The 56,225-nt window shown below is 74.0% G+C and carries 51 protein-coding genes and 1 riboswitch (2 of these 52 running past the window's edge); of the genes, 26 read left to right on the top strand and 25 right to left on the bottom strand.

The genetic code is table 11. The features are described 5' to 3' along the window. The 3 genes in view from ACIBBA_RS05610 to ACIBBA_RS05620 are tightly spaced (at most 34 nt apart) and all read left to right on the top strand, a layout consistent with a single transcriptional unit that may run on beyond the window. Positions 1-272, top strand: partial view of a S8 family serine peptidase gene (locus ACIBBA_RS05610; protein ID WP_396694074.1) — the 3' portion only. Its footprint begins 1,210 nt before the window's first position; only the last 272 of its 1,482 coding nucleotides appear in the window; the start codon falls outside the window, past its left edge; the stop codon is at positions 270-272. A gap of 34 nt (positions 273-306) precedes the next feature. Beyond that, a complete protein-coding gene (locus tag ACIBBA_RS05615; RefSeq protein ID WP_396694076.1) occupies positions 307-843 on the top strand; it encodes a hypothetical protein in 537 nt (178 codons plus the stop codon). A gap of 16 nt (positions 844-859) precedes the next feature. After that, positions 860-2,233: a WXG100 family type VII secretion target gene (locus ACIBBA_RS05620; RefSeq protein ID WP_396694078.1), complete on the top strand. Its 1,374-nt coding sequence runs from the start codon at positions 860-862 to the stop codon at positions 2,231-2,233. 132 nt (positions 2,234-2,365) lie between these two features. Here ACIBBA_RS05620 and mycP read toward each other — a convergent pair whose 3' ends face one another. Both mycP and ACIBBA_RS05630 read right to left on the bottom strand, forming a co-directional pair. Further along, positions 2,366-3,616: a type VII secretion-associated serine protease mycosin gene (mycP, locus tag ACIBBA_RS05625; protein ID WP_396694080.1), complete on the bottom strand. Its 1,251-nt coding sequence runs from the start codon at positions 3,614-3,616 to the stop codon at positions 2,366-2,368. 167 nt (positions 3,617-3,783) lie between these two features. Next, positions 3,784-4,116 (bottom strand): helix-turn-helix transcriptional regulator, encoded by a 333-nt coding sequence (locus ACIBBA_RS05630; RefSeq protein ID WP_396694082.1) that lies wholly within the window; start codon positions 4,114-4,116, stop codon positions 3,784-3,786. Positions 4,117-4,287: 171 nt separating this feature from the next. Between ACIBBA_RS05630 and ACIBBA_RS05635 the strand changes: the two genes are divergently transcribed. Next, complete coding sequence (locus tag ACIBBA_RS05635; RefSeq protein ID WP_396694084.1) at positions 4,288-5,010, top strand: carbonic anhydrase; 723 nt, start codon at positions 4,288-4,290, stop codon at positions 5,008-5,010. 101 nt (positions 5,011-5,111) lie between these two features. Here ACIBBA_RS05635 and ACIBBA_RS05640 read toward each other — a convergent pair whose 3' ends face one another. Together ACIBBA_RS05640 and ACIBBA_RS05645 are read right to left on the bottom strand one after the other, a co-directional pair. Further along, positions 5,112-6,131, bottom strand: a complete 1,020-nt coding sequence (locus ACIBBA_RS05640; RefSeq protein WP_396694086.1) for a coiled-coil domain-containing protein — start codon at positions 6,129-6,131, stop codon at positions 5,112-5,114. A gap of 3 nt (positions 6,132-6,134) precedes the next feature. Further along, positions 6,135-6,266, bottom strand: a riboswitch (cyclic di-AMP (ydaO/yuaA leader). A gap of 166 nt (positions 6,267-6,432) precedes the next feature. Beyond that, positions 6,433-7,800 (bottom strand): YibE/F family protein, encoded by a 1,368-nt coding sequence (locus ACIBBA_RS05645; protein ID WP_396694088.1) that lies wholly within the window; start codon positions 7,798-7,800, stop codon positions 6,433-6,435. A 570-nt stretch (positions 7,801-8,370) separates the two neighbouring features. On the opposite strand from ACIBBA_RS05645, the gene ACIBBA_RS05650 reads away from it, so the two are divergent. Then, positions 8,371-10,332 carry a heavy metal translocating P-type ATPase gene (locus tag ACIBBA_RS05650; RefSeq protein ID WP_396694330.1) on the top strand — a complete coding sequence of 654 codons (1,962 nt, stop codon included), beginning with the start codon at positions 8,371-8,373 and terminating at the stop codon, positions 10,330-10,332. Positions 10,333-10,335: 3 nt separating this feature from the next. Here the strand turns inward: ACIBBA_RS05650 and ACIBBA_RS05655 are convergent, their stop codons facing one another. Beyond that, positions 10,336-10,632, bottom strand: coding sequence for a metal-sensitive transcriptional regulator (locus ACIBBA_RS05655; protein ID WP_357047682.1), 297 nt, complete (start codon positions 10,630-10,632; stop codon positions 10,336-10,338). A 148-nt stretch (positions 10,633-10,780) separates the two neighbouring features. Here ACIBBA_RS05655 and ACIBBA_RS05660 point away from each other — a divergent pair, with 148 nt between their 5' ends. The 8 genes from ACIBBA_RS05660 (at position 10,781) to ACIBBA_RS05695 (ending at position 17,468) form a co-directional block, all read left to right on the top strand. Beyond that, entirely contained in the window at positions 10,781-10,990 is a 210-nt protein-coding gene (locus tag ACIBBA_RS05660; protein ID WP_396694090.1) for a heavy-metal-associated domain-containing protein, read from the top strand. A 29-nt stretch (positions 10,991-11,019) separates the two neighbouring features. After that, positions 11,020-12,006: a hypothetical protein gene (locus ACIBBA_RS05665; protein WP_396694092.1), complete on the top strand. Its 987-nt coding sequence runs from the start codon at positions 11,020-11,022 to the stop codon at positions 12,004-12,006. A gap of 11 nt (positions 12,007-12,017) precedes the next feature. Then, on the top strand, positions 12,018-14,282 hold the full coding sequence (locus tag ACIBBA_RS05670) for a heavy metal translocating P-type ATPase (RefSeq protein WP_396694094.1): 2,265 nt from the start codon (positions 12,018-12,020) through the stop codon (positions 14,280-14,282). A gap of 73 nt (positions 14,283-14,355) precedes the next feature. Continuing rightward, positions 14,356-14,529 (top strand): CsbD family protein, encoded by a 174-nt coding sequence (locus ACIBBA_RS05675; protein WP_350867779.1) that lies wholly within the window; start codon positions 14,356-14,358, stop codon positions 14,527-14,529. Positions 14,530-14,648: 119 nt separating this feature from the next. After that, positions 14,649-15,149, top strand: a complete 501-nt coding sequence (locus ACIBBA_RS05680; RefSeq protein WP_396694096.1) for a hypothetical protein — start codon at positions 14,649-14,651, stop codon at positions 15,147-15,149. Positions 15,150-15,259: 110 nt separating this feature from the next. Further along, the gene (locus ACIBBA_RS05685; protein ID WP_350867775.1) at positions 15,260-15,616 is read left to right on the top strand and encodes an ArsR family transcriptional regulator; all 357 of its coding nucleotides are present in this window, start codon (positions 15,260-15,262) and stop codon (positions 15,614-15,616) included. Next, complete coding sequence (locus ACIBBA_RS05690; RefSeq protein WP_350867773.1) at positions 15,613-15,882, top strand: hypothetical protein; 270 nt, start codon at positions 15,613-15,615, stop codon at positions 15,880-15,882. Before ACIBBA_RS05685 ends, ACIBBA_RS05690 begins: the two co-directional genes overlap by 4 nt. A 119-nt stretch (positions 15,883-16,001) precedes the next feature. After that, complete coding sequence (locus ACIBBA_RS05695) at positions 16,002-17,468, top strand: alpha/beta hydrolase (RefSeq protein WP_396694098.1); 1,467 nt, start codon at positions 16,002-16,004, stop codon at positions 17,466-17,468. A gap of 49 nt (positions 17,469-17,517) precedes the next feature. On the opposite strand, the gene ACIBBA_RS05700 is transcribed toward ACIBBA_RS05695, so the two are convergent. The 6 genes from ACIBBA_RS05700 to ACIBBA_RS05725 all read right to left on the bottom strand — a co-directional run bounded on the left by ACIBBA_RS05700 (position 17,518) and on the right by ACIBBA_RS05725 (position 23,615). Next, entirely contained in the window at positions 17,518-18,153 is a 636-nt protein-coding gene (locus ACIBBA_RS05700; protein WP_396694100.1) for a dihydrofolate reductase family protein, read from the bottom strand. Further along, a complete protein-coding gene (locus ACIBBA_RS05705) occupies positions 18,150-19,427 on the bottom strand; it encodes an RNA polymerase sigma factor (protein WP_396694102.1) in 1,278 nt (425 codons plus the stop codon). The genes ACIBBA_RS05700 and ACIBBA_RS05705 overlap by 4 nt, the downstream gene beginning before the upstream one ends. Then, on the bottom strand, positions 19,424-19,780 hold the full coding sequence (locus ACIBBA_RS05710) for a YciI family protein (RefSeq protein ID WP_357049102.1): 357 nt from the start codon (positions 19,778-19,780) through the stop codon (positions 19,424-19,426). Before ACIBBA_RS05710 ends, ACIBBA_RS05705 begins: the two co-directional genes overlap by 4 nt. 148 nt (positions 19,781-19,928) lie before the next feature. Further along, positions 19,929-21,185, bottom strand: a complete 1,257-nt coding sequence (locus ACIBBA_RS05715; protein WP_396694104.1) for a DUF2786 domain-containing protein — start codon at positions 21,183-21,185, stop codon at positions 19,929-19,931. 142 nt (positions 21,186-21,327) lie between these two features. Then, complete coding sequence (locus tag ACIBBA_RS05720) at positions 21,328-22,029, bottom strand: response regulator (RefSeq protein WP_396694106.1); 702 nt, start codon at positions 22,027-22,029, stop codon at positions 21,328-21,330. Then, positions 22,026-23,615, bottom strand: a complete 1,590-nt coding sequence (locus tag ACIBBA_RS05725; RefSeq protein ID WP_396694108.1) for an ATP-binding protein — start codon at positions 23,613-23,615, stop codon at positions 22,026-22,028. The genes ACIBBA_RS05720 and ACIBBA_RS05725 overlap by 4 nt, the downstream gene beginning before the upstream one ends. Before the next feature lie 112 nt (positions 23,616-23,727). On the opposite strand from ACIBBA_RS05725, the gene ACIBBA_RS05730 reads away from it, so the two are divergent. After that, the gene (locus ACIBBA_RS05730) at positions 23,728-25,140 is read left to right on the top strand and encodes a cation:dicarboxylate symporter family transporter (RefSeq protein ID WP_396694110.1); all 1,413 of its coding nucleotides are present in this window, start codon (positions 23,728-23,730) and stop codon (positions 25,138-25,140) included. A gap of 67 nt (positions 25,141-25,207) precedes the next feature. Here the strand turns inward: ACIBBA_RS05730 and ACIBBA_RS05735 are convergent, their stop codons facing one another. Beyond that, complete coding sequence (locus tag ACIBBA_RS05735; RefSeq protein ID WP_396694112.1) at positions 25,208-26,344, bottom strand: CaiB/BaiF CoA transferase family protein; 1,137 nt, start codon at positions 26,342-26,344, stop codon at positions 25,208-25,210. Then, positions 26,334-27,482, bottom strand: coding sequence for an acyl-CoA dehydrogenase family protein (locus ACIBBA_RS05740; protein ID WP_396694114.1), 1,149 nt, complete (start codon positions 27,480-27,482; stop codon positions 26,334-26,336). Before ACIBBA_RS05740 ends, ACIBBA_RS05735 begins: the two co-directional genes overlap by 11 nt. Before the next feature lie 113 nt (positions 27,483-27,595). Here ACIBBA_RS05740 and ACIBBA_RS05745 point away from each other — a divergent pair, with 113 nt between their 5' ends. Together ACIBBA_RS05745 and ACIBBA_RS05750 are read left to right on the top strand one after the other, a co-directional pair. After that, positions 27,596-28,552, top strand: a complete 957-nt coding sequence (locus ACIBBA_RS05745; protein ID WP_396694116.1) for an ATP-binding cassette domain-containing protein — start codon at positions 27,596-27,598, stop codon at positions 28,550-28,552. Beyond that, a complete protein-coding gene (locus ACIBBA_RS05750; protein WP_396694118.1) occupies positions 28,549-29,340 on the top strand; it encodes an ABC transporter permease in 792 nt (263 codons plus the stop codon). Before ACIBBA_RS05745 ends, ACIBBA_RS05750 begins: the two co-directional genes overlap by 4 nt. On the opposite strand, the gene ACIBBA_RS05755 is transcribed toward ACIBBA_RS05750, so the two are convergent. Then, the gene (locus ACIBBA_RS05755) at positions 29,316-32,513 is read right to left on the bottom strand and encodes an ATP-binding protein (protein WP_396694120.1); all 3,198 of its coding nucleotides are present in this window, start codon (positions 32,511-32,513) and stop codon (positions 29,316-29,318) included. The two genes, ACIBBA_RS05750 and ACIBBA_RS05755, sit on opposite strands and share 25 nt — an antisense overlap. A gap of 191 nt (positions 32,514-32,704) precedes the next feature. On the opposite strand from ACIBBA_RS05755, the gene ACIBBA_RS05760 reads away from it, so the two are divergent. From ACIBBA_RS05760 to ACIBBA_RS05790, 7 genes are all read left to right on the top strand, one after another. Continuing rightward, positions 32,705-33,067 carry a hypothetical protein gene (locus ACIBBA_RS05760; protein ID WP_396694122.1) on the top strand — a complete coding sequence of 121 codons (363 nt, stop codon included), beginning with the start codon at positions 32,705-32,707 and terminating at the stop codon, positions 33,065-33,067. 317 nt (positions 33,068-33,384) lie between these two features. Continuing rightward, entirely contained in the window at positions 33,385-33,474 is a 90-nt protein-coding gene (gene kdpF, locus ACIBBA_RS05765) for a K(+)-transporting ATPase subunit F (RefSeq protein ID WP_262287437.1), read from the top strand. Beyond that, the gene (gene kdpA, locus ACIBBA_RS05770) at positions 33,474-35,129 is read left to right on the top strand and encodes a potassium-transporting ATPase subunit KdpA (RefSeq protein ID WP_396694124.1); all 1,656 of its coding nucleotides are present in this window, start codon (positions 33,474-33,476) and stop codon (positions 35,127-35,129) included. The genes kdpF and kdpA overlap by 1 nt, the downstream gene beginning before the upstream one ends. 20 nt (positions 35,130-35,149) lie before the next feature. Beyond that, complete coding sequence (gene kdpB, locus ACIBBA_RS05775; protein ID WP_396694126.1) at positions 35,150-37,342, top strand: potassium-transporting ATPase subunit KdpB; 2,193 nt, start codon at positions 35,150-35,152, stop codon at positions 37,340-37,342. Further along, positions 37,342-38,223, top strand: coding sequence for a potassium-transporting ATPase subunit C (locus ACIBBA_RS05780; RefSeq protein WP_396694128.1), 882 nt, complete (start codon positions 37,342-37,344; stop codon positions 38,221-38,223). Before kdpB ends, ACIBBA_RS05780 begins: the two co-directional genes overlap by 1 nt. A gap of 93 nt (positions 38,224-38,316) precedes the next feature. After that, complete coding sequence (locus ACIBBA_RS05785) at positions 38,317-40,872, top strand: DUF4118 domain-containing protein (protein WP_396694130.1); 2,556 nt, start codon at positions 38,317-38,319, stop codon at positions 40,870-40,872. Continuing rightward, a complete protein-coding gene (locus ACIBBA_RS05790) occupies positions 40,869-41,549 on the top strand; it encodes a response regulator (protein ID WP_396694132.1) in 681 nt (226 codons plus the stop codon). Before ACIBBA_RS05785 ends, ACIBBA_RS05790 begins: the two co-directional genes overlap by 4 nt. Before the next feature lie 52 nt (positions 41,550-41,601). Here the strand turns inward: ACIBBA_RS05790 and ACIBBA_RS05795 are convergent, their stop codons facing one another. The 8 genes from ACIBBA_RS05795 to ACIBBA_RS05830 form a co-directional block, all read right to left on the bottom strand. Then, positions 41,602-42,186 (bottom strand): winged helix-turn-helix domain-containing protein, encoded by a 585-nt coding sequence (locus ACIBBA_RS05795; protein ID WP_396694134.1) that lies wholly within the window; start codon positions 42,184-42,186, stop codon positions 41,602-41,604. Position 42,187: 1 nt separating this feature from the next. Then, the gene (locus ACIBBA_RS05800) at positions 42,188-42,535 is read right to left on the bottom strand and encodes an SAV_915 family protein (RefSeq protein WP_396694136.1); all 348 of its coding nucleotides are present in this window, start codon (positions 42,533-42,535) and stop codon (positions 42,188-42,190) included. A gap of 47 nt (positions 42,536-42,582) precedes the next feature. Further along, positions 42,583-43,086 (bottom strand): universal stress protein, encoded by a 504-nt coding sequence (locus ACIBBA_RS05805; RefSeq protein WP_396694138.1) that lies wholly within the window; start codon positions 43,084-43,086, stop codon positions 42,583-42,585. Further along, entirely contained in the window at positions 43,083-43,526 is a 444-nt protein-coding gene (locus ACIBBA_RS05810; RefSeq protein ID WP_396694140.1) for a hypothetical protein, read from the bottom strand. Before ACIBBA_RS05810 ends, ACIBBA_RS05805 begins: the two co-directional genes overlap by 4 nt. Positions 43,527-43,633: 107 nt before the next feature. Continuing rightward, on the bottom strand, positions 43,634-45,403 hold the full coding sequence (locus ACIBBA_RS05815; protein ID WP_396694142.1) for a glycoside hydrolase family 15 protein: 1,770 nt from the start codon (positions 45,401-45,403) through the stop codon (positions 43,634-43,636). A 243-nt stretch (positions 45,404-45,646) separates the two neighbouring features. Next, positions 45,647-46,609 carry an anti-sigma factor RsbA family regulatory protein gene (locus tag ACIBBA_RS05820; RefSeq protein WP_396694144.1) on the bottom strand — a complete coding sequence of 321 codons (963 nt, stop codon included), beginning with the start codon at positions 46,607-46,609 and terminating at the stop codon, positions 45,647-45,649. Then, positions 46,606-47,439 carry an MEDS domain-containing protein gene (locus tag ACIBBA_RS05825; RefSeq protein WP_396694146.1) on the bottom strand — a complete coding sequence of 278 codons (834 nt, stop codon included), beginning with the start codon at positions 47,437-47,439 and terminating at the stop codon, positions 46,606-46,608. Before ACIBBA_RS05825 ends, ACIBBA_RS05820 begins: the two co-directional genes overlap by 4 nt. A gap of 41 nt (positions 47,440-47,480) precedes the next feature. Continuing rightward, positions 47,481-47,960: a MarR family winged helix-turn-helix transcriptional regulator gene (locus ACIBBA_RS05830; RefSeq protein ID WP_396694148.1), complete on the bottom strand. Its 480-nt coding sequence runs from the start codon at positions 47,958-47,960 to the stop codon at positions 47,481-47,483. Positions 47,961-48,094: 134 nt separating this feature from the next. On the opposite strand from ACIBBA_RS05830, the gene ACIBBA_RS05835 reads away from it, so the two are divergent. Both ACIBBA_RS05835 and ACIBBA_RS05840 read left to right on the top strand, forming a co-directional pair. Next, positions 48,095-50,380, top strand: coding sequence for an LLM class flavin-dependent oxidoreductase (locus ACIBBA_RS05835; RefSeq protein WP_396694150.1), 2,286 nt, complete (start codon positions 48,095-48,097; stop codon positions 50,378-50,380). Beyond that, positions 50,377-51,288, top strand: a complete 912-nt coding sequence (locus ACIBBA_RS05840) for an LLM class flavin-dependent oxidoreductase (RefSeq protein ID WP_396694152.1) — start codon at positions 50,377-50,379, stop codon at positions 51,286-51,288. Before ACIBBA_RS05835 ends, ACIBBA_RS05840 begins: the two co-directional genes overlap by 4 nt. Before the next feature lie 9 nt (positions 51,289-51,297). Here the strand turns inward: ACIBBA_RS05840 and ACIBBA_RS05845 are convergent, their stop codons facing one another. The 3 genes from ACIBBA_RS05845 to ACIBBA_RS05855 form a co-directional block, all read right to left on the bottom strand. Further along, on the bottom strand, positions 51,298-52,587 hold the full coding sequence (locus tag ACIBBA_RS05845; protein WP_396694154.1) for an RNA polymerase sigma factor: 1,290 nt from the start codon (positions 52,585-52,587) through the stop codon (positions 51,298-51,300). Then, complete coding sequence (locus tag ACIBBA_RS05850; protein ID WP_396694156.1) at positions 52,584-52,925, bottom strand: YciI family protein; 342 nt, start codon at positions 52,923-52,925, stop codon at positions 52,584-52,586. The genes ACIBBA_RS05845 and ACIBBA_RS05850 overlap by 4 nt, the downstream gene beginning before the upstream one ends. Before the next feature lie 124 nt (positions 52,926-53,049). Then, the gene (locus ACIBBA_RS05855; RefSeq protein ID WP_396694158.1) at positions 53,050-53,928 is read right to left on the bottom strand and encodes an alpha/beta fold hydrolase; all 879 of its coding nucleotides are present in this window, start codon (positions 53,926-53,928) and stop codon (positions 53,050-53,052) included. Between the two features lie 163 nt (positions 53,929-54,091). Between ACIBBA_RS05855 and ACIBBA_RS05860 the strand changes: the two genes are divergently transcribed. Further along, positions 54,092-56,225 carry the 5' portion of a BTAD domain-containing putative transcriptional regulator gene (locus ACIBBA_RS05860; RefSeq protein WP_396694160.1) on the top strand. It continues 1,202 nt past the right edge of the window, so the window shows 2,134 of its 3,336 coding nt (coding positions 1-2,134); the start codon lies at positions 54,092-54,094; its stop codon lies off the right edge, out of view.

Here is a 56,225-nt window from a genome sequence, read left to right on the forward strand (position 1 = left end):
CCGGCCCGCAACCGGGTCCGATCCCGCCGCCGGGGCAGTACCCGCCGCCGGGGCAGTACCCGCCGCCGGGGCAGTACCAGCCGTATCCACCGTCGGGGGCCCCGGTGCCGCCGGCCGGCGTCGGGCAGACACCGCCCGGGCCACACCCCTACCCGGCGGGCCCGACCGGCCCGCCCACGAACGCGCAGCCCTATGGGCCGCCGTATCCGCCCGGCGCGGTGCCGCCCGCCCCGCCGATGACACCACCGCCGGGTCAGCAGCCGCGCCAGTGACCAGACCGTTCAGCCGCCCCAGGGGAGGACAGCAGTGAGCGACGAGGACGACCGGGTCGAGGTTCGTATGCCGATCCCGATGCCGATCAACCCGGTGATGCCCTACACGGGAGACATCCGGGGAATCAGCTTCGACCGGATCGGCGTGGACCAGGCCGAGACGCCCAGCGGCCTGGTGGCCGGCAAGGGCGAGCAGGGTGTGAAGACCGAGTGGGACGCGGGCAACCTCGACTCCGCGATCGACTGGCTGGAGACGCACGCGAGTTACGTCTACCGGCTCTCGTACGACATGGTGGAGATCAAGGACAAGCTCGGCGGCGACCAGGCCATGGCCGGTGAGGGCCCGCTCGGCGGCTTCCACTATGCGACGCAGCTCTCCCAGCGGCACACCGAGCTGTACGGCACCACGGAGGGCGGGCTCCGCACCCTCTCCGAGAACCTCTACAACGCGGCGGACGCGCTGCGCACGGTCAAGCGGAACTACGAGAACGCCGAGGGCGCCAACGCCATGACGGCGCAGGAGATGCAGCAGGCCTTCAACAACGCCGCGAGCGGCGGCGGCGACCACTAGAGCGGGGGACGGGGAGATGGGCGACGGGAAGAGCTGGGAGGAGATGGCCCGGGAGGTGCTGGTGGCCGGTCGGCCGGCCGATGTCGCCAGCGCCGCCCTCGGCTGGAAGGAACTGGTCAAGAACATCGGCGAGGTCAAGGAGAGTCTCGAGAAGAACGTCAAGGACCTCGGCGCGGTCTGGAAGGGCCCCGCGTACGAGTCGTTCAAGACGCACATCGAGGGCTTGGCCAAGCAGGCCGGCGGCCTCCAGGACGACATCGACAAGCCGGGCCACGGCAAGGTCAGCATGGCGACCACCCTGGAGACCGCAGCCAGGCAGCTGGAGGAAGCGCAGAACAAGATGCCGATTCCGGCGGCCTGCGTGGGTGACGTGCTGGCAGCCCGGAACGGGGAGATCACCCTCGGCATCGGCATGTTCGAGACCAAGGTCACGGCCGACCTGATGGGCAGTTGGCCGGCCGAGCAGATGGGCAAGCTCGGCGACTGGGTGACCGGCTGGTTCTCCGACAAGGAGGGCGAGGCCCGCAAGGTCTACGACGAGGTCAACGGCAACTTCCGGGACCGGACGATGGAGGCACCCGGCAGCGGCCGGTCGGGCGGCCTGGAGAACGTCAACACCGAGGTGCCCAATCTGGACACCGGCGGCGGAGGCAAGGGCGTCGGCGACGTCTCCGACATCGGCGGCGGTGGCGGCAAGCCCAAGCTCGGTGACATCGGTGAGCCGATGGCCGTGAAGCCCGGCGACCCGCTCGACACCGGGGACCCGGGCATCGGTTCCGGCGCCCACCCGGATCTCTCCGGCGGCTACGACCCGGAGACCGGCGGGGTACCGGGCGGTGGCGAACTGCCCGACGACTACGGCACCGGCCTCGCCGGCGCCGGTGGCCCGAGTGGCGCCGGGATCGGCTCGAGCGGGCTCGGCGGCGCCGGGCTCAGCGCCGGCTCCGGACTGGGTTCGGGCGGGGGTATGGGCGGTGGCGCCGGGGGTGGAGCGATCCCCGGCGGTGGCGCGCTGGGCCGTGCGGTCACCCCCGGCATGCCGCCGATGATGGGCGGCGGCGCGGCCGGTGGCGGTCGCGGCGGAGGCGGCCGGGGCGCCGGTGGCCGGCTCGGCGCGGGCAAGCTCGGCGCCGGCGGGATGATGCCCGGCATGGCCGGTGGCGGCATGGCCGGCGGCGGCGCCGGTCGTGGCGCGGGCGGCCGTGGGGGCGTGGCCGGCGCGGCCGGCGGCGCCCGGGGCGCGGGTGCCCGCGGTGCCGGTGTCGCCGGGATGGGGCCGGGCGGCGGTGCCGGCTACGGCGAGCAGGAGAGCGCCCGCAACACCTGGCTGGAGGAGGACGAGGACGTCTGGGGCGCGGACGGCGACGGCGCTCCCGGCATCCTGCGCTGAGTCCCACCGGGAGCCGTCCGACCGTTGGTCGGGCGGCTCCCGTGCGTCTGGTCGAGTCGAGCGCCGCTGTCAGCCGGGTGCCATGACGTCCGAGGCCCTTCCGGCCCACCCGCGCCCCCGGGCGTGGCGGGCTCAGCCGGTGGTGAGCGCGTCGGCTCCGGCCGGGCGTCGCCCGGGGCGCCAGCCGCGTCGACGGCCCCGCACCAGGATCGGCTTGATCGCCAGCAGGAGCGCCGCGAGCAGCGCGCCGACGACGGCCACCCAGATCGCCACCGTCCGCTGCCAGTCCAGCGGATCGCCTGGTGGGGCCGGCGCGGGCATCGCCGCCGGCGGCGGGTTCGACCGGGTGCCGAGCACAGTGGACACCGCCCGGTACGGGTTGACCACGCCGTAGCCGACCTCGGTGTTGTGGCCGTCCGGCGGGTTGTCCGCCGTCTGGGTCAACCGGTCGGCGACCTGCTGTGCGGTGAGATCGGGATGCGCGGCGCGTACCAGCGCGGCGACCCCGGACACGTACGCGGCGGCGAAGCTGGTGCCGCCCTGCGGTTCGCCGATGTAGCCCGACCCACCGGGCGCCGGGCCGACGATGTTCACGCCGGGCGCGGCGATGTCGACGTAGTTGCCGCTCACCGAGCTGCCGACGTGCGCCCCCTGCTCGTCCACCCCGGCGACCGCGATCACCCCCGGGTACGCGGCCGGGTAGCCCGTCCGGTCCTGCTGCTGATCCTCGCGCCGGTTGCCGGCGGCGGCCACCACGATGACCCGCTTGCGCACCGCGTAGTCGACCGCGTCGGCGAGCTCCTTGCGGGGGAGGGTCACCAGGGACAGGTTGATCACGTCGGCGCCGTTGTCGACGGCCCAGACGATCGCGTTGGCGATCTCGCCGGGCAGCGCCTCGTCATGGTTGTCCCTGCCGTCGGGAAGCACCCGGATCGGCAGGATGCGGGCCTGCGGGGCGATGCCGGTGAACGGCACCCCGGTGCCCTCGCGCCCGGCGATGATGCCGGCCACGATGGTGCCGTGCCCGGCCTGGTCGCAGCGGCCCTTGTTGGCCGGCAGGCCGTTGAAGTCGGCGCCCTCGCGCACCTGCCCGTTCAGCAGCGGGTGGGTGGCCGAGACACCGGAGTCGATCACCGCCACGGTCACCCCGGCGCCGCGGGAGAGCGGCCAGGCCGCGGACGGGTCGAGCCGGCGCAGCGCCCACGGCGTCTCGGTCGGCGGCGCGAGGCCGGCAGGGCCGCAGGTCGGGGCGGCCATGGCCGGCGACGGCGGCACGACGGCCGTTCCGAGCAGGACGGTGATCGATCCACAGAGGACCGCCCGGACGACGCGCCCGGCACGGTGGGCCCTTCCGCCAGCGTTCAGCCGCCTGCTCTCGCGCACCCGCTGAGATTACCGCCGCCGCGCCCGTCGTGCGGTGACGGGAGCCCGCCGTGCGGTGACGGGAGCCCGGCGTGCGACGAGGGGGCGCGGCGACGGGAGCCCGGCGTGCGACGGGGGGAGGGTGCGGCGACGGGAGCCCGGCGTGCGACGAGTGAGCCCGCCGGTCGTCACTGGTGGTTTGGTGCCGGCTCCTCGGTGAAGAGCGCGAGGAGGGCGCCGACCTCCCGGTCCGCCTCCGCGGGGTGGCGGAACCGGCCGGCCGGGTTGAGGGTGTATTCGTTGCGCCGGCCCACCCGGGTGCGGACCAGGTAGCCGCCGGCTTCCAGGTCGGCGACGATCGCCTGGGCCGCGCGCTCGGTGACGCCCACCTCCTCGGCGACGTCACGCAGCCGGGCGGTGGGGTTCCGGGCGATGGCGAGCAGCACGTGTCCGTGATTGGTGAGGAAGGTCCAGTTTCGGGTGCTCCCGTACCCGCTCGTACTCGTCGCCATGGTCGTCATGGTATGGCTCGCCGGCGTTCCCCGCCGCCTTGGCCGGCGCTGCTGAACACCTGAAACGCATATCACGTATCCCTTGACGTATCTTGCGCTGGGTGTGACCGTGGATCACAGCCCGCGTCCGTCAGCGGCCGGGGGTGACCTGGCCGATCGCGTGGGAGTCGAGGTGCGGGCATGAGCGGACCCGGATCGCCCGGAGCACACCCGGGCGCCCAGCGCGTCCCCGACGCGTCGGACGGTGTCGCGTCGCCGCCCGACCCGGAGCAGGCTCTCGCCGAGCTGCGGGCGGGCAACCAACGCTTCGTCACGGGCGCGCCGCGCCACCCGAACCAGGACGTCGAGCGCCGGGCCGAGGTGGCCGCCGAGCAACACCCGTTCGCGGTGATCGTCGGCTGCGCCGACTCACGACTCGCCGCCGAGATCATCTTCGATCGCGGCCTGGGTGATCTCTTCGTGGTCCGCACCGCCGGGCACACCGCCGGTCCCGAGGTGCTCGGCAGCGTCGAGTACGCGGTCAGCGTGCTGGGCGTCCCGCTGGTGGTGGTGCTCGGGCACGACTCCTGCGGCGCGGTGCAGGCGGCCCGGGAGGCGGTCGCCACCGGCACCCCGCCGCCGGGACACCTCGGTGCGGTGGTGGACGCCGTGGTGCCCAGCCTCCGTCGGGCCGCCGCCGAGGGCGTGGACGACATCAACGGGATCGTGGACATCCACATCGCTCAGACCGTCGAGGCCCTGCTCTGCAACTCCGCGGTGCTGGCCGCCGAGGTGGCCGGCGGGCGGTGCGCGGTGGTCGGCATGTCGTACCGGCTCGCCGCGGGTGAGGTGCGCCAGGTCGCCGAGGTGCCGGCGGGGGGAACCATCGCCCCGGTGGGCCTCGACGCGCCGGCAGCCGCCTAGCGGGGCCGACCCCGGCCCGCCGGCCGTGGGCTGTCGGCCCGCCAGAGGTACGCGAAGGGCCGCCCCGCGAGCGCGGAGCGGCCCTTTCGTGCGGATGGTCGCTAGAGCAGCGACATGTGCACGTGGTCGGTGTGGTTGGAGGGCCCGCTGTAGGACTTCCAACCGGTCGCCGGGAACCAGATCTGCCTGTTCCAGATCACGTAGTAGATGCCGAGCCGGTCGGCGTTACGGATCAGGAACGCGGCCACGTTGTTGCCGTACATCCGGGTGTCGTCGTTGTGCCACGGCGCGAAGCCGCTCTTCTGCAGTGACCAGTCGCAGGCGCGGCCCTTCGGGTGCTCCCACGGGCCGCCGGAGCGGTAGCAGCCGACGAACCGGTTGAAGCCGGCCCGCTTGACCTCCTTGTACGCGTGCAAGGTGCGCGGGGTGACGCAGCCGGAGGTGGTGGGGTCGTTCTCGGAGCACGACTGGGGCTTCCAGTCCCCGTCGGCGGTCCGGCCGGGGCCGATCCGGGCGACCGGCGAGGTGGCCGAGACCAGGCCTCCGGTGAAGCCCTTCCCGCCGACCAGCGCCAGCGCCTTGTCCGCGTCGCGCTTCTGCTTGGCCATCACGGCGGCCTGCTTCTGCTGCTCGCGTACCTCGGCGTCGATCGCGAGCTTGGCCAGTTCGGCGCGGCTCTTGATGGCGTTGACCTTGGCAAGCTTTTGTCCGTTGACCAGGTTGAGCTCGTCGAGGCCGGCGGCGCGTTGGACGAACGAGTCCGGGGCCTTGCTCTCCAGCAGCACGGCCATCGCGCCGATCCGCCCGGTGCGGTAGGACTGGGCGGCGATCTGCCCGACCTGCGGGGCCAGCGCGTCCAGCTCGTCCTGCGCCCGCTTCACCTCGAGGGCGAGTTCCAGCTGGCGCTTCTTAGACTTCTCCAGCTTGATCTTGGCCGAGGAGTAGCTGCGGTTGGTTGCCTCGATCACGTCGTTGAGCAGCTTGGGCTCGCCGTCCTCCTCATGCCCGGAGGGGGTGTTCGGCTTGGGCGCGGCGGAGGCCGGGAGGGGCCCGGCGAGCACGGCCAACGCGGCGAACACGGCCACCACAGGTGTCAACCAGCGGCGTAGGGGTGCCGTCACAGTGTTCCCTTCCATCGACCGCCGACCGGGTTAGCTGACGGGTTCGGGGCGGAAGTGGCCCCTACCGCTGGCGCGGATTCACCCCGGGTACCTGGGTTCCCGGTTCGCCCCTTGGCGATTGGGCGGTGGTACCGCAGGCGCCGCTGCGCGCCTTCGTCGGTAACCGGCAGCGAGGTTACCTGAGAGTCGACCCGGGGATCTACGTCCGGATGCCGACTAAAACCGTCATTTCGCCATTGCGCTGGGTGATCAGTGACGTGGTCGTCAGGTCGTGCGACCCGCCTGATCACGCTGCGGAGTGTCACCATGCGCTGTCCGTGCTCCTGTCCGGGTCGGGCCACCATTTCCGGGCGGCGGGGGATGGTTGCGGATCTCCGGCCGGACCGGGCCGGCCCGCACCGAGCGCCTCCAGCGCCTCGGCCCGGTCGGGCGCCGGTCGGGCGGCCGGGGTGGCGGGGGTGCCGTCACCGGTGCGCTCCGGCGGTCCGTCGTGACCGGCCGTGGTCACCAGCGCGGCCAGCGCGGTGGTCAGCGGTACGGCGGCGATCAGGCCCAGCGTGGCGACCGCGCTGCGGACGATCTCCTGGGCCAGGAACTCGCTGGTGAGGATCTGGCTCACCCCGCGGGAGTCGGCGGTCAGCAGGAGCAGCAGGGGCAGCGAGGCACCGGCGTACGCCAGCACGATGGTGTTCACCGTCGAGGCGATGTGCGCCCGGCCGACCCGGGTGGCGGCACGGTAGAGCTGCCGGCGGGACAGGCCCGGGTTCGCGTGGGCCAGCTCGGTGACCGTGGCCGCCTGGGTGACGGTGACGTCGTCGAGCACGCCGAGTGAGCCGATGATGATGCCGGCCAGCAGCAGGCCGTGCAGGTCCACGTCGGCCTGGAACATCGACAGCGTGGTGGCGTCCTCGCTGCCGAAACCGGTGAGGTGGGTGGCGGCGGTGGCCAGGGTGCCGAGCAGCCCGGTGAGCACCAGGCTGCCCAGGGTGCCGAGCACGGCCACCGAGGTCTGCGCGGTGATCCCGTGCGTCAGGTAGAGCACCACGAACATGATCAGCGCGGCGCCGACCACCGCGACCAGCAGGGGTGACCGGCCCGCGCTGATTCCGGGGAGGACGAAGGCGAGCAGGATGGCGAAGCTGGCGGCCAGGCCGGCGAGTGCGGCCACCCCACGCCACCGGCCGAACGCGACGATGGCGGCGGCGAAGACGACGGCCAGCCAGATCAGGGGCATGCCCCGCTGGTGCTCCGCGATGTTCCAGCTGCTCGACGTCGGATCGGTCGGATCGGTCAGCTCGACCAGGATGATCTCGTCGCCGGCCTCGACCCGTGGCGCCCCCGGACCGGCCGGAATCGGGGTCTGCACCTGCTGGCCGGCGGCCGGGCCGGTGTCCACCCGTACGCTCACCGTGCCGCAGGGTCCCGACCCGGTCTCGCCCGCGCCCTCGGGGACCTCGGGCGCGGGCGGGCAGGACTCGCTCACCACCCGGGTGACGGTGCCGTGGTAGCGCGGCACGTCGGCACCGGCCTCCGGCTCGGGCGAGTTCCAGGGCCAGAGCACCAGAGCGGCGACCACGGTGGCGAGGACGAGAGGGACCACCGTCGCGACGAGGATCCGTCGCACCCGGGGCGGGGTGGACGGAGCGGGACGGGTGTGGTCGGCGCCCAATGCGAGTCTCCCAACGAATCCGAGGCGGGGTACGTACCGGCGGGGCGAACGGTTCAGCGCCGCCGAACGACCACCGGGGTAGGCGCCTCGGATGGCGCCAGGGTGGTGCGACGGTGACCCACCGTGAGCGCGACGCCCGGCCGGTTCCGGCCGCGGGCGGCGGACGATGCCCGACGGTGCGGTCGGGCCGGACGGTGCGGGATCCGGAGAGCCATCGTCGGAATGCTAACCAGGTGTGGCCGACGCCGCCGCTCGCGTGGGGCGGTGTCGGGCACCGCATGCCGGGGAAGGTGCCCGCCGGGCCGGCCGGGCGGGCATGGTGGAGGCATGCCCGTGCACCCGCGATCGCCGGAGCCGGATCACGGAACCTCCGCGCCCGCCCCGCCGCGGCGCGACCGTCCGGGGCGGAGCGGACCCGGCGGCCGGCCAGCCCGCGACGGCCACCCCGAGCCGGCGGACCACGACGACCACGGCGCGCCGGCCGGCCGCGAGAACCAGGCCGGACCGGCCGGGCACGACAGCCACGCCGGGCCGGCCGGGCACGACAAGCACGCCGGGCACGACCCCGAGATGTTCCGGCGGCGGTTCTGGCTCTGTCTGCTGCTCACCGTGCCGGTCGTGGTCACCAGCCACATGGTGATGGAGTGGTTCGGCTACCGCATGGAGTTCCCGGGCCGGTCCTGGGTGGGGCCGGTGCTGGGCTCGGTGGTGTTCTGGTGGGGCGGCTGGCCGTTCCTGGTCGGCGCCGTACGCGAGGTGCGGGACCGGGCGCCCGGCATGATGCTGCTGATCGCCATGGCGATCAGCGTCGCCTACGTCGCCTCGCTCGCCACCAGCCTCGGCGCCTTCGATCTCGACTTCTGGTGGGAGCTGGCCGCGCTGGTCACCATCATGCTGCTCGGTCACTGGCAGGAGATGCGGGCCATCGGGCAGGCGCGGGGCGCGCTGGCCGCGCTCGCCGCGCTGCTTCCCGACCAGGCCGACCGGGTGACACCGGACGGCGGGGTCGAGTCGGTCCCGGTCGCCGGGCTGCGGGTCGGCGACGTGGTGCTGGTCCGGCCGGGTGGCCGGGTGCCGGCGGACGGCCGGGTGGTGGACGGCGGTGCGGAGCTGGACGAGTCGATGGTCACCGGAGAGTCCCGGCCGGTGCTCCGGTCGGTCGGGGACCGGGTGGTGGCCGGCACGGTGGCCACCGACTCGGCGCTGCGGATCCGGGTCGAGGCGGTCGGCGAGCAGACCACGCTCGCCGGCATCCAGCGGATGGTCGCCGAGGCCCAGCAGTCCAGCGGGCGGGCACAGGTGCTGGCCGACCGGTTCGCCGCCGCGCTCTTCTACCTGGCCACCGCCACCGCCGTGGTCACCGTGCTGGTCTGGACGCTGCTCGGCCAGGTGGACGAGGCGGTGGTCCGGGCCGTCACGGTCCTGGTGATCGCCTGCCCGCACGCGCTCGGCCTGGCGATCCCGCTGGTGATCGCGCTCTCCACCGCGCTGGCCGCGGGGTCCGGGATCCTGGTGAAGGACCGGCTGGCGCTGGAGCGGATGCGGACCGTCGACGCGGTGCTCTTCGACAAGACCGGGACGCTGACCCGGGGTGAGCACGCGGTCACCGACCTGGCGGCGGCGCCCGGCACCGACCGGGACGAGCTGGTGCGGCTCGCCGCCGGCGTGGAGTCGGACAGCGAGCACCCGCTGGCCCGGGCCATCGTGGCGGCGGCGGACCAGCGTGGCGGGGCGGCCCGGGCGACCGGCTTCCGGTCGCTGCCGGGCCGCGGCGTGCAGGCCACGGTCGACGGTACGGAGTACGCGGTGGGCGGGCCGGCGCTGCTGCGGGAGCTGGGCGCGCGGCTGCCGGACGAGCTCGGTCCGGCGGTCGACCGGTGGACCGGCCGGGGCGCGGCCGTGCTGCACCTGGTCCGGCTGCCGGACGCGGTGCTCGGTGCGTTCGCGTTGACCGACGAGGTGCGGCCCGAGGCGCGGAAGGCGGTCGCCGAGCTACGCGCCCAGGGCGTCGGCACCATCGCGATGATCACAGGCGACGCCCGGGCGGTTGCCGAGGCGGTCGCCGCCGACCTCGGCTTCCGTCCGGGCGACGAGGTCTTCGCCGAGGTGCTGCCGGCGGAGAAGGACGGCAAGGTGACCGAGTTGCAGCGCCGCGGGTTGACCGTGGCGATGGTCGGCGACGGGGTGAACGACGCCCCGGCACTGGCCCGGGCCGACGTCGGCATCGCGATCGGCGCCGGCACCGACGTGGCGATCGAGTCGGCCGGGGTGGTGCTCGCCTCCTCGGACCCGCGCGGCGTCACCGCGGTGATCCGGCTCTCCCGTGCCTCGTACCGGAAGATGCTGCAGAACCTGGGCTGGGCGGCGGGCTACAACGTGGTCGCGTTGCCGCTGGCCGCCGGGGTGCTGGCCTCGGCCGGGGTGGCGCTGAGCCCGGCGCTCGCCGCGGTGCTGATGTCCGCCTCCACCATCGTGGTGGCGCTCAACGCCCAACTGCTGCGCCGGGTGCGCCTCGGCCCGGCCGGCGACTGACGGTCAGCCGCGCTTCATCAGGCGGCCGACGGCGGCCATCATCTCGGTGGCCATCTCGTCGGCCCGGCCCTCGGCCGCCCCCTCGTGCATGCAGTGCCGGGCGTGCCCGTCGAGCAGGCCGAGCGCGACCTTGTCCAGCGCCGCCTGGATCGCGGAGATCTGGGTCAGCACGTCGATGCAGTAGCGGTCCTCGTCGACCATCTTCTCGATGCCGCGGACCTGCCCCTCGATGCGCCGCAGCCGGCTGAGCAGTTGGTCCTTGCTGGCGGTGTACCCGCGGATCGGGGTGGGAGTGGTCATGCCGACAAGGATAGCCTACCCCTGGGGGGTATGGTACGGTCCTGTGGTGGCCGATACCCCCACCGGGTACCGGTACGACGACAGGGCGGCTGTCCGTCCTCGCCTCACCCCTGGGGGTGCGGGCTGGGGCGGCGGAAGGAGAGTTCCGATGATCACCACGACGTACCAGGTGCAGGGCATGACCTGCGGGCACTGCGTCAGCTCGGTCAGCGCCGAGGTCGGCGCCATTCCGGGCGTCAGCGATGTCCAGGTCGACCTGGCCAGCGGCCAGGTCGCCGTCACCAGCGAGAGCCCGCTGGACGCCGCGTCGGTGCGCGCCGCGGTCGACGAGGCCGGCTACGAGCTCGTCGACGCCTGACGGCGCCGGACGAAGATCGAGGTATCACGATGAACACCGGAATGAAGCTGAGCGGCTTCGCCCTCGGGCTCGTCGCGGTGTTCGGCGCGGCGTACGGGGTCGGTCAGGTGGCCGGCCCCGTCGCCCCCGCCGCCGAATCCCGCCACCAGGGCACCACCGGCGCCGGGCACGGCACGACCGGCGACGCCGGAAACGGCGGCGCGGAGCGCGCGGACGCTCACCTCCCCGGCGGTCTGCTCGTCTCCGACCGCGGCTACACCCTCGTGCCGGTCGCTACCTCGGCCGACGAGTTCGCCTTCCGGATCACCGGTTCGGACGGCCGACCGGTCACCGGGTACGACGTGGCGCACGACAAGCGGATGCACCTGATCGTCGCGCGCCGCGACCTCTCCGGCTTCCGGCACGTGCACCCCGAACTGGGGTCGGACGGCACCTGGCGGGTCGCCTCTCCGCTCGGCGGGCCGGGCGTCTGGCGGGCGTTCGCCGACTTCACCCCCACCGGAGGCCAGCCGCTGACGCTCGGCGTCGACGTGAGCGTGCCCGGCACGCTGACCGACCGGCCGTTGCCGGCGCCGACGACCAGCACCACCGTCGACGGCTACACCGTCACGCTGGCTGGCGACCCGCAGCCCGGTCGTACCGCCGAGCTGACCCTGACCGTCAACCGCGACGGCGCGCCGGTCACCGACCTGGAGCCCTACCTCGGCGCGTACGGGCACCTGGTGGCGCTGCGCCAGGGCGACCTGGCGTACCTGCACGTGCACCCGGACGGCGCGCCGGGCGATGGGCGGACGAGCCCGGGCCCCGCGGTGACCTTCTTCGCCGAGGTGCCCTCGGCCGGCGCCTACCGGCTCTACCTGGACTTCAAGCACGCCGGCGTGGTGCACACCGCGGAGTTCACCGTGCTGGCCGGCAACGCGGCGGCGACCGGCGGCGCGTCCGCCGCGCCGAGCAGCGCCGCACCCACCCCGACCGGCGCCGCCGAGCACGGCGAGCCCGGCCACGGGCACGACTGACGGGACCGGACATGACCACCACCAGCAGCACCCCGCTGCCCACCGCGCCCAACCTGATCGAGCTCACCATCGGCGGGATGACCTGCGCCTCCTGCGCCGCCCGGATCGAGAAGAAGCTGAACCGGATGGACGGCGTCTCGGCCAGCGTCAACTACGCCACCGAGAAGGCCACCGTCCGCTACGCCGACGACGTCACGCCCGACGAGTTGATCGCCACCGTGGAGAAGACCGGCTACACGGCGGAGGTGCCGCCCCCGCCCACCCCGGCGGGTGCCCCGGGCCCGGCCGAGCCGGCGGACGAGCTGCGCGGGCTGCGGACCCGGCTCTGGGCGTCGGTGGCGCTGAGCGTGCCGGTGATCGTGCTGGCCATGGTGCCCGCCTGGCAGTTCGACTACTGGCAGTGGCTGTCGCTGACGCTGGCCGCCCCGGTCGTGGTCTGGGGTGGCCTGCCGTTCCACCGGGCCGCGCTGATCAACCTGCGGCACGGCGCCGCGACCATGGACACCCTGGTCTCGGTCGGCACCCTGGCCGCGTTCGGCTGGTCGCTCTGGGCGCTCTTCCTCGGCGACGCCGGGGTGCCCGGGATGACGCACCCGTTCCGGTTCGACATCACCCGCTCCGACGGGGCCGGGAACATCTACCTGGAGGCGGCGGCCGGGGTGACCGTGTTCATCCTCGCCGGCCGCTACTTCGAGGCCCGCTCGAAGCGTACGGCCGGGGCCGCGCTACGCGCCCTGCTCGAACTCGGCGCCCGGGACGTCGCGGTGCTGCGCGGCGGGGTGGAGACCCGGATCCCGGTCGACCAGCTCGCCGTCTCGGACCGGTTCGTGGTCCGGCCGGGCGAGAAGATCGCCACCGACGGCGTGGTCGACGAGGGCACCTCGGCGGTCGACGCCAGCATGCTGACCGGCGAGTCCGTGCCGGTCGAAGTCGGTCCGGGCGACGCCGTGGTCGGTGCGACGGTGAACGCGGGTGGCCGGTTGGTGGTCACCGCGACCCGGGTCGGCGCCGACACCCAGCTGGCCCAGATGGCCCGCCTGGTCGAGCACGCCCAGAGCGGCAAGGCGGCCGCGCAGCGGCTGGCCGACCGGATCTCCGGCGTCTTCGTCCCGATCGTGATCGCCCTGGCCGTGGGCACCCTCGGCTGGTGGCTCGGCACCGGGGCGGGTCCGACCGCCGCGTTCACCGCCGCGGTGGCCGTGCTGATCATCGCCTGCCCGTGTGCGCTCGGGCTGGCCACCCCGACCGCGCTGCTGGTCGGCACCGGCCGGGGCGCCCAGCTCGGCGTGCTGATCAAGGGACCGGAGGTGCTGGAGAACACCCGGAAGGTCGACACCGTGGTGCTGGACAAGACCGGCACGGTGACCACCGGCCGGATGACCCTGGTCGACGTGCTGCCCGCCGAGGGCACCGACGCCGACGAGCTGCTCCGGCTGGCCGGGGCGCTGGAGGGCGCCTCGGAGCACCCGATCGCCCGGGCGGTCGCCGCCGGTGCTGCCGAGGCCGGAGCGCTGCCGGCGGTCACCGGCTTCGCCAACGTCGAGGGGCTCGGTGTGACCGGAACGGTGGCCGGGCACGAGGTGCTGGTCGGCCGGCTCCGACTGCTGCGGGAGCGTGGATTCGACGTACCCCCGGGGGTGGAGCGGGCGGCGACCGACGCGGAGGCCGCCGGCCGGACGGCGGTGCTCGCCGGCTGGGACGGGCGGGCGCGGGGCGTCCTCGCGGTCGCCGACGTGGTCAAGCCGACCAGCCGGGCCGCGGTGGCCCAGCTCCGTGACCTCGGGCTGCGCCCGGTGCTGCTCACCGGCGACAACGACACGGTGGCCCGCGCGGTGGCCGCCGAGGTCGGCATCACCGAGGTGATCGCCGAGGTGCTGCCGGCCGACAAGGTCGACGTGGTCGCGCGGCTGCAGGCCGAGGGACGGACGGTGGCGATGGTCGGCGACGGGGTCAACGACGCCGCCGCGCTGGCCCGGGCCGACCTGGGCCTGGCGATGGGGACCGGCACCGACGTGGCGATCGAGGCGTCCGACCTGACCCTGGTCCGGGACGACCTGACCGCCGCGGTCGACGCGATCCGGCTCGCCCGGCGCACCCTGAACACCATCCGGGGCAACCTGTTCTGGGCCTTCGGCTACAACGTCGCGGCCCTGCCACTTGCCGCGGCCGGGTTGCTCAACCCGATGATCGCCGGCGCCACGATGGCCCTCTCCTCGGTCTTCGTCGTCGCCAACAGCCTGCGCCTGCGCCGCTTCCGTCCGGTCACACCCGCCTGATCGTCGATGGTTGGGCAGGTCGGGGGCGGGGTACCTGTCCGGGCGTAGCGGCACTTCGGAGTGGAGGTTCGCCATGGGTATGGACGACAAGGTCAAGAACGCGACCGAGGACGCGACCGGCAAGATCAAGGAGGGCGCCGGTCGGGCAACCGACGACGAGCGGCTGGAGGCCGAGGGCCGCAACGACCAGGCCGCGGCCAACCTCAAGCAGGCCGGCGAGAAGATCAAGGACGCCTTCAAGAGCTGACCGTACGCACGACACGCCGGGCCGGTGCTGACCGGCCCGGCGTGTCCTGCTTCGACGCCCGGTCGTTTTCAGGGCGAGGTGTTCGCCCTGAACGGCCGACCGTGCGACGGGAGGGGACGATGTCGTACGCCACCATGGCCGCCCGCGCCGCCATCGCCGCCGGACTGGCAATTCTGGTCGCCGGCTGTCAGACGCCCGGATCGCGCTCCGGCGCGCCGGTTTCCACGCCCACCGCGACCGGGCCGGCCACTCCCACCGTCGCCGCGTCGCCCAGCGCGACCCCGTCGCCCGTGACCGCCGCCAACACCGTGCAGGTCTGCCAGGCCGTGGACCGGCTCATAATCGCCACCAGCCGGAAGATCGCCGCGGACTCGACCGCCGCGACCGAGCGCGAGCTGACCGGCGAGCAGCTCGCCGACCAGCTCCGGGGAAACCTGGCCGAGCTGGCCGACCAGGTCCGTTCGCAGGCCCGCCGGGCCGAGGATCCGCAGATCAGAAAGCTGGTCTCGGGCACTGCGGACCAGATCGACGCCGGCGGCCGCGCCGAGCGCCCGGCCGCCTGGCTGGCCGACACCTTCACCCGGATCCCGGCCAACCTCACGCGGGACTGCCGGCCCTGACCCGGAACGCCTTGCGGGCGAACCCGTAACTCACCCTGATCGCGCCGTCGCGGGGCTACAACATCGACGCGGTACCTGCTAACTTCCTTTTGCATGTGCAAGGGCTCGTCATGAGTGGTGACCCGCCGCTGTCGGGAGATGACCTGGTCCGGGTGCTCGGCACCCTGGCCAACCCACACCGGTTGCGGGTGATCGCCGCGTTGGCCCGGGAGCGCGCCTACGTCAGTCGGCTCGCCCGGGATCTCGGCATCAGCCGCGCCCTGCTGCAGGTCCACCTGCGGAAGCTGACGGCGGCCGGTCTCGTGTCCGCCCAGCTGGAGTTGTCGGAGGACGGGAAGGCAATGAAGTACTACGAGGTGAAACCGTTCGTGCTCCGGCTCACTCCGGAGCTCATCGCGGTCGCGGTCCGCACGCTGACCCCGCCGGACGCCGCGGACCGCGACGGTGCCGGGGGGTGGTCGGAGTGAGCGAGCACGACTGGACCGAGGTGGTCGGGGCGTTCGGCGTCTTCGCCCTGCTCATCAGCGTGATCACGGTGACCGTGGTGCAGGTGGCCAAGACCCGACGGGCGCGGCTCGGCGGGATCCGCGAGGAGGAGTACCGCCGGCTCGCCGAGACGGCGGTCCGCGCCCAGGAGAGCAACGAACGTCTGCTCGCCACGCTGGACGACCGGCTGGGCGGGATGGAGAACCGGATGAGCACGGTCGAGCGCGTCCTGCGGGACGTCGACTAGCCCGACGGCAGGGTCCCGGGCCGTCGAGCGCCAACTCGACGGCCCGGGTGGAAGCAGCATCGCCTCGCCCACGGGCGAGTTCTCACCGCAATGCCCCTTCGAGGAGAGGACAGCATTTCGTGCTGCGCGTACGCAAGTCCGTCGGCTGGACGCTGGCGGCCGCGACGGCCGTCACGCTGGTGACAGCCGTCGGCCCACCGGCCTCGGCGGCCCGCCCCGGCCCCGACCGGACGATCACCTGGCACCCCTGCGAGAAGGACGCCACCGCCGACTGCGGCACGCTGTCGGTCCCGGTCGACTGGGACCGGCCGACCGGCGAGCGGTTCGACCTGGCCCTGGCCCGCCGGACCGCCACCGATCCCGCCGCCCGCGTCGGCTCGCTGGTCTTCGGCCCCGGTGGGCCCGGCGACAGCGGGGTGGACCGGGTGCTCACCGGCATGAACCGCTTCAGCGACGACCTGCGCCGCCGGTTCGACATCGTCAGCCTCGACCCGCGCGGCACCGGCCGCAGCCACCCGGTCGTCTGCGCCACCGAGCTGCTGGCGGCGCAGCCCCAGGTGATCGCGGACCAGGCGGAGTTCGACGCCGCGCTGGCCGGCAACGCGCGCCTGCGGGCCGACTGCCGGGCCCGCACCGGGCCGCTCTACGACCACGTGGACACCGCCAGCGCGGCACGGGACCTGGACGCGGTCCGGGCCGCGCTGGGTGAGCGCCGGCTGACCTTCCACGGCAGCTCGTACGGCACGCTGCTCGGCCTCCAGTACGCCGAGCTTATCCCGCACCGGGTACGGGCCATGGTGCTGGAGGCGGCGGTCGACCACAGCCTCGACACCCGGTCCTTCCTGGACACCCAGGCCGCCACCGTCCAGGACTCCTTCGACGAGTTCGTCGCATGGTGCGCCGACGACGCACGGTGCGTGCTGCACGGGAGGGACCTCCGCGCGATTTGGGCGGGCCTGCGGGTCCGCGCCGAGCGCGGCGATCTCACCGACCCCGACCGTCCCGAGGCCAGGCTGACCCCGTTCCTGCTCAGCCGACTCGCCCAGAAAGCGCTGTACGGGCCGGACTGGCCCGGGCTGGCGGTGGACATCAAGACCATGGAGCCGACGCGGGCGGCCACCACGGCCACCCCGGGCGCCCCGGCCGAGACGGTCAGCCCGTACCCCTTCGCGGTCTTCTGTCAGGACTGGGCCCTGCCGGTACGCGACCACCGGGAGTATGCCGCGCACCTGGACCGGCTCGCCCGGATCGCGCCCGACCTGCGCTATCCCCAGGCCGTCTTCGCGGTGGCGACCTGCCTAGGCACCCCGGCGCCGGTCGCGAACCCGCAGCACCGCTTGCGGGTGCGCACCGACGTGCCGCTGCTGGTGGCCGGCACCCGGCACGACCCGGCCAGCGGCTTCAACTGGGCGACCAGCGTCGCACGCCAGCTCGGCCGCCACGGCGTCCTGCTGACCTACCAGGGCTGGGGGCACGGCAGTTACACGACCAGCCCGTGCGTCGCCGGGGCCGTCGACCGGTACCTGGTCGACGTGGCGCCGCCGGCTCGGGGCCTCCGGTGCCCGGCGGTGGACCCGCTCGCCTGACCGCCACCTCGCCGGCCGCCGGATCGGGTGACCCGGCGGCCGGCGACGGTCAGCGTGACACCCGGTACGTCACGTGGGTGACGCTCGGGCCGGCGACCACCGCCGCCTGCTCCAGCCGGAGATCGCCGACGTCCTCGAAGAGCCGCTCGCCGGCCCCGAGCACGATCGGGACGATGTGCAGTTGAAGGGTGTCGAGCAGGCCGGCGGTCAGGTACTGCCGGACGGTGCTCGCGCCACCGGCGATCGAGACGTCCCGGCCACCCGCCGCCTCCCGCGCCTGCTTCAGCGCCGAGTGGATGCCGTCGGCGACGAACCGGAACTCCGTGCCGCCGGCCATGGTCAGTGCGGAGCGGGGGTGGTGGGTGAGCACGAAGACCGGCGTGTGGAACGGCGGCTCCTCGCCCCACCAGCCGCGCCACGTCTCGTCCCACGGCCCGTCGCCGCCGCCGAACATGTGCCGCCCCATGACGTACGCCCCCACGTTGCGGGTCATCTCGTCGACGACCTCCGCGTCCACGCCGCGATCGCCACCGGTCAATCCGTGCTGTGCCCGCCAGGTGTCCAGGCCGAAGAGCCACTCGTGCAGGCGCAGGCCGCCCCGGCCGAGCGGGTCCTGGGGGCTCTGCTCCGGCCCCGCCACGTAGCCGTCCAGGGAGATCGACAGTTGACTCGTCACGGTGCTCATGGTCGGTCCACTCCAATGCTCGACGGTTGTTCGGTGCCGGCCAGCCGGGCGGCCCGCAGCTCCAGATAACGCCGCTCGGGGAGGCTGGTGGTGGCCCGGGCGGCGGCCAGGTACGCCGTCCGCGCCGGGCCGGGCTCGCCGGCCAGCTCCAGCAGGTGGGCACGGACCGCCGCCAGCCGGTGGTGTGCGGCCATGCGCTCGTCCTCGGTGAGCGGCGCGAGCAGCGCCAGCCCGGCGCGCGGACCGTCCACCATGGCCACCGCGACCGCCTGGTTCAGGGTGACCATCGGGTTCGGCGCGATCCGGGCGAGCAGCCGGTAGAGCGCCACGATCTGCGGCCAGTCCGTCTCCGCGGCCGAGGGCGCCTCGGCGTGCACGGCCGCGATCGCCGCCTGGAGCTGGTACGGGCCCGGTGGCGACCAGGTCAGCGCCTCGGTGACCAGGGCGACGCCCTCCGCCGTGGCGGCCCGGTCCCACCGGTCGCGGTCCTGCTCGGCCAGCGGCACCAGCTCGCCGCCCGGCCCGACCCGGGCCGCCCGGTGCGCGTCGGTCAGCAGCATCAGCGCCAGCAGCCCGGTGACCTCCCCGTCGTCGGGGAGCAGCGCGTGCAGCATCCGGGCCAACCGGATCGCCTCGCCGGTCAGCTCGGCGCGGTGCAGCTCCGGCCCGCTGGACGCGGTGTACCCCTCGTTGAAGATCAGATAGAGCACCTGCCGCACCGCGGCCAGCCGGTCGTCCCGCTCGGCCGGCGACGGCATGGTAAACCGCGCGCCGGCCGCCTCGACCCGCTGCTTGGCCCGGCGGATCCGCTGGCTCATCGTCGCCTCGGGCACCAGGTAGGCCCGGGCGATCTGCGCGGTGCTGAGTCCGCCGACCGCGCGCAGGGTCAACGCCACCTGCGCCGACCGGGCCAACGCCGGGTGGCAGCAGAGGAAGAGCAGCCGCAGCGTGTCGTCGCCGGCCGGCGGCTCCGCGTCTGCCGGCGGGGCGACCGTGGCGTACGCCGGCTCGCGGGCGGCCACCGTGATCTCGCGCTCCCGGCGGGCGTGCTCGCTGCGCCACTCGTCGGTGAGCCGGCGGGTGGCGACGGTGAGCAGCCAGGCGCGCGGATGCTCCGGCAGGCCCTGATCCGGCCACTGGAGGGCGGCGGCGAGCAACGCCTCCTGCACCGCGTCCTCGCACCGGTCGAACTGGCCGTGCCGGCGGACGAGCAGGCCGAGGACCTGCGGCGCCAGGGCACGCAGCAGCTCCTCGACCTCGCTGCCGTCGGTCACATCTCGGTCCCGGCGTCGTCCATGATCGGGCGGACCTCCATGACGCCGCCGTAGCGCACGTCCGGCCAGCGCGCCGCGATCTCCGCCGCCCGTTCCGGGCTCTCGCAGTCGACCGCCAGGTAGCCGGCGAACTGCTCCTTGCTCTCCATGAACGGCCCGTCGACGACCTCCGGGTGCCCGCCGGCCAGCCGGACGGTGCGCGTCTGCGACGGGTCGGCCAGCGCCTGCCCGCCCACCAGCTCCCCGGACGCGGAGAGCTCCGCCATGATCTCGTCGACCTCGCCGAAGAGCGCGACCCGCTCCTGCTCGGAGAGCTCCTCGACGAAACCGGGCCGGTTCCAGATCAACAGCATGTACTTCACGACCTGCTCCTCGCGTCCTGGCCGCGCGATCGGTGGCGCGGCTCGCCGAGGGGTCGGAGCCGATGCTCCGTGCCCTACATCCGTACGGAAGAAAATCGCAGAATCTTCGCCGGGACGGCGGCCCCCACGCCGGAGCGGGTCACCGCTTGCCGCGTACCTGCCGGCCGGGCCGGCCACCACCCAGGTCGAGCGACGCCCGGTCGGCCGCCGACGTGCCGGAGGCCCAGCCCTCCGCGTCGCGGACGGTCAGCCGGTGCCGGCGGACCCCGGGGAAGAGGCTCTCCATCCGTTCGCGCACCGCCTCACCTCGGGCGGCCAGCACCGGCAGCAACCGCTCCGGCCCGGCCGCCTCCGCCGCCTGCCGGCTCGCCGCCGCGCTGACCGTCCGCAGCCGCTCACCGATCCGCAGCGCGAACGCGTTGAGGAAGGACTCGTCGTAACCGCGGGTACGCCGCCCGCCCCCCTTCACCTGGCGCTGACCCCGGCCGCGCAGCATCTCGGCGGTGGCCTGCACCAGCAGCGACGTGTAGAGCAGCTCGACCGCCTCCAGATCGGCCGGCCAGCCGAGCACGGTGGCGAAGCCGAGGTCGTCGGACCAGACCGCCTCGCACCCGTTCGCCGCCGCCACCTCCTGCACCAGCAGCGCCTTCGCGCCGGCGTACGGGGCTTCGGTGCCGAGCCGCACCCCACCGGGCAGGTCGGTCCGCGGCGCGTCGGCCGCCAGCAACGCCTCGTCGAGGCTGTGCCGGGCCATCAGCTCCTGCGCCTTGCCGGTCAGCGCCTCGGCCTCGGCCGGGAAGGTGGTCGACTCGGCCTTGGCCAGCAGCGCCCGGACCCGGTCCAGCATCCGCGAACCGCCGCCACCCCGGGACCCGGCGCCCGGGCCGGCCGGACCGCCGGTCGGCGTCGATCCGGGCGGTGGCCGGAGCACGGCGATCGGCGGCAGCCCCTCCACCAACGCCAGCGCCTCGACCGCCTCCCGCAGCGCGGTCACCCGGTCCACCCCTTCCCGGGCGGCCCAGGCGGTGAGGTGGGCACGGTCGTCGTCCCACCACAGCCCGGCGTCCAGGTCGCGCAGCTGGTCGTCCCACCACGTCGGTACCGGGCCCGGCTGGTCGCGCCGCTGAAGGGCCATCGCGTCCGCCAGCAGCCGGGCCGGCCGGGCGCCGAGCCGCCGGCCCGCGATCCGGGCCAGGTCGACCGGCTGCCAGCCGCGCGGCCAGAGCCGCCCGACGCCGGCGGCCAGCCGGCGCAGCAGCGCCGCGTCCACCGCCGCCGCGCCGTCCGGTGCGCCGGTGCCGACCACGAGCCGGTCCAGCTGCCGCTCGGCGCGGCGTACGTCGGTGTCACGGGCCGCCGCGAGCGCGTCGGTGATGAGCTCGTCGGCGTCGGGCACAGCCGGGTCCCTCCCTGCTCCTGTGGGCGGGCTTCCGCGCCGCCACCTGCATGATCATGCCCGGCGGGCTCCGGTCGGGCCGGAACGGGGAGGTTCGGATCCCACCGGCCGGCCCGGGTCACGGCACCGCCGGTACGGGCGCTCAGGTGGGCCGGTACTCCACCTCGGGACGGCCCGGGGTGCCGTAGCGGGGCGTCCGGCCCACCCGGCCGGTCTCGGCCAGGTGCTCGAGGTAACGCCGCGCGGTGACCCGGGAGGTGCCGGTCCGCTCGGCGACCTCCGAGGCGGAGAGCCCCGGCTGACGGCGCAGCACGTCCAGTACGGCGTCGAGCGTCTGCGCGCCGAGCCCCTTCGGCAGGGTGTCCGGGGCCGTTCCGCGCAGGGTGGCGAACATCCGGTCCACCTCGTGCTGGGCGGCGACCGCGCCACCCGCCGACGCCTGCCGTCGGTATTCGGCGTAGCGCTCCAGCTTGTCCCGGAAGGCGGCGAAGGTGAACGGCTTGAGCAGGTAGTGGGTCACCCCGAGGGCCACCGCCGAACGGACCACGGCCAGGTCGCGGGCGGAGGTGACGGCGAGCACGTCGGCGTCGCTGCCGGCCGCCCGCATCGTTCGGCAGATGTCCAGGCCGTGCACGTCGGGCAGGTGGAAGTCGAGCAGCACCAGGTCGACCGCGTCCGCGCCGGTCCGGCGCAGCTCCCGCATCGCCTCCCGGGCGGTGTGCGCCACCCCGACCACCCGGAACCCCGGGACCCGCTCGGTGTACGCGCGGTGCGCCGCCGCGATCAGCTCCTCGTCCTCGACGACGAGCACCCGGATGTCGCTCATGTCCGCCCGCTCGCTCATGTCGGCTGCTCCACTCCGACCGGCAGCCGGACCCGGAAGACCGTCCCGCCCTCCGGTCCGGCGGCCACCTCGTGCCGGCCGCCGCGCCGAGCCAGCACCTGAGCGACCAGGGCCAGGCCGATGCCCCGGCCGCTGGCCTTGGTCGACCAGCCCCGGCGGAACGCGTCGGCGACCCGGTCGGGCGGCAGCCCGGAGCCGCTGTCGGTCACCTCGACCAGCACCTCGCCGACCGTCTCGGTCACGTACACCCGTACCCGCCGGGGCGGCTCCCCGGCGGCGACCGCCTCCAGCGCGTTGTCGACCAGGTTGCCCACCACGGTGAGCAGCTCCCCGGCCGGCAGGGTGCCGACGTCGAGCCGGGACGTCGGGTCGACGGTCAGCTCCACGCCGCGCTCGGCGGCCTGAGCGGACTTGCCGAGCAGCAGCGCGGCCAGCGCAGGTTCGGCGATGGCGCCCACCACCTGGTCGGTGAGCTGCTGGGCCAGCGCCAGCTCCTCGGTGGCCAGCCGGACGGCCTCCTCGGTGCGCCCCAGCTCGACCAGGGTGAGCACGGTGTGCAGCCGGTTGGCGGCCTCGTGAGCCTGCGACCGGAGCGCGTCGGTGAGCCCGCGGACCGAATCAAGCTCGCTGGTGAGGGCCCGCAGGTCGGTGTGGTCCCGCAGGGTCAGCACCGTGCCCAGGGCCCGGCTGTCGGCGCCGGTGGGGCGGAGGTTGGCGACCAGCGCGCGGTCGGCGGTCAGGATCAGCTCGTCCCGGGCGGCCTGACCCGACGTGATCAGCTCGGTCAGGGCGGCCGGCAGGTCGGCCTCGGTCACCGGCTGGTCGACCAGCGGCGCGTCGGCGGGCAGCCCGAGCAGCCGGCGGCCCTCGTCGTTGATCAGCGCGATCCGGCGGTCCGGGCCGATCACCACCAGGCCCTCGCCCACCGAGTGCAGCACCGCGTCGTAGTACTCGTACATCCGGGTGATCTGGGCCGGGCCGAGGCCGTGGGTCTGCCGCCGCAGCCGCCGGCTGAGCAGCCAGGAGCCGGCGCCGGCCAGGGCCAGCGCCGCGATGGTGGCGGCCACCAGCACCGGTGACTTCTCGAGCAGCTCCCGGTTGATCGCCTCGGTGGTGATGCCGACCGAGACCAGACCGATCACCGCGCCGCCGGTGTCGCGTACCGGCACCACCGCGCGGACCGACTCGCCGAGGGTGCCGGTGTTGACCACGGTGAACGGCTGCCCGGCCAGCGCCGGTTCGATTGTGCCGATGAACGGCCGGCCGATCTGGGTCGGGTCGGTGTGCGAGTGGCGGGTCCGGTCCGGGGCCATCACCACCACGAAGTCCGTGCTGGTGGCGACCCGGATCGACTCGGCGTACGGCTGGAGGGTGGCGGACGGGTCCGGGGTGCGCAGCGCGGCGGCCACCTCGGGAGACCGGGCGACCGTCTCGGCCACCGCCAGCACCTCCTCGCGGGCCGCGTCCCGGGCGTCGGAGCGGGCGACCAGCGCGACCCCCAGGGTGGCCGCCGCCACCAGCAGCGTGACCACGACGACCTGGAGGGCGAACAGTTGCCCGGCGATGCTCCACTTCCGTCCGGTCATGTCTCCTCGTCGTGACGGTCCGTCGCGCTCCCTGTTTCGTCGACAGCTCAGGTCGGTGAACAGAATGAACGCAAGGCTGATTCCGGTTGAGACCTGGGCCACAGTCTCAGCCATGCAGACCCCCACCACCAGCACACCGGCCACGCGGCCCCGGCGGGATCGCACCCACTTCCTCTACCTCGCGGTGATCGGCGCCGTCCTGGCGGGCATCATCCTCGGCTTCGCGGCCCCCGACGCGGCGCAGGAACTCAAGCCCCTCGGTACCGGTTTCGTCGCGCTGATCAAGATGATGATCAGCCCGGTCATCTTCTGCACCATCGTGCTCGGCGTCGGCTCCGTACGGCAGGCCGCCAAGGTCGGCAAGGTCGGCGGCCTGGCCCTCGGCTACTTCCTGATCATGTCGACCGTCGCGCTCGCCATCGGCCTGGTCGTCGGCAACCTGATCCACCCCGGCTCCGGGCTCCAGCTGAGCAACGAGCTGGCCGAGGCGGGCCAGAAGGCGGCCGGCACCGAGAGCGAGGGGACCGCCGACTTTCTGCTGGGCATCATCCCGACCTCGCTGCTCTCCGCGCTGACCGGCGGCGAGGTGCTGCAGACCCTGCTGGTCGCCCTGCTCGTCGGCTTCGCCGTGCAGAGCATGGGCCGCCGTGGCGAGCCGGTGCTGCGGGCCGTCGGCACCATCCAGCGCCTGGTCTTCAAAGTGCTCGCCATGATCATGTGGTTGGCGCCGATCGGTGCGTTCGGCGCGATCGCCGCCGTGGTCGGGGCGACCGGGATGGACGCGTTGAAGAGCCTGGCCCAGATCATGCTGGGCTTCTACGCGACGTGTCTGATCTTCGTGCTGGTGGTGCTCGGTGCGCTGCTGTGGTTCGTGGCCCGGATCTCGATCTTCTCGCTGCTGCGGTACCTCGGTCGGGAGTTCCTGCTGATCGTGTCGACCTCGTCGTCGGAGTCGGCGTTGCCGCGGTTGATCGCCAAGATGGAGCACGTCGGGGTGAGCAAGCCGGTGGTGGGCATCACGGTGCCGACCGGCTACTCGTTCAACCTGGACGGCACCGCGATCTACCTGACCATGGCGTCGCTCTTCATCGCCTCGGCGATGGGCGACCCGCTCTCGGTCGGCGAGCAGATCTCGCTGCTGGTCTTCATGATCATCGCGTCCAAGGGCGCCGCCGGCATCACCGGCGCCGGCCTCGCCACCCTTGCCGGCGGGCTCCAGTCGCACCGGCCGGACCTGGTCGACGGGGTGGGGCTGATCGTGGGCATCGACCGGTTCATGTCCGAGGCGCGGGCGCTGACGAACTTCGCCGGCAACGCCGTCGCCACCGTCCTCATCGGCCGCTGGACCGGCGAGTTCGACCCGGAGCAGGCCAGGGCGGTGCTCGCCGGCGAGCGTCCGTTCGACGAGGCCACCATGCTCGACGAGGACCACGACGGCCCGGACGTGCAGGAAGCCGCTGCCGAGCCCACCGCCGACACCTCGTCGACCGTCGCCGAGCCGGAGCCGGCCACCGCGCGCGGCTGACCGCTGGAGATCTTGGTAGGAAACTGCCCCTCGGGGGGCGCTTTCCTACCAAGATCTGCTTCTGGGGCTAGCGCGACCAGCGCGCGATGATCTCCGACGCGGGTTCCGGGTCAGGGGTGGGGGCCGGAGGCGGGGCGGGCGTACGCCCGAATCGGGGCGCCGGGGCGGGCTGGACCTCCCCGCCGACCTCCACGAAGGTGCCCCGGGCGGCGTTGTGCGGGTGCCGGTGCGCCTCGGTCGGGGCGAGCACCGGCGCCACGCAGGCGTCCAGGTCGGTGAAGACGGCCGTCCACTCGTCCCGGGTCCGGGTCGCGAACCGTTCCGTGAACCGCCGGCGCAGCTCGTCCCAGCCCGCCGGGTCGTACTGGGCCGGCAGGTCAGGGTCGTCGCCCAGACCAAGGCCGGCGAGGAGGGCGGCGTAGAAGGCCGGCTCCAGCGCCCCGACCGCCAGGTAACCGCCGTCCGCGGTGCGGTACGTGTCGTAGAACGGCGCCCCGCCGTCGAGCAGGTTGCGCCCGCGCGGCGCGGACCAGAGGCCGGTGCCGAGCATCCCGTGCAGGAACGCGGTGAGCAGCGCGGAGCCGTCGACCATCGCCGCGTCCACCACCTGCCCGACGCCTGAGCGTTCCCGTTCCAGCAGCGCCGCCAGCACCCCGACGGCGAGCAGCATTCCGCCGCCGGCGAAGTCGCCGAGCAGGTTCAACGGCGCGTGCGGGCGCTCACCGGCCCGGCCCAGCGGCTCCAGCGCGCCGGCCACCGCGATGTAGTCGATGTCGTGCCCGGCCCGGGGGGCCAGTGGGCCGTCCTGCCCCCAGCCGGTCATCCGGGCGTACACCAGCCGGGGGTTGCGGGCCCGGCAGGTCTCCGGCCCGAAGCCCAGCCGCTCGGCCACCCCCGGCCGGTACGCCTCGACCAGCACGTCCGCGCGCTCCACCAGGCGCAGCAGGTCGGCCACGCCGTCCGGCGACTTGAGGTCCAGAGCGGTGACCCGCCGGCCGCGCTGCAACGGCCCGCCGGGTGGCGCGGCCAACCGACCGGCGGCGGGACCGCCGGGCCGGTCGACCCGGACCACGTCGGCGCCGAGGTCGGCGAGCACCATGCAGCCGAACGGGGCGGGCGCGAGGCTGGCCAGCTCGACCACCCGTACCCCGGCCAGCGGCCCACCCCGACCTTCCGGCGCGGCCGACCCGGGGTCAGAGCGCACGGGCGATCAGCTCCTTCATGATCTCGTTGGTGCCACCGTAGATCTTCTGGGCCCGGGCGTCGGCGTACATCCGGGCGATCGGGTACTCGGTGGTGTAGCCGTAGCCGCCGAAGAGCTGCAGGCAGCGGTCGATGACCTCGCACTGCCCCTCGGTCAGCCAGTACTTGGCCATCGCGGCGGTCGGCACGTCCAGCTCACCCCGGGAGTGCCGGGCGATGCAGTCGTCCAGGAAGACCCGGCTGGCCCGGGTCCGGGTGGCGCACTCGGCGAGCACCATCCGGGTGTTCTGGTGCCCGAGCAGCGGCTTGCCGAAGGCGGTGCGCTCCTTGGTGTAGGCCACGGTCAGCTCGACCGCCCGTTCCATCGCGGCGACCGCGCCCACCGCGATCACCAGCCGCTCCTGCGGGAGCTGCTGCATCAACTGGACGAAGCCGAGCCCCACGGCCCCGCCGAGCAGGTTCGCCGCCGGCACCCGGAACCCGTCGAAGAAGAGTTCGGCGGTGTCGTTGGCGTGCAGCCCGATCTTGGAGAGCAGCCGGCCACGGCGGAAGCCCTCCGGGTCACCGCCGACCTCGCCGACCAGCAGCGAGATCCCGGCGGCCCGCTGCTCCGGGTCGGTCTTGACGGCCACGATGACCAGGTCGGCGAGCCCGCCGTTGCTGATGAAGGTCTTCGCCCCGGTGACCAGGTAGTCGTCGCCGTCGCGCACCGCGCGGGTGCGCATCGCCTGCAGGTCCGAGCCGCCGTCCGGCTCGGTCATCGCGATCGCCCCGACGAGTTCGCCGCTGCACAGCCCGGGCAGCCAGCGCCGTTTCTGCTCCTCGCTGCCGTACGCCACGAGGTAGCCGGTGACGATGCCGCTGTGCACGGCCAGACCGAGGCTGCTCTCCCCGGTGTACGCCTGCTCGTGCAACATGACCGCCTCGTGGGTGAAGGCGCCGCCCCCGCCGCCGTACTGCTCCGGCACGGAGAGGCCGAGCAGCCCCAACTCGCCGGCGCGGCTGTAGTGCGCGCGGTCCGGATGCCCCTGGGCGGCCAACCGGTCGGCGTGCGGCAGCACCTCCTTGGTGAAGAAGCTGCGGGCCAGGTCGGCCAGGTCGTCGTGCTCGGGCTGGCGCCAGGGCGAGGGGTGCGACATGGCCTCACCCTCGTGCCCGCCCCCCGGTGTGTCAACAGGCCCGGAGGGTGCCGCCCCGACCGGTGAAACCGGGCTGAAACCGCCGTGATCCGGGTGCCGCGCACGCTTCCCCCATGACGACAACCGCACCACGGCCGGCGATCGCCGCGACCGGCCTGCGCAAGACGTACGGCGACCACGTCGTCCTCGACGGCATCGACCTGCACGTCGCCGAGGGGACCATCTTCGCCCTGCTCGGCCCGAACGGCGCCGGCAAGACCACAGCGGTCCAGATCCTGTCCACGCTGATCCGGGCGGACGGCGGCGACGTACGGGTCGTCGGACACGACCTGACCCGCGAGCCGGACCGGGTGCGCGCCGGCATCGGCGTCACCGGCCAGTTCTCCGCGGTCGACAACCTGCTCACCGGCGCGGAGAACCTGAAGCTCATGGCCGACCTGCGTCACCTGGGACGTGCCGCGGAGCGTCGGCGGACCGCCGAGCTGCTCGAGCGGTTCGACCTGGTGGACGCGGCCGGCAAACCGGCTGCCACCTACTCCGGCGGCATGCGGCGGCGGCTCGACCTGGCGATGACCCTGGTCGGCGACCCGCGGCTGATCTTCCTGGACGAGCCGACGACCGGCCTGGACCCGCGCAGCCGCCGGGCGATGTGGGAGATCATCCGGGAACTGGTGTCCGGCGGGGTGACCATCTTCCTCACCACCCAGTACCTCGAGGAGGCGGACCAGCTCGCCGACCGGATCGCCGTGCTGGACCACGGCCGGCTGGTCGCCGAGGGCACGGCCGAGGAGCTGAAGCGGCGGGCCCCGGGCGGCCACCTCCAGCTGCGCTTCGCCGACGCCGAAGGGCTGGCCGCAGCCGCCCGTGTGCTCGGCGACGTGCGCCGCGACGACGAGTCGCTGACCCTGCGGGTGCCGAGCGACGGCGGCGTCCGGTCGCTGCGGGCCGTGCTCGACCGGCTCGACGACATCCGGGTCGAGGTCGAGTCGCTGAGCGTGCACACGCCTGACCTCGACGACGTCTTCCTCACCCTCACCGGCCACGACACCCAGGAGAAGGTTCTGGCATGAGCAGCCTCGCGTACACCCTGAGCGACTCCGCGACCATGCTGCGGCGCAACCTGCGCCACATGCAGCGGTACCCGTCCCTGACCCTGATGGTCATCGGCATTCCGGTGATCTTCCTGCTGCTCTTCGTCTACGTCTTCGGCGGCACCCTCGGCGCCGGACTCGGCGGGCCCTCCGGTGGCCGCGAGGAGTACGCCACCTACGTCACGCCCGGCATCCTGCTCATCGCCGTGGCGGGGGTGGCGCAGGGCACGGCGATCTCGGTGGCGATGGACATGACCGAGGGCATCGTCGCCCGGTTCCGCACCATGTCGATCGCCCGGGTGTCGGTGTTGACCGGCCACGTCGTCGGCAGCCTGATCCAGACCATGCTCGGCCTCGCGGCGGTCACCGGCGTCGCCCTGCTGGTCGGGTTCCGCCCCACCGCCGACCCGCTCGAGTGGCTGGCCGCCACCGGGCTGCTCGCCGCGGTCACCTTCGCGATCACCTGGCTGTCGGTGGCCCTCGGCATGGTCACCAAGAGCGTCGAGACGGCGAGCAACCTGCCCATGCCGCTGATGCTGCTGCCGTTCCTGGGCAGCGGGTTCGTCCCCACCGACTCGATGCCGACCGGGCTGCGCTGGTTCGCCGAGTACCAGCCGTTCACGCCGGTGATGGAGACCCTGCGTGGCCTGCTGGTGGGCGGGCCGATCGGTTCCAGCGGAACCCAGGCTCTCGCCTGGTGCGCCGGGATCACGCTGCTGAGCTACCTGTGGGCGCGCAAGCTCTACGATCGCGACCCGTCGCGGTGACCGGCGGGCCGGGCGGCCAGCGCCGACAGCGCGGCCGCCCGCAGCCCGCCCGGGTCCATGGCGGCGTACGTCGACACCGCGTCGGCGTACGCCGCCTTGTCGGCCTGTTCGGCCTCCCGCCGCGCGGTGGCCGAGGACATCGTGGGCTGGAACTCCCGCAGGAAGCGGAACCGCTCCGCCAGGGCGACCAGCCGGGCGCCGCTGGCGGCGGCCTCGGGATCGCCGCCGTTGCGGGCCCGCTCGATGTCGACCATGGCGAGCGCCAGGAGGAGCGTGCCGGAGACCGGCTGCTCCATCACGAACGCGGGCGGGTTGACGGCGGGATTCGTCAGCATCCGGTGCAGGTGGTCGGCCAGCGCATCCGGCAGCGTGGGAACGAGATCGAGCTGGTCGGACCTGGCGTGCGCGACGACGGTGACCGCCCCGATCTGGAGCGCCCACGGGGTGGGGCGGCCGCACTCGTCAGTCTGGAACAGCGGGTCCACGGACGCGGTGACGTCCGTGACGGCCTGTCGCCACAGCTCCAGTCCGCGGTCTACGTCGCCACGCTGGAGCCGGACCTCGGCGCGGACGCCCAGCTCGAACGACCCCAGCCCGTACGCGTCCTCGATGCCGTGCCGGGCCGCCAGTTCGAGCCAGTGCTCCGCCGCGTCGACGTCACCGGCCCCGAGGCTGACGAGCGCCAGCGCCCAGCGGATCTGGATCACGTCGGCCCACGGCCCGGTTTCCTCCAGCAGGCGCAGCGCCGCCATCAGGTGCCGTCGTGTCTCCTCCCACTCATCCGTCTGGGCGAGCAGTTCGCTGAGGCGGGAGTGGGCGAGGATCCGCAACCACGGGGTGACGGTCGGCCCGAAGGCGTCGAGCATCCGCCGGGCCGCGTCGAGCGCGCCCTCCGGGTCGCCCTCCCGCTCGCAGGTGTAGGTGGCGAGGCAGTGGGCGAGGCCGGCCACGAGTGGTTCGGGCCGGGCCTGGAGCGCGCGCAGCACGGCGGGGTCCGCGGCGATCGCGGGGAGGGCGTTCAGCAGGATCGACAGCGCACCGGTCAGGGTGTCCGGCGACGGTGGCGGTAGGCGGCGCAGGGTCACCAGGCTGCGGATGGGGTGCGGGCCCTGGATCATCATCAGGTTCGCCGCGCAGAGGGCCGAGGCGGCCCTGGTCACCTCGACGAACTTCGGCTCGGGCCGGTAGTGCGAGAGCGGCGGCCCGGTCTCCTCGGCGAGCGCGATCATCCGGGTGTAGGCGGCGTCAAGCGTCCAGATGCCGGCCAGGACGGCCGCGGTGGCGGCCACCGTGGGGCAGTCCGCACGGGCCAGCCCGATCCGGTACGCCTGCACGATGTTGTCCTGCTCGGCGCGGACCCGCTCCACCGTGTCGAACGCGTCCGGGCCGAGCAGTTCCTCGTGATGCGTGAGGCCGACGTCCCGGGCCCAGGCGAGGAGACGGTCGGTCACCGCCCCGGTCTCGCCGGCCTCGTCGCGGCGGGCGGCGCCGAACTCGCGGACCGTCTCCAGCATCCGCATCCGGACGCCGGTCGGGGTCTCGTCGACCTTGAGCAGCGACTGGTCTACCAGGTGTTCCAGCACCGGCAGCGGGTCGCCGTCGAGGAGGTACCGTGCCGCGTCGGCGGTGAAACCGCCGGGGAAGACGGACAGCGCACGCATGGCCGCCCGGCCGTCCTCGTCGAGCAGGGCCCAGCTCCAGTCGACCACCGCGTGGAGCGTGTGGTGCCGCTGCGGCGCGTCCCGGGCCCCGCCTCGGAGTAGGGCGAACCGGTCGTCCAGCCGGCGGGCGATCTCGGCCACCGACATGGTCCGCACCCGGGCCGCCGCCAGCTCCACCGCGAGCGGGAGCCCGTCGAGGTGCCGGCAGAGCGCCGCCACCACGTCCCCGGGCAGGTCGACGCCGGGCCGCGCGGCGCGCGCCCGCTGCCCGAACAGCTCGACGCTGGTCGGCAGCGGTAGCTCCGGCAGCAGGTGGACGGACTCGGAGGAGAGGCCCAACGGGGTACGGCTGGTGATGAGCACCCGCAGGTCGCGGGTCGTCGAGACGAGCGCACCGACCAGCTCGGCGGCGCCCCGGACGACGTGCTCGCAGTTGTCGAGCACCAGCAGCGTCGGTCCCGAGCCGAGCACGGCGGCGATGGCGGTCGCCGGGTCCCGCCCGGCGGTCAGTGCGGCGGCCGGCGTACCGAGGGTCTCGCCGATGCCGAGCGCGGCGGCCACCTCACCGGCCACGTCCTCGTCGGCTCGCACACCGGCGAGCGGCACCAGGTGGACGACGCGCTGCTCGGCCTGCCGGGCGACCGCGTACGACAGCCGGGTCTTGCCCAGCCCGCCCGGCCCCACGATGGAGGTCACCCGGGAGGCGCGCAGCAGCCCGGTCACCGCGGCGATGTCGGCGTCCCGCCCGAGCAGCGGGTTGGGGTCGTGCGGCACGCCGTGCCGGACCGGCGGCGGCTCGTCCCGCAGCAGTTCCCGCTGCACCTCCCGCAGAGCCGTTCCGGGATCGGTGCCGAGCTCTTCGCGGAGCGACCGCCGGTACGCCTCGTAGCGGGCCAGTGCCGCCGACGGACCGGTCGTGGCCGCCTCGGCGCGCAGCAGTTCGCCGAGCAGCTCCTCGTCGCGGGTCGGTCCGCCGGCCAGCTCGGCGAGCGGCCCGACCGCCTCGGCGTGCCGGCCGAGCCGGGCCAACGCCAGCGCCCGGGAGCGCAGCAGCGACCGGTACGCGGTGGCCCGTTCGGCCCGCAGCACGGCGAGCGGGTCGCCGGCGGCGTTCTCCTCGGGTGGCCCGCTCCAGTAGGCCAGACCGGCGTCCGCGCTGGCCAGCGCCGCGGCATGGTCGCCGGCCCGGGCCCGCTCCGCGCTCACCGCGGCGTGCCGCAGCACGGCGGCGGCGTCGACCTGCTCCTCGACCAGGGTGAGCCGGTAGCCGGTGGCCGTCCGGGCGACGACGTCCGCGCCCAGCTGCGCCCGCACCCGGGAGACCAGGACCTGCACCGCCTTGGGCGGGTTCTCCGGCAGCTCGTCCGGCCAGAGCCCGGCGACCAGCCGGCCGGTGCCGCAGCCGGCGCGCAGGTCGGCGGCGAGCAGCGCGAGCAGCCCGTGCAGCCGGGGCCCGGCGATCTCCCGGCCCCGGTAGGAGACACCTGACAGCAGGGTCAGCTCGGCGGTCACCCGATCAGGTTAGACATGTGCGGTCCGCCCCCGAGGCCGGCCGCACGCCAGGCGCCGTCGTTATGGCGTCGTCAAGAATCCCAGGCTCACCGTCACAGGCGTGTGAAAACCATCGACGGTTGCCGGTCGGCGGGAATCGGATGGCGACGGACGGGCCCGGCGGGCGGGCTCAGGTTCGGCGGAGGCGTGCCGTGAGCGTCGATCGTGACCGGAAGATCGCAGCGGAGGACTGTCGTACCCCCACCGGAGTCAGCGCAGCGTTCGGCGCCCTGCTGGTGGTCGGTGCGGCGCTGCTGGCCGCGGCGCTCTTTCCGCCGGCCGAGGTGCCGGGCCGGCTGCTGGTCGTCGCGCTCACGGTCGGCGGGTACGCCGCCGTCGTGCCGGACCTGCGGGCGCTGGCCGTGACGACGGTACTGGCCGCGGCGACCTTCATCGGGTTCCTGGTCAACCAGTTCGGCGACCTGACCGGGGTCTCCGGTGAGGTCTGGTCGTACCCGGCGGTGATCGCGTTCGCGGGCGCCCTGGGAGCCGGGTACCGCCACCTGCGCTCTTGACGACCGTCCGGCGGCGTGGAAACCCGCCGCCGGACCTTCGCGCCGGCCCACCAGGCGCGGCGCCCGCTGTGGCCGCGCTCACCCGATGGGGGCGAGCTGTGAAAAGGCCGTCAAGAAAGTCGGGCTCGTCGTCATGGTCGCGTTATGGACCCTGTCGCCGTGCACCGCGTGGCGCTTTGATTGCCCGGCGCGACCGGCAGGCGGTCGCGACGAACCTTTCCCGTACGAGGAGTCAGCGTGTCTGACGTGGTGTTCGTGGTCTTGACGGTGGTGCTGTTCGCAGCGCTCGCCCTGGTGATCCGGGCGGTGGAGAAGCTGTGAGCGCGGTCAACGCCGTCGGCCTCGTGCTGGCGATCGGCCTGGGTCTGTTCCTGGTGGTCGCCCTGCTGTTCCCGGAGCGCTTCTGATGACCATGACAACAGCCGGCGTCATCTTCATCCTGTCGCTGGTGGTGGCGCTGGTCGCCGTCTACAAGCCGTTCGGCGACTACATGTACCGGGTGGTCTCCGGTACGCGGCAGTCCCGCGTCGAGCGCGGGATCTTCCGCCTGGTCGGGGTCAACCCGGCCGCCGAGCAGACCTGGGGCGTCTACGCCCGCAGCGTGCTGGCGTTCTCGGCCGTCTCCCTGCTCTTCCTCTACGCGTTCCAGCGCGTGCAGGACAAGCTCTGGCTGTCGCTGGGCTTCGACGCGGTGGTGCCGCACGGCGCCTGGAACACCGCGGTGTCGTTCGTGACCAACACCAACTGGCAGTCGTACTCCGGTGAGTCGACCATGGGTCACCTGGTGCAGATGGCCGGCCTGGCGGTGCAGAACTTCGTCTCCGCGTCGGTCGGTATCGCGATCGCGGTGGCCCTGATGCGGGGCTTCGCCCGGCACCGCACCGAGCAGCTGGGCAACTTCTGGGTCGACCTGACCCGGATCACGGTGCGCATCCTGCTGCCGATCGCCGTGCTCGGCGCGATCGCGCTGATGATCGGCGGCGTGGTGCAGAACCTCTCCGGCGGCACCGACGTGAGCACGCTGACCGGCGGCGGCCAGACGATCACCGGCGGCCCGGTGGCCAGCCAGGAAGTGATCAAGGAGCTGGGCACCAACGGCGGCGGCTTCTACAACGCCAACAGCGCCCACCCGTTCGAGAACCCGACCGCCTGGACCAACTGGCTGGAGATCTTCCTGATCTTGTTGATCCCGTTCAGCCTGCCCCGGGTCTTCGGCCGGATGGTCGGCCAGAACCGGCAGGGCTACGCCATCGTGGCGGTGATGGGCATCCTTGCGCTGGCCAGCATCACGCTGACCAACGTCTTCGAGCTCGCCGGGCACGGCACCGTGCCGCAGGCGGTCGGCGCGGCGCTGGAGGGCAAGGAGGTCCGCTTCGACGTGTCGAACTCGGCGACCTTCGCCGCGGCGACCACGTTGACCTCGACCGGCGCGGTCAACTCGTTCCACGACTCGTTCACCCCGCTCGGCGGGATGATGCCGCTGGTCAACATGATGCTCGGCGAGGTCGCCCCCGGCGGCGTCGGCGCCGGCCTCTACGGCCTGCTGATCCTCGCGGTCATCACGGTCTTCGTCGCCGGGCTGATGGTCGGCCGCACGCCCGAGTACCTGGGCAAGAAGATCGGCGCCCGGGAAATCAAGTTCGCCTCGATGTACTTCCTGATCACCCCGACGCTGGTGCTGGCCGGCACGGCGGCGGCGTTCGCCACCGGCAACAACTCGACCGCGCTGAACGTGGGCCCGCACGGGCTCTCCGAGGTGCTCTACGCGTTCACCTCGGCCAGCAACAACAACGGCTCGGCGTTCGCCGGCATCACGGTGAACACCACCTGGTGGGACACCGCGCTCGGGTTGTGCATGCTGCTCGGCCGGTTCCTGCCGATCATCTTCGTGCTCGCCCTGGCCGGTTCGTTGGCCCGGCAGCAGCCCACCCCGGCGTCGGAAGGCACCCTGCCGACCCACCGACCCCTGTTCGTCGGGATGGTCGTCGGCGTCACGGTGATCCTGGTCGCGCTGACCTTCCTGCCCGCACTCGCGCTCGGCCCCCTGGCTGAGGGGCTGTGAACCCCATGAGGAACGAGAACATGTCCGTCACGTCGGTGACATCCGAGGCCGGCGAACAGCCGACCGCGGGCACCCCGGCCACCCAGGGCAACCGGGTCGGCGGGGGCCTGCTCGACCCGCAGCAGCTGTTCCGGTCCCTGCCGGACGCGCTGCGCAAGCTCGACCCGCGCACGCTGTGGCGCAACCCGGTGATGCTGATCGTCGAGATCGGCGCCGTCTTCACCACCGTGCTCGCGGTCGCCGACCCGTCCGTGTTCGCCTGGGCCATCACCGTCTGGCTCTGGCTGACCGTGCTCTTCGCCAACCTGGCTGAGGCCGTCGCGGAGGGCCGGGGCAAGGCCCAGGCGGCCACCCTGCGCCAGGCCAAGCGGGACACCATCGCCACCCGGCTGATCGGCTGGGCGCCCGGCATGCCGGCCAACCGATACTCGGACGAGGCGGTGCCCGCGCCAGAGCTGAAGCAGGGCGACATCGTCCTGGTCGAGGCGGGCGGCACCATCCCGGGCGACGGTGACGTCGTCGAGGGCATCGCCAGCGTCGACGAGTCGGCCATCACCGGTGAGTCCGCGCCGGTGATCCGGGAGTCCGGCGGCGACCGCAGCGCGGTCACCGGCGGCACCAGGGTGCTCTCCGACCGGATCGTCGTGAAGATCACCCAGAAGCCCGGGGAGAGCTTCATCGACCGGATGATCGCCCTGGTCGAGGGCGCCAACCGGCAGAAGACGCCGAACGAGATCGCGCTGAACATCCTGCTCGCCGCGCTCACGGTCATCTTCCTGCTCGCGGTGGTCACCCTCCAGCCGTTGGCGATCTTCTCGAAGGCGTACCAGGCCGCCGCGCCGGACACCGGTGCGATCACCGACTCCGGCGTCACCGGCGTGGTGCTGGTCTCCCTGCTGGTCTGCCTGATCCCGACCACCATCGGCGCGCTGCTCTCGGCGATCGGCATCGCCGGCATGGACCGCCTGGTGCAGCGCAACGTGCTCGCGGTGAGCGGACGCGCGGTCGAGGCGGCCGGCGACGTGAACACCCTGCTGCTGGACAAGACCGGCACAATCACCCTCGGCAACCGGCAGGCCGCCGAGTTCCTGCCGGTCGAGGGAGTCACCGCCGGGGAGGTCGCGGACGCCGCGCAGCTCTCCAGCCTGGCCGACGAGACCCCGGAGGGGCGCTCGGTGGTGGTGCTGGCCAAGAACGAGTACGGGCTGCGCGAGCGCGAGCCGGGCGTGATGCCGCACGCCACCTTCGTGCCGTTCACCGCGCAGACCCGGATGAGCGGCGTCGACCTCGGCGCGGAGAGCGTCGACGGCGGCGTCCGCCGGATCCGCAAGGGCGCCGCGGCCGCGGTGATGAAGTGGGTACGCGACAACGGCGGCCACCCGACCGATCAGGTCGGCGACCTGGTGGACGCGATCAGCGGCACCGGCGGCACCCCGCTGGTGGTCGCCGAGCACGTGGACGGTCAGCCCGCCCGGGCACTCGGTGTCATCCACCTCAAGGACGTGGTCAAGTCCGGAATGCGCGAGCGCTTCGACGAGATGCGCCGGATGGGCATCCGGACCGTGATGATCACCGGCGACAACCCGCGTACCGCGAAGGCGATCGCCGACGAGGCCGGGGTGGACGACTTCCTCGCCGAGGCCACCCCGGAGGACAAGCTCGCCCTGATCAAGAAGGAGCAGCAGGGTGGCCGGCTGGTGGCGATGACCGGTGACGGCACCAACGACGCTCCGGCGCTGGCCCAGGCCGACGTCGGCGTGGCGATGAACACCGGCACGTCGGCCGCGAAGGAGGCCGGCAACATGGTCGACCTCGACTCGGACCCGACGAAGCTCATCGAGATCGTCGAGATCGGCAAGCAGTTGCTGATCACCCGGGGCGCGTTGACCACCTTCTCCATCGCCAACGACGTCGCGAAGTACTTCGCGATCATCCCGGCCATGTTCGCCGGCCTCTACCCGAGCCTGGACGCGCTGAACATCATGCGACTGTCCAGCCCGGAGTCGGCGATCCTCTCCGCGGTCATCTTCAACGCGATCATCATCGTCGTGCTGATCCCGCTCGCCCTGCGCGGCGTGCGGTACCGGCCGGCGAGCGCGTCGAAGCTGCTCAGCCGCAACCTGTGGCTGTACGGCCTGGGCGGCCTCGTCGTGCCGTTCATCGGAATCAAGATCATTGACCTGATCATCCAGTTCATCCCAGGGATCTCGTGATGCGCCTACCAAACTGGCTCGCCCAGCACCTCGCTGCCCTACGGGCCCTGCTCGTCTTCACCGTCCTGCTCGGCCTGGCCTACCCGCTCGCGCTGGTCGCCGTCGGCCAGATCCCCGGTCTCGCCGGCAAGGCGGACGGGTCCCTGGTCAGCGTCGGTGGACAGACCGTCGGCAGCAGCCTGATCGGGCAGTCGTTCACCGACGCCGACGGCAACCCGGTCGCGCGCTACTTCCAGAGCCGCCCGTCGGCCGCCGGTGACGGCTACGACCCCACCGCCACCGCGGCCAGCAACCTCGGCCCGGAGAGCGTGGTGGACACGATCGCCACCGACCCCGAGGAGTCGACGCAGAGCCTGCTCACCCAGGTCTGCGAGCGGAGCAAGGCGGTCGGCGAGCTCAACGGCGTGGACGGCGCTCGCCCGTTCTGCACCGCCGACGGCGTCGGCGCGGTGCTCGCGGTGTTCCGCGCCGACGGGTTCACCGGCACGCCGACCCGGGTGGTCAGCGTCAACCAGACCGCCCCGGCCACCCCGTTCCTCGCCACCTTCGAGGGCGTGTCGGTGGAGTTGGCCCAGCCGGGGCAGGACTACGTGGCCGAGGGCGGGATCGTCACCCCGATCCGCGGCGACGCCCCCGCCGAGCCCGCGGTGCCCGCCGACGCGGTCACCGCCAGCGGCAGTGGCCTCGACCCGCAGATCAGCCCGGCGTACGCCGAGCTGCAGGTGAACCGGGTCGCGCGTGAGCGTGGCGCCGACGCGACGGCGGTCCGCCGCCTGGTCGACGCGCACACCAGCAGCCGGGCGCTCGGCTTCATGGGGGAGCCCGGAGTGAACGTCCTCGAGCTCAACCTGGCCCTGGACCGGGAGTTCCCGGCCCGCTGACACACCGAACGCACGGGGCGAGGCCACCACCGGTGGTCTCGCCCCGTGCCGTGGCCGCCCCAGCGGGCCGGCCGAGGAGGAGAGGATGGTCCCGTGCCACGAGGAGAACTCCGCATCTACCTGGGCGCCGCCCCCGGCGTCGGCAAGACGTACGCCATGCTGGAGGAGGCCCACCGCCGGGCCGAGCGGGGCACCGACGTGGTGATCGGGTTGGTCGAGACGCACGGCCGCAAGCACACCGCGGCGATGCTCGGCGACCTGGAGCAGGTTCCCCGCCGCACCATGGACTACCGCGGCGCCGAGTTCGCCGAGATGGACCTCGACGCGGTCCTGGCCCGCCGACCCCAGGTCGCCGTGGTCGACGAGCTGGCGCACACCAACGTGCCCGGCTCCCGCAACGCCAAGCGGTGGCAGGACGTCCAGGAGCTGCTCGACGCCGGCATCGACGTGCTCTCCACGGTCAACGTGCAGCACCTCGAGTCGGTCAACGACGTGGTCGCCCAGATCACCGGCACCACCCAACGGGAGACCGTGCCGGACGAGATCGTCCGCGGCGCCGAGCAGGTCGAGCTGGTCGACATGACTCCGGAGGCGCTGCGGCGTCGGATGGCGCACGGCAACATCTACCGCCCCGACAAGATCGACGCGGCGCTCGGCAACTACTTCCGGGTCGGCAACCTCACCGCGCTGCGCGAACTGGCGCTGCTCTGGCTGGCCGACAAGGTCGACGAGCAGCTCGGCCGCTACCGCAGCCAGGAGGGCATCGCCGAGACCTGGGAGGCCCGCGAGCGGGTGGTGGTCGCGCTCACCGGCGGCCCCGAGGGAGAGACCCTGATCCGCCGGGCGGCCCGGATCGCCGCCCGCAGCAAGGGCGCCGACCTGCTCGCCGTGCACGTGGCCCGCAGCGACGGCCTCGCCGGCGCCGACCCGGCGCAGCTCGCCCGGCAGCGGGTGCTGGTGGAGAGCCTCGGCGGCACGTACCACCAGGTCCTCGGCACCGACGTGCCGGCGGCACTGCTCGATTTCGCCCGCGGGGTCAACGCCACCCAGCTGGTGCTCGGCGCGAGCCGCCGCGGCCGGTTCGCCCAGCTCCTCTCCCGTGGCGTCGGGGTGACCACCACCGCGCTCTCCGGCAGCATCGACGTGCACCTGGTCACCCACACCGAGGCGGGCCGGGGCCGGCGTGCCGCTGCCGTGCCGGCGGCGGCGCTCTCCCGGCGTCGGCGGCTGTTCGGCTTCGCCCTCGCCCTGGTCGGCATGCCGCTGCTGACCCTGCTGCTGACGGTGCTTCCCGACCTCACCCTGGCCAGTGACATCCTGCTCTTCCTCGCCGGGGTGGTGGTGGTCGCGCTGGTCGGCGGGCTCTGGCCGGCCCTGGTCGCCGCTCTCGGCGGGACGTTGCTGATCAACTGGTTCTTCACCCCGCCCTTCCACACGCTCACCATCGCCGAACCGGAGAATCTGCTCGCCCTGGTGGTCTTCGTCGGCGTGGCCCTCGCGGTCAGCTGGATCGTGGACCTCGCCGCGCGGCGTACCCGGGAGGCGGCCCGCGCCGCGGCCGACGCCCAGACCCTGGCCGCCGTGGCCGGTGGGGTGCTGCGCGGCGGACGGCCGCTGATCGCGCTGCTCGACCAGCTGCGGGAGACGTTCGGGCTGCGCTCGGTCAGCGTGCTGGAGCTCGTCGAGGAGGCAGCCGGCCGACCGGCCCGGGCCCGGGAGGAGGGTTCCTGGTGCGTGGTGGCCAGCGTCGGCGACCAGCCGGCCACCACCCCGGACAGCGGCGAGACGGCGGTACCGGTCGACGAACGGATCACCATCGTGCTCTGCGGACGCCGGCTGGAGGCGGCCGACCGTCGACTGGTCGAGGCGTTCGCCGCCCAGGCCGCAGTCGCGCTGCGGCAGGAGCGGCTGGCAGAGGAGGCGGCCACCGCCCGGCCGCTCGCCGAGGCCGACCGGATGCGCACCGCGCTGCTCGCCGCGGTCAGCCACGACCTGCGTACCCCGCTCGCGTCGGCGAAGGCGGCGGTGACCAGCCTGCGCAGCCCGGACGTCGAGTTCGACGAGGAGGACCGGGCGGAGCTGCTGGCCACCGCCGAGGAGTCGCTGGACCGGCTGGCGCGGCTGGTCGCCAACCTGCTCGACATGAGCCGGCTCCAGGCCGGCGTGCTCGGCCTCACCCCGGCCACGATCGGTCTGGAGGACGCGGTGCCCCGGGCCCTGGACGAGCTCGAACCCCAGGCCGCCGGGGTCGCCACCGACATCCCGGCCGACCTGCCCGCCGTCTCCGCCGACCCCGGGCTGCTGGAGCGGGTGCTGGTGAACATCATCGCCAACGCGCTGCGGTACAGCCCGCCCGGTCAGCCGCCGACGGTGACCGCGAGCGCCCACGCCGGTCAGGTCGAGCTGCGGATCATCGACACCGGCCCGGGCATCCCCGAGGACAAGTGGGAGCACGTCTTCCTGCCCTTCCAGCGGCTCGGCGACCGGGACAACCAGACCGGGGTCGGGCTCGGCCTGGCGCTCTCCCGTGGGCTCGCCGAGGCGATGGGGGGCAGCCTCACCCCGGAGACCACCCCGGGTGGTGGACTGACGATGGTGCTGCGGCTGCCGGCCGTCAGCGAAAACCTGGTGGAGGGACCACAGGAGTGACGCGAATTCTGGTCGTCGACGACGAGCCGCAGATCCTGCGCGCCCTGCGGATCAACCTGCGCGCCCGCCGGTACGACGTCGAGGTCGCCGACACCGGCGCCGGCGCGCTCAGGGCCGCCGCCAGCCATCCGCCCGACCTGGTCGTCCTCGACCTCGGCCTGCCGGACATGGACGGGGTCGAGGTGATCCGGGGCCTGCGCGGCTGGACCACCGTGCCGATCATCGTGCTCTCCGGTCGGGCCGGCAGCGAGGACAAGGTCGACGCGCTCGACGCGGGTGCGGACGACTACGTCACCAAGCCGTTCGGAGTCGAGGAGCTGCTCGCCCGGATCCGGGCGGTCACCCGGCGGTTGAGCGCCCCCACCGACGCCACCGCCGCCCTGCGGATCGGCCAGCACACCGTCGACCTCGCCGACCACACCGTCACCCGGGACGACGGGACCGAGGTGAAGCTGACCCCGATCCAGTGGGCCGTGCTGGAGAAGCTGCTGCGCAACCCCGGCAAGCTGGTCAGCCAGCGGCAGCTGCTGCACGACGTGTGGGGGCCGGAGTACCAGAACGAGAGCAACTACCTGCGCCAGTACCTGGCTCAGCTGCGCCGCAAGCTGGAGGACGACCCGGCCCGCCCCCGGCACCTGATCACCGAGCCCGGAATGGGCTATCGCTACCGCCCGTGACGCCGGTCGGGGGATCCCCCGACCGGCGTCACGGGCGTGGCGTTGGCAGGCGTCAGTCGGCGGTGACGTGCAGCCGCTCGGTGCCGTCGAGGCGGTAACCGACGCCGTGCACGGTGGTGATGACCGGTCCCCGGTCGGCGAGCCTCTGCCGGATCCGGCGGACGTGCACGTCGACTGTGCGCGCGCCGAGGCAGGCCTCGTAGCCCCAGACGTCGTGCAGCAGCTGACCCCGGGTCAGTGCCTGGTACGGATGGCGGGCCAGGAAGAGCAGCAAGTCGTACTCGCGGCGGGGCATCGTCAGCGGAGCCCCGTCCAGCAGGGCGGTCCGGCGTACCGGTCGGAGCACCAGGCCGGTCCCGGCGGGGTCGGGGGCGACCCGCAGGCGGCGCGGCCAGCGGCCGGCGAGCGCCTCCGGTGCGTCGAGGGTGACCCGCGCCCGGGCCGGCGGCTCGCCGGGTGGGGCAGCGCCGGCGACGACCGCGGAGATCCGTTCGACCAGCGCCCGGGCGGCCTCGGTGGCCGGGCCGGCGGCCCGTACGACCACGGAGATCTCGACGGTCACCTCGGTCTCCTCCGACCCGGCCGAGACCGAATCGACCGGGTCGGACGGGGGCAGCATGGTGAGGTGGCTCGCCACGTCAGGCCTGCCGGGTGCCGGCGAGTTCGGCGGCCGGCCGGCGCGGCACCGGCGCGGTGGGCGTCTCCGTCGGAGTGGGCGCCTCCGGTGCGACCGGGGGTGCGACCAGCAGCGGGTCGAGCTGGATGCGGTCGATGCCCAGCGGCTTCAGCATGGCCCGCAGGGCCGACTCGCAGAGCCGGGTCCACGGCTGGTCCGCGCCCATCGCGCTGGCGAGCTTCTCCGGTCCGGTGAAGGCCAGGCCGACCCGCTGCCCGTGTGGGAGCCGGGCGGTTCGCACCGTCATCACCTGTCGTCCGGGCACCTCACGCACCGGGACGACCCAGGTATCCGGCACCTCGTCCATCATGTTGCCTTTCCTTGAGGATTTCGATCGGTCCGGGCAGTGGTGCCCGGTCATCGGGAGAACCGTTCGAGATCGCGGCCGACGCGGCGGATCGCGTCGGCGCGGGCCCAAGCCGGTGCGGGCACCGCGATCACCGGAACGCTCGACCGGGCGATGCAGTGCCGGGTGACGTGCCCGCCTCCCGTGCCGAACCGGCCCCGACGAGGGCTGCCCACCACGAGGAGGTCCGTCGGGCGCGAGGCGTGGTCGACCAGCACCTGGCCGGCGTAGCCCTGTTCGGCCACGACCCGCACGGACACGTCCCGGGGTACGCCGCCGAAGGCCGCGTCGAAGGCCTCCCGTACGTAACCGCGGGCCGCCCGGGCGAACTCGTCCTGCCAGAGCCTCGGCATGGTGCCGGGGCGCCAGAGCGGCACGAACGTCCAGGCCCGCACCGCGTACACGGGCGCGCCGTCACGCTCAGCCAACCGCACCGCGGTGCGCAGCGCCGCCAGCCCGGCGAAGGACCGGTCGACGCCGACCACGATGCGGGCGGCGACCCTCGGGCGGCTCATGCCGGTGACGGCACGCGCACCGCGACGGTGCTGGCCGATGGTTCGGCGCCGCCCGAGAGGTCGAGCGGGCGCAGGATGCTGTGCGTGACGACGACCTCGGCGCCACCGCGCCGCCGTAGGTCGGCCACGGCGCGGTGCAGCACGGTCAGGCTGTTGGCGGAGAGCCGGACGACGGCGTCGAGGTCGGCCGCGATCCACCACGCGTCCACCGCGCATGGCTCGGCCCGCAGGTAGTCCAGCAGGTGGCGGCCGGGCGTGGCGGTGGTCAGCCGGACGCCGACCAGCACCTCGTGCCGCCGCTCCGGCTCGCCGGCTGTGGTGGGGGGCGGGGACGCGGTCGGCGGACCGGCGGCGGGGCCGTCGGTCTGCCGCGCGGGCGGGTATCCGGTACTCGCCGGCACCTGCCCGCGATCCCGCCGCCCCATCCGTCGTGACGTCATATCGCCATGGTGGCGAGCGGTGAGCGGCGACCCAGGTCCCGATACGGCGATTTGACGGTGGACCGGGCTTTCTTGACGCGCCGTTGACGACCCCTGTCCGGCGCGGTTCAGCCGTGCCGGCGCTGGTCGGCCCAGGCGTGCAGGGTGTCCCGGTCAGTGGCGGGGTCCCTCAGGGTGGCGTCCAGGTTGAGCGCGGCCTCGATCAGCGCCAGGTGGGTGAACGCCTGCGGGTAGTTGCCCAGCGCGGTGCCGTCGGCGACGCGCTGTTCGGCGTAGAGGCCGAGCGGGCCGGCGTACCCGCGGAGCCGATCGAAGAGCCGCCGGGCCTCGTTCCGACGCCCGGCGAGCACCAGCGCGGAGACCAGGTCGAAGCAGCAGAGCAGGAACGCGCCCTCCTCGCCGGGCAGCCCGTCGTCGACGACGTAGCGCCGCAGCAGGCCGGGAGCGACGCCGAGCCCGTCGCGGATCCGGTCGATGGTGCCGGTGACCCGGGGGTCGTCGCCGGGCAGGAAGCCGACCACCGGAATGCGCAGCAGGGAGGCGTCCAGCTCGCGCGACCCGTACGCCAGAACGAAGCTGCCCAGCTCCGGGTCGAAGCCGCGCTCGCAGATCTCGGCGTGCAGCGCGTCCCGGGCCTCAGCCCACCGCGACACCGGCGCGCCACGATCGCCGAGCAGCTCGGCGAGGCGGATGCCCCGGTCCAGGCAGACCCAGGTCATCACCTTGGCGTTGACGTAGTGCCGGCGTGGACCACGGATCTCCCAGATGCCGTGGTCCGGTTCCCGCCACCGGTCGGCGATGGTGTCGACGTGCCGGCACAGCATCCGCCACTGGTCGGCGGTCAGCTCACCGGTCAGCTCCTGGTACGCGTACGCCGCGTCCAGCACGTGCCCGTACGTGTCGAACTGCACCTGCTCGGCCGCCTCGTTACCGATCCGGACCGGCGACGAGTCGGCGTAGCCGGACAGGTGCGGCAGCACCCGTTCCTCGGTCGTGACGCCCCGGACGCCGACCAGCGGCGCCAGGATCTCCCCGGCACCGGCCTCGGCGCAGACGTCGAGCAGGAAGCGCAGGTAGCGCCGGCCCTCCTCGGCGTGCCCGAGCCGGAACAGGGCGAGCAGCAACAGCGCCGCGTCCCGGTGCCAGGTGAAGCGGTAGTCCCAGTTGCGTACCCCGCCGATCTCCTCGGGCAGTGACGTCGTCGGGGCGGCCAGCAGCGCGCCCGTCTCGTCGAACGAGAGGCCGCGCAGCACCAGCGCGCTGTGCCGCACCGCGCCCGCCCCGAAGCCCGTGTAGTCGCTGCGGCCCGACCAGTCCTGCCAGGTGGCGCAGGTCCGCTCGAGCAGCCGCTCCGGGGCATCCTTCCGGGACCCGGCCGACGGCCCGGGCCAGCCGGACCGGTCGCCGTAGCCGAGCAGCACGGTGGCGCTGGCCCCCTCGGTCAGCTCGACCTCGCCGCGCAGCGCACCGCCGTCGACCACGAGCGGCAGGGTGGAACGCACGTCGAGCGGGACGCCGTGGGCCCGCCAGCCGCCGTCGACGGACGCCCACTCGGCGGCTTCCGCGCCGTGCCCGGGGCGCGGCTGCACGCGCACCGCCAGCCGTACCGTGCCGCGCTCGACCGTCACCCGCCGGACCAGCAGCTGCTCCGCCCGGATCGGCCGCTCCGGATCGCCGGGGCTGACGGCGAGGAAGTCCTGCCCGACCGCGGTGCCGGTCGGTCCGGCGTACCGGCTCTCCAGCACCAGGGTGTCGGGCAGGTAGCGGCGGACCGGCTGCGGGCAGCCGGCCACGGAGAGCGAGAACACTCCGCCCATCCGCCGGTCGAGCAGCCGGGCGAAGACCGCGTCCCCTCGGCGTGCGGGACGCAGAACCACTCGACCGCACCGTCCGCGCCGAGCAGGGCGGTGGTGTGGGTGTCGGAGAGGAACGCGTACGAGTCGATGGGCGGCACGCTCGGGTCAGCTCCGACAGGAGCAGCGCTGGACACCACGCTCTCCTCCTTCCGGCGGCGGCGGTGGCCCGGCGACGACTACCCGACCAGCGGGCGGGTAGTCGACCCGGTGGCGGGAGGCGTGCACGAGGTCGCCCCGCCCACGGGTGCGCGTGTTCCCGGTGGGTCAGCTGGCGGGGTCGGGGTTGCCGGCGACGAGCCGGAGGGTGAAGCCGTCGCCGCCCCGGTGCAGGCTCACGTGGTTGCAGGACTGGTAGGTGATCCAGAGCCCGAGGCCGCCGGTCGCGCCGTTGCCCGCCGGGAGCAGCCCCGCGAACGGGTCCTTCGGGCCGTCCCCGCCGTCGCTCACCGTCACCACGATCCGGTCGGCGCCGACCCAGAGGCGCAGCCGGACCGGAGGACGCCCGTGCCGCAGTGCGTTGGTGACAATCTCGCTGACCGCGACGACCAGGTCGTCCAGGTCGTCCGCGGGCAGCACGCCGGGGTCGGCGTCGTGCACCGCGGCGCGGGCCTGCGCCGCCGTCGGGTCGGTCAGCTCCACCAGTGGTGGGGTGGCCTGCAGCGGGTCGGCCGGCGCGGCGCGGTGTTCGCGCAGGTAGACCGTCGGCTCCAGGTAGGTCGGGCTGAGCGGGTGCCCGCCGTCCGGGGTGGCGAACCGGGGATGGGTGCGGGCTACCTCGTCGAGCACCGCCGGCGGGGTGATCCGGGTGTCGTACGCGCACATGCTCCAGAGCGGGAAGTCGTCGTACGCGTGGTTGATCGCCGACTCGTACCGGGCCCACCAGTCCCACGTCACGCCGAGCGCGATCCGGGGCAGCTCGCCGATGATCCGGATCTGGCCGGCCCCGGCGGCCACCTGAGCAGCCAGCAACTCCCGGTAGGAGCGGATCGCGGCGGTGGGTCGGGCGTACACGTCGCCGCCGGGCAGGAACTCGACGCCCGAGTCGGCGGGCAGGGCGGCCCGGACCAGCCGACCGGTGCGGTCGCCGAGGGAGACGAACGTCGGCTCGCCGGCCTCGACCCCGCCGAGCAGGAACGGCACCACGACCGCGAGCAGCTCGTCGTCCGAGTCGTAGCGGATCGCTTCGTGCAGGTAGCCGTGGTGCCCGGCGGCCGCGCCCGTCCTCATCGCGCCAGCTCCACCTGCAGCCCGGACAGGTTGAGCAGCGCCGCGAGGCGGGCCAGGCCGGCGTGCGGGGAGCGGAGCACCAGGGTGGCGCCGCGCCGCCGGGCGTAGTCGCGCAGCATCAGCAGGGCGCGGTGGTCGATGAAGCGCAGCCGGGGCGCCTCCACCACCAGCCGTCCGTCGAGCGGCCGCAGGTCGGCCCGCTCCAGCGCGGTGCGGAGCAGGTCGTGACCGCTGCGGTCCAGCTCGCCGGCGAGCCCGGCGCGGTCGTCGGCCGGGTCGCACGCGTAGAGCTGGAACGGCGCCTCGGCCGCGTTCGTCTCCGGATGCAGGCAGGCCAGCTCCGCGACGACCTGGGAGCCCAGCTCCCGCCGGTCGTAGCCACACATTGCGGAGAAGGGCCGGGTCCGCATGTAGCGGTCGACCTGGTGCTCGTAGCGGGTGAACGCGTCCAGCTGGGCGGGGCTGCGCACCAGCGGGGTCGCCTCGGCGACCACCCGCAGCCCTCGGTAGCCGGCGGCGAGGGCGGCGTCGGTGGCGGCGGCGTACGCCCGCACCTGCGCCGGGCCGTCCACGACCGTCCCGGCGCGGTACGTCCCGTCCAGCGGCACCACCTGGGCGACCCCACGGGCCAGCGCGTCGCGCAGCGCCGGTGCGGTGGAGAGCTGGGCGAGAACCGGTTCGGGTCGCCCGGCGGTGACGTACCAGAGCCGTTCGCCGGGGGCGAGGCCGGCGGTGAGGAACGCACGGGCCTGCCGGTCGAACCCGGCCTGATCGTCATAAACCCAGCAGACGTGCCCGTACGGCGCCGAAGGCGGCAGTCCGCTGGTCACGCCGGTCGTCCCATGCGGGGAGTGTAGGCCCGGCGCGGCGGTCACGGCGTTTCCGCCGGACAGTTCCGGTGCAGCCGGGCCAGCACCTTGGCGTTGGCCTGGTGCAGAGCGTCGAGCTGGTCGGGGGTGAGCGCGTCGAGGAACAGCTCGCGTACCCGGGCGGCGTGGGCCGGCGCAGCCGATCGGATGGTGTCCCGCCCGGTCTCGGTCAGCCGGACCAGCGGCGCGCGTTGGTCGTCGACGCAGACCTCCCGGGCGACCAGGCCGCGTTGTTCCATCCGGCGGATCTGGTGGGCGAGGCGGCTCTTCTCCCAGTGCAGCTCGGTTCGGAGCGCCCGGGCCCGCATGGTCTGGTCCGGGGCGTCGGCGAGCGCGGCGAGCACCTCGAAGTCGGACTCGGAGATGCCCGAGTCCTGTTGGAGGGACTGGCCCAGGGCCAGCGCGAGCTGATTGCGCATCCGGTGGAAGGTGCGCCACACCTGCTGCTCCCGCTCATCGAGCCGGCCTTCGGAATGACCCATCCGACCAGCGTAGTTCGCGTTCGGACGCGAACCAGCGCGGGAAATCGGCTCCGCCGTCGAGCATGAGCGGCCTCACACCGGCCCGCGCGCCGCGCGTCGTACACTGGTTGACGCATCAACCTTTGGGAGAGTTCGTGTCAGGTAACTATGGCCACCGCCTCGAATTCGGCACGTTCGTCACGCCGACGAACGCGTCACCCGAGACGCCGGTGGCGCTCGCCCGGCGCAGCGAGGAACTCGGCTACGACCTGGTCACCTTCCAGGACCACCCGTACCAGCCGGCGTTCCTGGACACCTGGACGCTGCTGTCCTGGGTCGCCGGCAGGACCGAACGAATCCGGTTGGCCGCGAACGTGCTGAACGTGCCGCTGCGGGCGCCGGCCGTGCTGGCCCGCTCCGCCGCAAGTCTGGACCTGCTCTCCGACGGCCGGCTGGACCTCGCCCTCGGCGCCGGCGCGTTCTGGCAGGCGATCGAGGCGATGGGCGGCCGGCGGCTGACCCCGCGCGAGTCGGTCGACGCGCTCGGCGAGGCGATCGACGTCATCCGCGCCCTGCTGGCGGCCGACGACCCGACGCCGGCCAGCTATCCCGGCGAGCACCACCGGCTCGACGGTGCCGAGCGCGGCCCGCTGCCGGCCCACCACATCCCGATCTGGCTCGGCGCGCGCAGGCCGCGGATGCTGCGGCTGGTCGGCGCGAAGGCCGACGGGTGGCTGCCCACGCTCGGCCCGGTCGAGCCCGACGCCCTCCGGGCCGGCAACAAGATCATTGACGAGGCGGCCCGGGAGGCGGGGCGTGACCCGGCGGAGATCCGGCGGCTGCTGAACATCTCCGGCCGGTTCGCGCCGACCCGGCAGGGCCTCCTGCACGGGCCGGCCGCCAGCTGGGTCGAGGACCTGCTGCCGCTGGTCGTCGAGGACGGCGTCGGCACCCTGATCCTGATGACCGACGACGACGCGACCATGACCCGGTTCGCCCAGGAGGTCGCCCCGGCGCTGCGCGAGGCCGTCGACCGGCGGCTGCCGGCCCCGCTGCCGACCACCGCGCGGCGCAGCGTCACCGTCCGCGCCAAGCGGCGCCCGGGCATCGCCTACGACGAGGTGCCGCCGTCCCTGGTCGACAGCGCGGTGGAGCCCGGCGACGTCGGCTACTCCCAGGTGAAGTCGAACTACATGCGCGGCGGCGCGCCCGGCCTGATTCTGCAACCAGGCACCCCGGCCGAGGTGGCCGACGCGCTCGCCTTCGCCCGCGCGCACCGGGACCTGCCGTTGGGCATCCGCAGCGGCGGTCACGGCATCAGCGGCCGGTCCACCAACGACGGCGGCCTCGTGATCTACGTCGGCCGGATGAACGAGATCGAGGTGCTCGACGAGGCCACCCGTCGGGTACGCATCGGCCCCGGCGCGCGGTGGATGCAGGTCGCGGCGGCGCTGGCCCCGTACGGCTGGGCGCTCACCTCCGGCGACTACGGCGGCGTCGGCGTCGGCGGGCTGGCCACCGCCGGCGGCGTCGGCTGGCTGGCGCGCAAGCACGGCCTGACCATCGACCACCTGCGCGCGGTCGAGCTGGTCCTCGCCGACGGCACCCAGGTCCGCGCCAGCGACACCGAGAACCCCGACCTGTTCTGGGCGGTACGCGGCGCCGGCGCCAACTTCGGGGTGGTGACCGCGTTCGAGTTCGAGGTCGACGAGGTCGGGCCGGTCGGCTGGGCGCAGTTCGCGCTGGACGCCAGCGACCCGGAGCTGCTGGTCCGCTGGGGCGCCGCGGTGGAGGCCGCGCCGCGCGACCTGACCAGCGCGCTTCTCATGGGCCCGCCCCGCATCGGCCAGCCGCAGGTGGCGCAGGTGATGGCGATGGTCGACTCGGACGACCCGGCGACGATCGTCGGGCAGCTCCAGCCCGTCGCGGACATCGCCCCCGGCTACGACCAGCAGGTGGTCATCACCTCGTACGCCTCGGTGATGGCCAACGCGAGCGACGGCCCGCACCACGGGCAGGGGGAGCCGATCTCCCGTACCGGCTTCGTCGAGCACCTCACGCCCGCCTTCGCGGCAGCCGCCAACCGTCTGCTGGCCAGCGGCGTGGTGTATTTCTTCCACATCCGTTCGGTCGGCGGCGCGGTCACCGACGTCGACCCCGACGCGATGGCGTGGAGCCACCGCGGGGTCAACTTCCACGTCAGCGCGTTCGGGCGGCACCGCGGCCGGCTCGACGCCCTCTGGGACGACCTCTTCGCCGGGCAGCTGCGCGGCACCTACCTCAGCTTCGAGACCGACCAGCGCCCGGAGCGGCTCGCCGACGCGTTTCCGCCCCGCACGCTGGCCCGGCTCCGCGAGCTGAAGGCGCGCTACGACCCGGACCAGCTCTTCCGTGACAACTTCGCCATCACACCCGACACCGCATCGAGGACGACGCCATGAGCGACTACGGACACGATCTGCTGTTCGGCACCTTCGTCACGCCCACCGCGCAGCCCGCCCGGCACGCGGTCGACCTGGCGGTGCTGGCCGACCGCGCGGGGCTGGACCTGGTCACCTTCCAGGACCACCCCTATCAGCCCCGGTTCCACGACACCTGGACCCTGCTGAGCTACGTGGCCGCCCGCACCGAACGCGTCCACCTCAGCGGGAACGTGCTCAACCTGCCGCTGCGACAGCCGGCGGTGCTGGCCCGCAGCGCGGCGAGCCTGGACCTGCTCAGCGGCGGCCGGTTCGAACTCGGCATCGGCGCGGGGGCGTTCTGGGAGGCCATCGAGGCGATGGGCGGGCGGCGGCTCGCCGCCGGCCAGGCGATCACCGCGCTCGACGAGGCGATCCGGATCATGCGTGAGGTGTGGGCGGCCGACAAGCCGGGCGGAGTCCGCGTCGACGGCGAGTACTACCGGGTCAACGGCGCCAAGCGCGGGCCCGCGCCGGCCCACCAGGTGAACGTCTGGATCGGGGCGTACAAGCCGCGGATGCTCCGGCTGACCGGCCGGGTGGGCGACGGCTGGCTGCCGTCCCTGCAGTACCTGCCCGGCGGGCCGGGCGACCTGGCCACGATGAACGAACAGATCGACGAGTCCGCCGTGGCGGCGGGTCGGGAGCCCGCTCAGATCCGGCGGCTGCTCAACGTCGGCGGCCAGTTCGCGCCGACCGGCCGATCGCTGCTCAACGGCCCGCCCGAGCAGTGGGCGGAGGACCTCGCCGGGCTGGCCCTGGAGCACGGGGTAAGTGCCTTCATCCTGGGCAGCGACGACCCGGCCGCGATCGAACTCTTCGCCGCCGAGGTCGCGCCGGCCACCCGTGAGCTGGTCGCCGAGGAGCGCTCCCGCGCGGTGGCGGGCTGACATTCCCGGTCAGTCGCCGGGCGAGCTGGGTCCGCCGGCATCCTCGATCGCGGCCAACCGGCGGCGCAGGTGGGCCCGCTCCGGCTCGGTGCCGGCCAGGTCGAGCGCCTCCCGGTAGGCCGCCGCCGCCTCCGGCAGCCGGCCCAGCCGGTGCAGCAGGTCCGCCCGGGCCGCCGGGTACGGGTGGTAGCCGCGCAGCTGCGGCTCGCCGGCCAGCTCGTCGAGCAGCGCCAGACCGGCCTGCGGGCCGTCCCGCATGGCCACCGCCGCCGCCCGGTTCAGGGCCACCACCGGCGACGGCGTCAGCGCGAGCAGTACGTCGTAGAGCGCCACCACCTGCGGCCAGTCGGTGGAGGCCTCGTCGGTGGCCTCGTCGTGCAGCGCGGCGATCGCGGCCTGCACCCCGTACGGGCCGGGTGGGCCGCCGGTCAGCGCGGCGAGCACGAGGCCCTGCCCCTCCTCGATCATCGGGCGGTCCCAGCGGGTGCGGTCCTGCGCGTCGAGGAGCACCAGCTCGCCGGTCGGGTCGATCCGGGCGTCCCGCCGGGCGTGCACCAGCAGCATCAGTCCGAGCAGGCCGGCCACCTCGCGCTCGCCGGGGAGCAGCCGGCGCAGGATCCGGGCCAGCCGGATGGCCTCCTCGGCGAGATCGTGGCGCTGCAGGTGCGGGCCGGAGCTGGCCGCGTAGCCCTCGGTGAAGACCGAGTACACCGCCTGGAGCACGCCGGCCAACCGCGCGGGCAGCTCGTCCGGCTCGGGAACCCGGAACGGGATGCGGGCCTCGCGAATCTTCTTCTTGGCCCGGACCAGCCGCTGTGCCATCGTCGCGGTCGGGACGAGGTAGGCCCGGGCGACCTCGGGCGTGGTCAGGCCGGCGAGGTAACGCAGGGTCAGGGCCCCGCGGTCCGCCGCCGGCAGCGCCGGATGGGCGCAGGTGAAGAAGAGCCGCAGCCGCTCGTCGGGGAGCCCGCCGTCGGCGTCCGTGGGCGCGGCCGGCCCGGCCCGGTCCGCCTCCGCCTGGAGGATGGCGAGCCGGGCGGCGTACGCCTGGTCGCGCCGGAGCCGGTCGACGGCCCGGCGCCGGGCCGTGGTGAGCAGCCAGGCGCCGGGCCGGGTCGGTACGCCGTCGACGGGCCAGTGCGTCAGGGCCGCCTCGATCGCCTCGGAGGCGACGTCCTCGGCCAGGTCGAGGTCGCCGAAGCGGTGCACCAGGGCGGCGAGCAGCCGGCCGCGCTCCTCCCGGAACACCGCCTCCACGCAGGCGCGGGTGCCGGCGGGCTGCCCGTCCGTCCCGGTCATCCCTCGAACTCGGCGACCGGCCGCACCTCCATCGTCCCGCCGTCACGCGCACCGGGACACCGGGCGGCCCAGTCCAGGGCGACGTCGAGGTTCGGCACGTCGATCACGTAGTAGCCGCCGAGGACCTCCCGGGTCTCGGCGAACGGGCCGTCGGTGACGGTCCGCTCGCCGGACGGGTCGACCCGGACCGTGGTGGCGGTGGTGAGATCGGCCAGCGAGTGCCCGGCGACGAAGATGCCCGCCTCCTGCACGTCCTTGTCGTAGGCCACCCAGTCCTCGAAGGTGCACGTCGGCGCCGCGTCCGTGGACCCGGCGTAGATCAGCATCATGTACTTCATGTCCGACTCCTGTCGTCGTTCTCTGGTTGCCGTACGGCTGACGACGAACGGGACCGGCCAGGATCGACAGCCCTCGGGAATTCTCTCCCACCGAACCCGCAGCGGGTGGGCTCGCCGCGTCCCGTCAGCGGGCGAGCAGGGCGCGCAGCGCCGCGACGACCTCGGCCGGCGCCTCCTCGGCCATGAAGTGGCCGCAGGAGACGGTGCGGTGGGTCAGCTCCGGCGCCCACGCCCGCCACAGCGCGGCGGCGTCGTAGCCGAGCGCCGCGCCCCAGTCCTGCTGGAGGACGGTCACCGGCATCCGCAGCTGGTTCCCGGCCGCGCGATCGGCCCGGTCGTGCTCGACGTCGATGCCGGCGGAGGCCCGGTAGTCGGCCACGATCGAGGTGACCGCCGCGCGGGACGCCGCCAGGTACGCGGCTCGCACCTCGGCCGGGATGGCCTCCCGGTCCTGGGTCCACGCGTCGAGGAAGTACCCGAAGAAGGCGTCCGCGCTCGCGCTGATCAGCTGCTCGGGCAGGCCGGGCGGCTGGGCCATCAGGTAGAGGTGAAAGCCGACCGCGGCGGTGGTGCCGTGCAGGACGTCCCACATGTCGAGGGTGGGCAGCACGTCGAGCGCGGCGAGGTGGGTGACCGCCTGCGGGTGATCGAGACCGGCCCGGACGGCGACCAGGGCGCCGCGGTCGTGCCCGACCAGGGCGAAGCGTTCGTGTCCCAGCGCCCGGGCCAGCGCGACCACGTCGGCGGCCATCGTCCGCTTGGCGTACCGGGCGCCGTCGGTGTCGGCGGGCTTGTCGCTGGCGCCGTAGCCGCGTAGGTCGGGGCAGATCACGGTGTGGTCGGCGGCGAGGTCGGCGGCGACGTGCCGCCACATGAGGTGCGTCTGCGGGAAGCCGTGCAGCAACACGACGGCGGGGCCGGAACCGCCCACGGCCGCGTTGAGCGTGACGCCGTCGGCGACGGTGACGCGCCGGTAGTCGAAGCCCTTGATTGTGGGTTCCACGAGAAGACCTTTCCTGGTGACGTCGGCCCAGGCGCCGGGGCGTCGCGCCCCTCGCCCGGTGTACGCCGTCGAGCCTGCTCGGCGGTGATGAGCAGCGGATCAGCACCGGATGAGTGCCGGACGGGCCCGCCGGCCACGGCCGGCGGTTGCCTAGATTGGGGAGATGACCGGGCAGGAGGCGGTGACCTTCGGCGTACTCGGCCCGGTGCGGGCCGTCGCCGGCGGTGGCCCGGTGCCGCTGCGGGGTGCGCGCCAGCGTGCGGTGCTGGCCCGGCTGCTGGCCGCCCGGGGTCGGGTGGTGCCGGTCGACCGGCTCGTCGACGACCTGTGGGACGAACCGCCGGACGCTGCGGTGGCCGCCATCCGCACCTTCGTCGCCGATCTGCGTCGGGCCCTGGAACCGGAACGGCCACCCCGCCAGCCGGCTCGGCTGCTGATCACCGAGCCGCCCGGGTACGCGCTGCAGCCGGCGCGGGACGCCGTGGACGCCTGGCGGTTCGAAGCGGCGGTCGGCGAGTCGGGCGAGCTGCTGACCGCCGGGGCGGCGGAGCCGGCGCTGGCGCGTCTCGACGCTGCGCTCGCCCTCTGGCGCGGCCCCGCCTTTGCCGAGTACGCCGGCCAGAGCTGGGCCCGCGGGGAGATCGACCGGCTGGACGAGTTGCGGATGCTGGCCGTGCAGCGGCGGGCTGAGGCGCTGTTGGCGCTGGGCCGGCCCGCCGAGGCCATCGCCGAGCTGCGGGCGCTGGCCGCCGATCAACCCCTGCGGGAGGACGCCTGGCGGTTGCTGGCGCTCGCCCTCTACCGGAGCGACCGGCAGGGCGACGCGCTGGCCGCACTGCGCCGAGCCCGGGAGACGCTGGTGGCGGAGCTGGGCGTCGACCCCGGTCCCCGGCTGCGGGACCTGGAGGCCGACATCCTCGCCCAGGCCCCGCACCTCGCCGGCCCGGCCGCGCCGACGGCGGTGAGCGGGGCGCCCGCCGGGGACGCCGCGCCCGCCGCCCCGGCACCGTCACCCGCCGCCCCGGCACCGACACCCGGCGGCCCGGCACCGTCACCCGGCGGCTCGGCGCGGGCGTTCGTCGGCCGGGACGCGGAGCTGCGCAGCCTGCGGGCTGCGGCCGACCGGACGGCCGAGCTGGGCACCCCGACGCTCGTCCTGCTCTCCGGGGACGCGGGGGCCGGCAAGTCGGCGCTCGCCGAGGCGCTGACCGGCCGGCTGGCAGCGGCCGGCTGGACGACGGTGTGGGGCCGCAGCCCGGAGTACGACGGCGCCCCGGTGGCCTGGCCGTGGCGGCAGGTCGCCGACGAGCTGGCCGCAACGACGGGGATCGCCCCGCCGGGGGCCGGGGAACCGGCGGACCGGGCCGAGGCCGACCCGGCGATGGGCCGCTTCCGGTTGCACCGTGCCGCTGCGGCGCAGCTCTCCGCGGTGGCCGGACGGGCGCCGGTGCTGGTGGTGCTCGATGATCTGCACCGGGCGGACCAGGGCACCCTGGACCTGCTGACCGCGCTCTTCACCGAGCCGGCGCCGGTGACCGGTCCGGTGCTGCTCGTCGGGACCTACCGCGCCACGGAGATCACCCCCGAGTTGACCGGTGCGCTGGCCCGGATCGCCCGGCTCGAACCGCTCCGGGTCTACCTCGGCGGACTCGCCGAGGCGGCGACGGGCGACCTGGCCCGGGCCCTCGTCGGGCGAGACCTGGACCCGTCCGCGGTGCGGCTGATCCACCGCCGCAGCGGAGGCAACCCGTTCTTCGTCCGCGAGCTGGCCCGGCTGCTCGCCACCGAGGGCGACGCGGCGTTGGAGCGGGTGCCCGCCGGGGTGCGCGACGTCATCCGGCACCGGCTCGCCCGGCTGTCCCCGGCGGCGCAGGAGGGGCTGCGGCAGGCCGCGGTGCTCGGCCGGGACGTCGACCCGGAGGTGCTCGCCGCACTGGCAAGCGGCGACACCGCGACGCTCGACGCGCTGGACGAAGCGTTGCGGGCCGGATTCCTCAGCGAGCAGGCCGACGGCGGGCTGCGGTTCACCCACATCCTGGTCCGCGACACCCTCTACGGCGACCTGTCCGCGCTGCGCCGGGCCCACTGGCACCGGGCGGCCGGCGCGGCGATCGAACGGCTGCACCCCGGCGACCTCGTCGCCCTCGCCCACCACTTCGGACGGGCGGGCAGGGCCACCGCCGCGCGCGCGGCCCGTTATGCCGGGCTCGCCGCCGAGCAGGCCGAACGCCGGGCCCACCCCCATCAGGCGGCCCGGCTCTGGCAGCAGGCGGTCGACGCCCACGACCGGGCCGGCG

Origin of the sequence: Micromonospora sp. NPDC051006 (genome assembly GCF_044456245.1) — a bacterium.
In the GTDB taxonomy this organism is placed as follows: domain Bacteria; phylum Actinomycetota; class Actinomycetes; order Mycobacteriales; family Micromonosporaceae; genus Micromonospora.

Excerpts from the sequence above, each read along its gene's own strand:
- ACIBBA_RS05620 (WP_396694078.1), top strand. The coding sequence starts at position 860 with ATGGGCGACGGGAAGAGCTGGGAGGAGATGGCCCGGGAGGTGCTGGTG.
- ACIBBA_RS05630 (WP_396694082.1), bottom strand. The coding sequence starts at position 4,116 with ATGACGACCATGGCGACGAGTACGAGCGGGTACGGGAGCACCCGAAAC.
- ACIBBA_RS05635 (WP_396694084.1), top strand. The coding sequence starts at position 4,288 with ATGAGCGGACCCGGATCGCCCGGAGCACACCCGGGCGCCCAGCGCGTC.
- ACIBBA_RS05650 (WP_396694330.1), top strand. The coding sequence starts at position 8,371 with ATGTTCCGGCGGCGGTTCTGGCTCTGTCTGCTGCTCACCGTGCCGGTC.
- ACIBBA_RS05655 (WP_357047682.1), bottom strand. The coding sequence starts at position 10,632 with ATGACCACTCCCACCCCGATCCGCGGGTACACCGCCAGCAAGGACCAA.
- ACIBBA_RS05660 (WP_396694090.1), top strand. The coding sequence starts at position 10,781 with ATGATCACCACGACGTACCAGGTGCAGGGCATGACCTGCGGGCACTGC.
- ACIBBA_RS05665 (WP_396694092.1), top strand. The coding sequence starts at position 11,020 with ATGAACACCGGAATGAAGCTGAGCGGCTTCGCCCTCGGGCTCGTCGCG.
- ACIBBA_RS05670 (WP_396694094.1), top strand. The coding sequence starts at position 12,018 with ATGACCACCACCAGCAGCACCCCGCTGCCCACCGCGCCCAACCTGATC.
- ACIBBA_RS05675 (WP_350867779.1), top strand. The coding sequence starts at position 14,356 with ATGGGTATGGACGACAAGGTCAAGAACGCGACCGAGGACGCGACCGGC.
- ACIBBA_RS05680 (WP_396694096.1), top strand. The coding sequence starts at position 14,649 with ATGTCGTACGCCACCATGGCCGCCCGCGCCGCCATCGCCGCCGGACTG.
- ACIBBA_RS05685 (WP_350867775.1), top strand. The coding sequence starts at position 15,260 with ATGAGTGGTGACCCGCCGCTGTCGGGAGATGACCTGGTCCGGGTGCTC.
- ACIBBA_RS05700 (WP_396694100.1), bottom strand. The coding sequence starts at position 18,153 with ATGAGCACCGTGACGAGTCAACTGTCGATCTCCCTGGACGGCTACGTG.
- ACIBBA_RS05710 (WP_357049102.1), bottom strand. The coding sequence starts at position 19,780 with ATGCTGTTGATCTGGAACCGGCCCGGTTTCGTCGAGGAGCTCTCCGAG.
- ACIBBA_RS05720 (WP_396694106.1), bottom strand. The coding sequence starts at position 22,029 with ATGAGCGAGCGGGCGGACATGAGCGACATCCGGGTGCTCGTCGTCGAG.
- ACIBBA_RS05725 (WP_396694108.1), bottom strand. The coding sequence starts at position 23,615 with ATGACCGGACGGAAGTGGAGCATCGCCGGGCAACTGTTCGCCCTCCAG.
- ACIBBA_RS05730 (WP_396694110.1), top strand. The coding sequence starts at position 23,728 with ATGCAGACCCCCACCACCAGCACACCGGCCACGCGGCCCCGGCGGGAT.
- ACIBBA_RS05740 (WP_396694114.1), bottom strand. The coding sequence starts at position 27,482 with ATGTCGCACCCCTCGCCCTGGCGCCAGCCCGAGCACGACGACCTGGCC.
- ACIBBA_RS05745 (WP_396694116.1), top strand. The coding sequence starts at position 27,596 with ATGACGACAACCGCACCACGGCCGGCGATCGCCGCGACCGGCCTGCGC.
- ACIBBA_RS05750 (WP_396694118.1), top strand. The coding sequence starts at position 28,549 with ATGAGCAGCCTCGCGTACACCCTGAGCGACTCCGCGACCATGCTGCGG.
- kdpA (WP_396694124.1), top strand. The coding sequence starts at position 33,474 with ATGACCATGACAACAGCCGGCGTCATCTTCATCCTGTCGCTGGTGGTG.
- kdpB (WP_396694126.1), top strand. The coding sequence starts at position 35,150 with ATGTCCGTCACGTCGGTGACATCCGAGGCCGGCGAACAGCCGACCGCG.
- ACIBBA_RS05780 (WP_396694128.1), top strand. The coding sequence starts at position 37,342 with ATGCGCCTACCAAACTGGCTCGCCCAGCACCTCGCTGCCCTACGGGCC.
- ACIBBA_RS05800 (WP_396694136.1), bottom strand. The coding sequence starts at position 42,535 with ATGATGGACGAGGTGCCGGATACCTGGGTCGTCCCGGTGCGTGAGGTG.
- ACIBBA_RS05805 (WP_396694138.1), bottom strand. The coding sequence starts at position 43,086 with ATGAGCCGCCCGAGGGTCGCCGCCCGCATCGTGGTCGGCGTCGACCGG.
- ACIBBA_RS05810 (WP_396694140.1), bottom strand. The coding sequence starts at position 43,526 with ATGACGTCACGACGGATGGGGCGGCGGGATCGCGGGCAGGTGCCGGCG.
- ACIBBA_RS05820 (WP_396694144.1), bottom strand. The coding sequence starts at position 46,609 with ATGAGGACGGGCGCGGCCGCCGGGCACCACGGCTACCTGCACGAAGCG.
- ACIBBA_RS05830 (WP_396694148.1), bottom strand. The coding sequence starts at position 47,960 with ATGGGTCATTCCGAAGGCCGGCTCGATGAGCGGGAGCAGCAGGTGTGG.
- ACIBBA_RS05840 (WP_396694152.1), top strand. The coding sequence starts at position 50,377 with ATGAGCGACTACGGACACGATCTGCTGTTCGGCACCTTCGTCACGCCC.
- ACIBBA_RS05845 (WP_396694154.1), bottom strand. The coding sequence starts at position 52,587 with ATGACCGGGACGGACGGGCAGCCCGCCGGCACCCGCGCCTGCGTGGAG.
- ACIBBA_RS05850 (WP_396694156.1), bottom strand. The coding sequence starts at position 52,925 with ATGAAGTACATGATGCTGATCTACGCCGGGTCCACGGACGCGGCGCCG.